Genomic DNA, 56,972 nt, shown 5'->3' on the forward strand with positions numbered 1-56,972 from the left:
GATCAAACTCTCCATGAAAGGAGCTTTCACGTCAGGCCTTCCGAAAGGAAGTCCCGAGCGCTATGTCTCCCGGTATCACAGAGCCATTTGAGGCTCATTTCTTGCTGGTTACCGTCTTTCGACGATGTTTTGTTTCTTACGCTCAATGTTCAGTTTTCAAAGAACAATCGGTGTTGCTTTGGCGTCTACCGCGCTAACGGCGACTTTTATAATGTATCATATTCAATAATGTGATGCAAGTGTTTTTTTACTTCAAAATGCTGTAAATTCCATGGAGATCGTGCGCATATATTCAATCCCGAGACTAGACAAAAAAATAGACCTCCAAAAGGGAATCGGCCCTTCTAAAGATCCGGTCGAACGCTTCATAATATCGTTATATCGTTCCCTTTATTTCGTAACGAACACTTCGCAAATATACCACTGGCGGTTAAGCCCCAGATTAATAATCTGGCCGTTCACCGAGATCATCGGGCGAGTCGGATACTGACGGTCGGTAAACACGATTTCCCCGATTCGTCCGTCGTTGAGCTTGACGAATACGCCGTTATGAAATTGCGTCGTTCTCTCGATGAAGGTTTGTACGTATAAGGGATCAAGCTTGCCGAAGGATCCCGCATGCAGCTCCTCGAGCACCAGATAAGGAGACTCCGCCTTCCGGTAATTCCGATTGGAGGTCATCGCATGGTACATATCGGCAATGGCGACGATTCTGGCGTAGGGATGAATTTTCTCCCCTCTGACTTTCATCGGATAGCCGCTTCCGTCGATTCGTTCGTGATGCTGAAGCGCCGCAAGCCATATGCCTTGATTGAAAGAGGCGATCCCTTCAAGCAGCTTGAAGCCGTATACGGTATGCTGCCTCATCTCTTGAATCTCTTTCGTAGTGAGCTTGGACGGCTTGTTAAGGATCGCCTGATCGACCTTGACATTCCCGATGTCGTGAAGCAATCCGGCCATCGCGATCGGCAGCCAATCTTTCTCCGGAAACTTGTTCCACTTGGCAATCTGGTAGGACGTCATCGCGCAGAGAACGCTGTTGCGGGTAAGCACATCGGGTTGGCCGACCGTCGGCGGTGCGGAGAAGGTCAAAATATTGTATTCGTCCATATAGCTGATCAGAGAAGATAATCCGTTGCGCAGCTCCAGAACCGGGATTTTCTGTCCGGAATTGATCATGGATATCGTACGCTGCAGCGCCTTCTCCATGAGCAGAAATTCCTGCTGCAGACGGGTAAGCTTCACCTCGGCCGTCGCCGCTATCTCGCTTGGCCCCTCTTCCGCAGCAGTCTCCTCAAGTCCGTCGCGAATAATCTCCACGCTGGGAATGAGAAAGGCCTGAAGAATTTCCATGTCTCTATCCGACAGTACTCGCCCTTGCTGCAGCAGCAGGCTTCCTAGAGCGGTCTGAACGTCGCTGGCCAGACGATCGCCTATCTGAGCCTGTGTAATCGGAATGATCGGCATGCTCCATCTCCCTCTGCAACGCTTCCAGTGAACAAGCAGACAGCCGGTTAGCTGTCTGCTTCTTCGCCTTCAATTTCTTCGGAATCGGTATCTTCCTCGCTTCTCGGCGCCCGGGCTACGGTAGCTACGGAATCCTCGTCGCGAATGTTAATCAGCTTAACGCCTTGCGTAATCCGGCCCATCGTATTGATTCCGGACATGCTCGTGCGGATCAGCGTCCCGGAGGAGGTCATGATCATCAGATCTTCCTCGTCGTGAACGACCTTCAGTCCGACGATCTCCCCGTTTTTCTCCGTCACGTTTAACGTTTTGATGCCTTTGCCGCCTCGAGTCTGAACCCGGTAGTCCGCCACCGGAGTCCGCTTTCCGTAGCCCTTGGCGGTTACGATCAACACGTCGCGATCCGGCTCGACGACATCCATGTCGATAACCTTGTCGCCTTCGTCCAACTGAATCCCCTTCACGCCCGTCGCGGATCTTCCCATTGCGCGAACATCCCCTTCGGAGAAGCGGATGGACATGCCGTGACTCGTCCCCATCACAATCTCGCGGGTGCCGTCCGTCAGCTTGACGCCGATCAGATCGTCATCGTCGCGCAGCGATATCGCAATCAAGCCGACTCTGCGAATGTTCGCATAATCGTTCAACGGCGTTTTCTTCACAATTCCGTTCCTCGTCGCGAAGAACAGGAATTGATCCGGCTCGAACGACTCGACCGGAATGACCGCATTGATCGTTTCTCCCTGCTCGATCTGAATCAGGTTGATGATCGGCGTTCCCCTTGCGGTGCGGCTTAGATCCGGAATTTCGTAGGCTTTCATCCGGAAGACGCGGCCTTTGTTCGTGAAGAACAGCAAGTAGTGGTGAGTGTTGGAGACGAACAGATTTTCGATAAAATCCTCATCCTTGGTCCCCATCCCCATAATGCCTCGGCCGCCCCTCTTCTGGCTGCGATAGGTCGATACGGGAAGCCGCTTGATGTAGCCCGCATGGGTCATCGTTACGACAACGTCGTCACGCGGGATAAGATCCTCGTCGAGAATTTCCTCATCGCTGATCGTAATCTCCGTGCGGCGTTCGTCGCCGTAATTCTGCTTGATCTCCTCGAGCTCCTCGTGAATGATGTCGTTCACCAGCTGAGGATCAGCCAGAATCGCTTTGTACTCGGCGATCTTCGCAAGCAGCTCCGCGTATTCCTTCTCGATTTTCTCCCGCTCGAGTCCGGTCAGGCGCTGCAGGCGCATCTCCAGAATCGCCTGCGCCTGATCGTGCGACAGACCGAACCGCGTCATCAAGCCTTCGCGCGCCTCGTCCGTCGTCTGCGAAGCGCGGATCAGCGCAATGACTTCGTCCAGATGATCCAGCGCGATGCGCAAGCCTTCCAGAATGTGCGCTCTCGCTTCCGCTTTCCTCAGATCGTACTCCGTGCGCCGGCGGATGACCTCCACCTGGTGCTGGATATAGTTGTGAAGCACGTCCTTCAGGTTCAGCACCTTGGGCTCGTTGTTCACGAGCGCCAGCATGTTCACGCCGAAGCTCGTCTGCATCTGAGTCTGCTTGTACAGGTTGTTCAGAACGACCGTAGGAGTAACGTCGCGGCGCAGCTCGATCACGATGCGCATCCCGTTGCGGTCGGATTCGTCGCGAAGATCGGTAATGCCGTCGATCCTCTTCTCGCGCACCAGCTCGGCGATTTTCTCGACAAGCCTTGCCTTGTTGACCTGATACGGAATTTCATGAACGAGAATGCGGGCTTTGCCGTTATTCTCCTCGATCGTGGCCCGGGCCCGCATCGTCACCGAGCCGCGGCCTGTCGCATAAGCTTGACGGATGCCGACGCGGCCGAGAATGAGTCCCGCAGTCGGGAAGTCGGGGCCTTTCACGTATTCCATCAGATCGTAAGGCGTCAGCTCCGGATCGCGAAGCAGCGCCTGCGTTCCCTCGATGACTTCCTTCAGGTTATGAGGAGGAATGTTCGTCGCCATCCCGACGGCGATGCCGGTCGTTCCGTTAACGAGGAGATTCGGGAATCTGGCCGGCAGGACAACGGGCTCCTGCTCTTCGCCGTCGTAGTTCGGGCGGAAGTCGATCGTCTCCTTGTTGATATCGCGAAGCATCTCCATCGCGATCTTGGACAGGCGAGCCTCCGTGTAACGCATTGCCGCGGCGAAGTCGCCGTCGATCGAACCGAAGTTGCCGTGCCCGTCGACGAGCATATACCTCAGAGAGAAATCCTGGGCCAACCGGACCATCGCTTCGTAAATTGATGAATCGCCGTGCGGGTGGTACTTGCCGATAACTTCGCCGACGATTCTCGCCGATTTCTTATAAGGCTTGTCCGGGGCCATTCCCAATTCGGACATGGCGTACAGAATCCGCCTCTGAACCGGCTTCAGGCCATCCCGAACATCCGGAAGCGCCCGGCTGACGATGATGCTCATCGCGTAATCCATGAACGATTCCCGCATCTCGACCCCGATATCGCGGTCGCGAAGCTGGGAGCGTTGTTCTTCCGACATGAAGATCCTCCTTAACCCGATATACAACCGGATGGCGACCCGCTTGCAAACCACTACACCGCAAGGCGCTATCCGTCATAGATTAATAAATATGCAATAACTCCATTATACCATATTGCCGAAGGGAAAGGTGGGATGAACCCGCATGTCGATTCAGCGCATACGGAGCAAACGAGCCAAGACAAACGCCTTGCTTGCCGATCCCGAGCTTAAAGATTACGTTCCGGACACCCAAAGCTTCGATCGGGGAACGGTGGAACGGATGTTGGAAAAGTACGGCATGATCTACGTCAAACCGGTTAACGGAACGTTCGGCAGAGGCGTCATCCGCATCGAGAAGCCGGGTCCGTCGACCCCTTACCGGTTCCACTCCGGAACGACCCGGTATGAATTCCCGACATTCGGGGAAATGTACCGGAAGCTGCTAATCGTGAAAAGACCGAAGCCTTACTTAAGTCAGCAGGGGATTCAGCTGTTGAAGCACCAAGGAAGAAGATTCGATCTTCGAATCATGGTTCAGAAAAATCGGAAGCTCTCCTGGGAAGCAACGGGAATGATCGGACGCGTCGCCCACCCGCGCAAAATCGTGACCAACTACCATGCCGGAGGAACGCCGATGCCGGTTCAGAAGCTGATGACCGCCCACCTGAGGAACGGACAGTGGCCATCGTTCGAGGCCAGGCTGCTCAAGCTCTCGGTCTCGGTCGCCAAGGCGCTGGAACGGAGATTTCCGGGGCTGAAGGAAATCGGCATCGATATCGCCGTGGACGAAGATCTCAAGCCCTGGATCCTCGAGGTCAATACGCTGCCGGATCCGTTCCTGTTCAAGAGGCTTCCGGATAAATCCGTCTTCCGTAAAATTTACGCTTACGCGGTCGCATACGGCCGATTCAAGTCCCGCAGACGCAAATCTTAGTCCGAAGGGGTACCTCTCCGCGAGAGATACCCCTTGGTCTTCTCCGTTATACGTCCAAGTTCTTGACGTACCTGGCATACTGCTGGATAAATTCGCGCCGAGGCTCGACGTTGTCGCCCATCAGCGTATCGAACAGCAGATCGGCCTTCATCGCATCTTCGATGCGGACCTGGAGCATCGTCCGGCTCGCCGGATCCATCGTCGTCTCCCACAGCTGCTCGGCGTTCATCTCTCCCAAGCCTTTATACCGCTGAATGTTCAGCTTGGCGCCTTCTCCGAATTCGGCGATAATCTCGTCCCGCTGCTTCTCGTTCATCGCATAGCGGACGGTTTTATTGCGCTCGATCTTGAACAGAGGCGGCTGAGCGATATAGACGTATCCTTCTTCGATCAGCTTGCGCATGTAGCGATAGAAGAACGTCAGAATAAGGGTACGAATATGGGCGCCGTCGACATCGGCGTCGGTCATAATAATAATCTTGTGATACCGAGCTTTCGTAATGTCGAACTCGTCGCTGATTCCCGTTCCGAGCGCCGTGATCATCGCCCGGATCTCCAGGTTGGAGAGAATTTTGTCCAGGCGAGCCTTCTCTACGTTCAATATTTTGCCGCGCAGCGGCAGGATCGCCTGGAAGTGCCGGTCCCGGCCCTGCTTGGCCGAGCCGCCGGCGGAATCGCCTTCCACGATATAAAGCTCGGAGATCGATGCGTCTTTGGACGAGCAGTCGGCCAGCTTGCCCGGCAGAGAGCTCACCTCGAGCGCGCTCTTGCGCCGCGTCAGCTCGCGCGCCTTGCGGGCCGCCTCCCGGGCTCTGGCCGCCTGAAGCCCCTTATCCATAATCTTGCGGGCTACGGCCGGGTTCTCGTCGAGAAACTGAAGCAGCTTCTCGCTGAACAGAGATTCGACGATGCCGCGCACTTCGCTGTTGCCGAGCTTCGTCTTCGTCTGTCCTTCGAACTGAGGCTCCGGAATTTTAACCGAGATGATCGCCGTCAAGCCTTCCCGAACGTCGTCGCCCGACAGATTGGACTCGCTTTCCTTCACGAAGCCCATCTTGCGCGCATAGTCGTTAATGATCCGCGTCAGGGCGCTCTTGAATCCGGACTCGTGCGTCCCGCCCTCATGCGTATTAATATTGTTCGCGAACGAATACAGATTCTCGGAATACCCGTCGTTATATTGCATCGCGATCTCGCATTGAATGTTTTCCTTCGCGCCTTCGACGTAGATCGGATGCTCGTGAAGCGGCTCGCGTGTCCGGTTTAAATATTTGACGAATTCCACGATGCCCCCGTCGAAATGGAAGGAGTCGTGCATGCCGGAGCGCTCGTCGGTAAGCGTAATGTGGATTCCCTTGTTCAGGAACGCCAGCTCGCGAATCCGTCCGACGAGAACCTCGTAATCGTAGACGGTCGTTTCGGTAAAGATTTCCGGATCTGGCTTGAAGCGCGTCCGGGTTCCCGTCTCTTCGGTATCTCCGATAATCTTCAGATCGTACTGCGGCACGCCGCGGCGATATTCCTGCTGGTGGATATGCCCTTCCCGCTTAACGGTGACGGACACCCATTCCGACAGCGCATTCACGACCGAGATGCCGACCCCGTGCAAGCCGCCGGACACCTTGTACCCTTCGCCGCCGAACTTGCCGCCCGCGTGCAGTACGGTCATGACGACTTCGAGCGTCGATTTTTGCAGCTTCGCATTCAAACCGACCGGGATGCCCCGACCGTTGTCGACCACGGTAATGCTGTTGTCTTCGTGTATAATGACGTCGATCCGCGTACAAAAGCCGGCCAACGCTTCGTCAATGCTATTGTCGACGACCTCCCATACCAGATGGTGCAGCCCCTTGCTGCTGGTCGAGCCGATATACATGCCGGGGCGCTTGCGGACCGCTTCCAGACCTTCAAGCACCTGGATCTGACTCTCGTCGTAAGTATTCTGTTGATTAACGGACAAACCTTCCACCGCCTTCTTTACGTAACAGCTACCCTTCCAAGTATCGCGTCCTCTTCTTCAGAGTAGACGCGGAGATTGGAGAGTAAAAGACTTTGTGCTCCGTGACGACGATCGACTTGGGATCTTCCTCTCCGATCGTTTCGACTTCCTTGTTCTTCTGCGCATGCAGGACGAACTGCCGCGACAGCTTCGAGGACTGCTCGATCGAAATATCGAAGATCGCGATGAGCTGCGACGTTCGAATGATTTTTTCCCCGCCCAGATGAATGTACACGAAGTACCTCCTTAGCTTAACGCAGCAATTGGCCGTCTCTCACGTGAAAAATGGACGCGTCCTTCAACCGGCCCATGTTGACGCTCTCCAAGCCGGTTGTCGTGATGAAGGTCTGCACGCGGCTCTGAAACGTCTCGATGAGCTGCGTCTGCCGAGTCTGATCGAGCTCCGACAGCACGTCGTCGAGCAGCAAGAGCGGATATTCCCCGATCTCTTCGTGCATCAATTCCAATTCGGCCAGCTTCAGCGACAGCGCCGCCGTCCGCTGCTGGCCCTGGGAACCGAAGGACTGTACATCTTTGCCGTTAATGGCGAAGGACAGATCGTCGCGGTGAGGACCGGTCAACGTCGTGCCCCGCCTGAATTCCTGTTCCTTGCTCTGTGTTAACTTTATCATAAATTGCCCGAATAAAGAAGATTGATCTTGGAGATCCACGCTGTCCGAGGTTCCGAACGATGGCTTGTATTCCACCGACAGTTGTTCGGTTCCTCCCGTTATTCCGGCATGAATCTTCTCCGCCCATTTTTGCAGCTGTACAATAAAGGTTTTCCTTCTTTGCATCATTTTAACACCGGTCTGGGCGAGCTGCTCGTTCCAGACCTCCAGAAGCTCCGGGACGGCCCGGCGAATATCGGTCGATTTCAAGTAATTGTTGCGCTGCTGCAATATTTTCTGATACTGCTGCATGTCGTACAAATAACCGGGATGCACCTGCCCGATCTCCATGTCCATGAACCGGCGGCGCACTCCCGGTGCTCCCTTGACGATATCCAGATCCTCCGGGGCGAACAGCACGACGTTAAGCGTCCCGACGAAGGTGCTCAGCTTGCGCTGCTCCAGCCCGTTGATCTTCGCTTTCTTCCCCTGCGGCGACAGCTGCAGCTCCAGGCTGGCGTCGCCCGTCCGGCGGCTGATCTCGGCGCGCAGGAGCGCGGAGCCGCTCTCCCATCCGATCAGTTCCTTGTCCTTGGAAGTCCGGTGAGACTTCGTCAGCGACAGGACGTGGATCGCCTCCAGCAGGTTCGTCTTGCCTTGGGCGTTCGGTCCGATGAAGATATTGACGCCGCCCTCCGTCGCAAGCTTGACGGAATCGTAGTTGCGGTAGCCTTGCAGCTCCATCGCGTTTAACTGCATTCGTCATTCACTCTCCAACTGGCTTGGACGAGACGGACCGCCTTACCGCGTTCCAATCTCGAACGCGCCGAACCCTTCTACCTCGACGGTATCCCCGACTCTCAGCTTTCGCCCTCTGCGGTTGTCGGGCTCCCCGTTCACGAGAACGCGCTTTTCCTGCAGAAAAAACTTCACTTCCCCGCCGGTTCCGATGCAATCCGCCAGCTTGAGAAACTGTCCCAGCGTAATGTATTCGGTCGATATTCCGATGCTCTTCATCCGTCTCTCCTCAGTTCGTCGTCCGGTAAGGAAGAATAAGGTGCAGGCTGAGCTCGTGATCGTTCGGCCGGATAATGATCGGGCTCATCGAACCGTTAAAGCCGATAAACAGCTCCTCGCTATCGATAACCTTGAGAACGTCGAGCATATATTTGGAGTTGAAGGCGATCTTGAGCGGTTCCCCGCTCATCCGGCTAACATTCAGCTGTTCCGTTACTTTGCCAAGCTCGGAAGAGCTGGACGAAATCTCGATTCCGCCGTTGTCGGTCGTGACGAGTCGGACGATGTTCGTCTTCTCTTCTCTGGAGAGCAGGTAGGCGCGGTCGATCGAGTCGCTCAGCTGCTTCGTGTTCAGGACGAGTTCTGTTTTGAAGCTCTGCGGAATAATCTTGGAAGTATCGGGATAAGTTCCGTCCAGCATCCGAGAATAGAACAGCACGTTGCCCAGCTTGAACAACACCTGGTTGTCGGCTACGACAATGTCGACCATAACGTTCTGGTCGGGCACGATTTTCGAAAGCTCGTTCAGCGTTTTCCCGGATATGACAATATTGGAAAAACGAACATCCCCGGAGTCGACGTTCGCTTGTCTGCTGGCCAACCGATGGCGGTCGGTCGCCACGAACTTGTAAACGCCGTCCTGCAGGTTCCAGAGAACGCCGGTCAGAATCGGGGTCGATTCGTTCGTCGTTACCGCGAACACCGTCTGCCGAATCATATCCCGCAGCAGGTCGCCCGGTATCGATACGGTCTGCTCCTCCATCAACGAAGGAAGCACCGGGAACTCCTCGGGATCCAGGCCGACGAGCTGAATTTCCGTCGCGCCGGACGTAATCATCGTCTGAAAACGGTCCCCGACCTCGATATGCACTTCTTCATGCGGAAGCTTCTTGACGATTTCGACGAAAAACTTGGCGGTCAGCACGACGCTTCCGGGCTTAGCGACCGTCGCGATCGTCTTGTCTGCCGTCTCGAGCGGAATGAAGCTCTGAATCGAAATATCCGTATCGCTTGCCGTCAGCGTAACGCCGGAGAAGCCGGCGTCAATCTTAATGCCGCTTAGAATCGGAATTGTCGCTCTGGACGCAACGGCTTTGGAAACGTGTTGGATCGCTTCGTTCAGTTCGTTGCGCAATATCGTAAATTTCATGGATTCACCTCATCGATTTTGTTTATTGTAGCATGTTTTTAAAAAAAGAAGTCGTAGTAGGGCGCCTGAATATGTGGATAACCGCGAAAAAACTCGAAAGCAACGCCTATCCACATGTGGATTCGCTGTGCACAGACGTTGCCGCTTTTTTATGCTTGGGTCTCCGATCCGCATGCATACATTTGCGCAGCGATTGTCGACGACTTCGCGCGTCAGGTCAGGTTCTTAATCTTTTCGGTCAGGCTGTTAATAACTTTGTACAAGTCCTGGTCGACTTTGAGCAGCTGCGAGATTTTCTCGTGGGCATGGATGACGGTCGTATGATCCCGGCCTCCGAATGCGTCTCCGATCTTCGGAAGCGAATAGTCGGTCAGCTCGCGAGACAGATACATGGCGATCTGCCGCGGGAAAGCGACGGCTTTCGTTCTTTTGCGAGCTTTGAAATCCTCCAGCTTAAGGCCGTAGTAGTCGCCTACGCGCTGCTGAATATCCTGCATCGTGATGAGTCGATTGCGCCCTGTGGGCAGGATGTCCTTTAACGCTTCGGCGGCCAGCTGCGCGGAGATGTCTTGATTCGTTAGAGAGGAGTAGGCGACGATTCGAATCAAAGCGCCTTCAAGCTCGCGAATGTTGGAATCGATCATGTTGGCGATGTACATCATCGCCTCGTTCGGGATGTCAAGGTTTTCCGCTTTTGCCTTCTTGCGGAGAATCGCGATCCGCGTCTCCAGATCGGGCGGCTGAATATCGGTAATCAGCCCCCATTCGAATCGGGAGCGAAGACGTTCCTCGAGCGTCGGAATTTCCTTGGGCGGGCGGTCGCTCGAGATGACGATCTGCTTATGCTCCTCATGAAGCGCGTTAAAGGTATGGAAAAACTCCTCCTGAGTTCCTTCCTTGCCGGCGAGGAACTGGATATCGTCGATGAGCAGCACGTCGATGTTGCGATATTTGTTGCGGAAGCTTTCTCCACGGTTATCGCGAATCGCGTTAATGAACTCGTTCGTAAATTTCTCGGAGGATAAGTACAGAACCTTCATATGAGGATTATGTTCCAATATATAATGGCCGATCGCATGCATGAGATGAGTCTTGCCCAGTCCGACGCCGCCGTACATAAAAAAGGGATTGTAGGATTTGGCCGGAAGCTCGGCGACAGCGAGCGAGGCGGCGTGGGCAAATCGGTTGGCCGCGCCGATGACGAACGTATCGAACGTGTATTTCGGGTTGAGCATGTGCATCATCGGCTCTTCGAGCGCCGGCTGGCTAGAGACCGAGATGGGCGGCGCCGCTTCGACCGGTTCCGGCGGAACGGCTTCCTCGATGGAAAATTTCACCTCGACCGTTCGCCCGACATAATCGGACAGCGTCGAAGAGACGAGCTTCGTATAACGCGTTTCCAACCACTCCACGGCAAAGGTCGTCGGCGCGGTAACCAGAACGACGTTCTCGCTGATGAACGAGGCTTTCGTCGATTTGAACCAAGTGTCAAAGCTGGGCTTGCTCAGCTTCGTCTGGATGACCGACAACACCTGCTGCCAGATTTCGTTGTTGGGGTTGTCCACGACAAATTCTCTCCTTTAACTCCTCGTAAGGACAAAAAATAAGCGGAGAACGTGTAGTCGAACGCTTTTCGACTAGTTATCCACATTATTCCCTGAATTATTAAGAGGGTTATCCACGAATGTGGGGATTTGTTCACAAAGTTATTCACAGGGTGTTAATAAAACGAGGATGAAAATTTGAAATCCACGGGTAAAGACATGACTAATCATAGCAGACAAACCCTCTAAATTCAACGAAATTCCCCCTGTTATCCACAATTTCAATAACTTGTGGATGAAAACTGTGCACAATACTAGATATTGTTGATAAAGTGTGAGGCGATCCGACAAGGATGTATACGATTCATTTTTTTCTTCCGGATTGTGCACATGTGAATAAGTTTAGAAGAGAAAATTAGAGTATCCACAACGAAAAAGACCCTTGAAAAGCGACGTTAAGCCTGTCGGCTTATCCGTTTTTTGCTTTCCAAGGGCCAGGCGATGAAAGTTACTTGTTAATCGTCGTAGAGATCGTCATCGTCGTCGTCATCATCGTAATCCACGGACAGTATTTTGCCGGTATAGGCGTGGACATCGACTTCGGCTTCGCCGCGTTTCGTTTTTAGCTCGATTTCGTAGTAAAGCACCCCGTCGTCCTTATCCAGTTCGGATTTGACGACGGTGCCGCCGACGCGCTCCGCTGCGATCCGGGAGGCCTGCTCCCGACTGATGAGGGATTTACTGGCGGAAGCGGAGGGAGAAGGGAAAGCCGAGGGAGCCGGAGAAGCCGACGGACTCCCTGCGGAGATTCGGCGTTCGTCGTCCCGATCGTCCCAGTCGTCCCAATCGTCGTCATCGAGATCGTCCCGCTCTATTTTTAAGGTTTTGCCGGTATAGGCCTCGATATAAACATCGTATTCCCGATGGTCCTTCAGAACGTCGACCTCGTAATAAACGACCCCGTTCTCTCTTTCCAGTTCCGCGCGCAGCGCTTGGCCGCCTGCTGCGTTCGCCGCCAATTCCTTCGCTTTATTCGCTCCGATCCTTTCAGTACCTCCGTTCGAAGCAAATCCGGTCGTGGCGGCGCCGGCGCCGATCGCGACGACCGACAAGAGCGACGCGGACAGCAGAATTTTTCTCGTTTTGCTTATCATCATGCTTTTTCTCCTCTCTATACGTATCGAACTCACCTATAGAGTAAGCCTTGAAGATGAGAGGAGCGGGATAGGAACATTAGAAAACGATGAGAACGAAGTAAAAACGGAGAGCGAGCTACGAATCGTCATCGCTTTCCTCGTCGTCGTCATCGTCCCAGATGACCGACATGATCGCGCCGGAGACGGCGTTCACCTGCACGTCGGCATCGCGTCCGCCTTCGACGTCGACCTCTACGAGATAATACGCTTTTCCCGCAACCCTGCCCTTAAGCTCGACGTCTTCGGCCGTTCCTTTCACGTGGGCGGCGGCGAGTTTTTTAGCCCGCTCGGCGCCGATAAAGGCGGGAGACTTGGCATTGCCTTCGTCGGGCGAGGCCGACGTAGACGGGGGAACCGTCGGAGAAGGCGAGGGCGAAGAAATCGGAGAAGAAGGGGGCGATTCCGACGGGCCGGGAGCGGGCGCAGAAGTCGGAGCAGGAGTCGGGGCGGGCTCATGGCCGTTCATGGGGGCGCCGATTCTCTCCAAATAGACGATTTCGCCGCTGCCGGCGTCGGCTTTGACCCGGTAAGAGCCTTGATCCGTTTCCAGCAGCATCACGTACCGATCTTCGGCTTTGACGAGATCTTTGACCGTGCCGGGATAACGGGCCAGCACCGCCTCCTGCAGCGCTTCGCGGGAGAGCGTCTCCTGGTGCCCGGGCCAGGGCCTCCACAGCGCGGCGGCGATGCCGATTCCGGCAGCCAGCATGACGATATAGCCGGCAAGCCGGAGCGTTCGTTTATTCATGATTAGCGCCTCCTCCCGATAAGTGCTACCATCATACGGCATAAAGATGAGAAATCGATGAGAGCGGATAGTCTGCGACCGGGCCGGCGCTGCCGCTCATCGAGGGTCAGGGAAGCGAATCGTCGCCGTCGTGCCCACGCCTTCGAGGCTGTCCAGCTCGAGGCTTGCCCCGATCGCCTCGGCGATTTCCTTCGCCAGCGACAAGCCAAGGCCGAAGCCGCCATTTTGCCGGGTACGCGCTTGATCGACGCGATAGAACCGGTCGAACACTTTCGGCAGCTCGTCCTTCGGAATGCCGACGCCTCTGTCGGCAATGCGAATCCATGCCGATCCGCCGCTTGCGCCTACCGTTACCGCAATCGGCTCCTCGCTGTACTTTCGGGCGTTGTCCAGGAAGATGTAGAGAAGCTGCCGGAGCAGATTTTGGTCGCTTAGAACGGTGACGGGAGCTTCGGCTTCCACGTGGACATCGCGGCGGTACGCCTTGCGGAAAGCTTCGGACGCTTCGGTCGCCAGCTTCCCGAGCTCCAATTCCTCCGGATTCGCGTTCCAGTGGCTTCGGCTGCCGGCGAGCAGGAGCAGCTGCTCCGTCATTTCTCTCATGCGGACCGCTTCCGAATGGATCGCTTCTACAGACTCGGAGAACAAGTCGGGGCGCTCCAAGCCTTTGCGCTTCAACAGGCTCGCATAGCTCTCGATGACGGTAAGCGGCGTTTTCAGCTCATGAGAAGCGTTGGAGGCGAAACGCTTCTGCTTCTCGAAGTTGTTCTCCAGCAGCTCGATCATCCGGTTAAACGTCCGTCCCATCTCCGCGAGCTCGTCCTTGGCTTCGTCTTTCAGCTCCAGCCGTTTAAACCGTCCGCTCTCCCGGATTTCCTTCATGGTGTTCGTCATATTCACGACCGGCTGAGTGATCAGCTTGCCGAGCCATCTTCCCGACAGGACGACGGGAACGAGCGCAAGCGCGGTAACGGCAACGAGCACGATTCGCAGCGCCCGCAGGTTGTCCGTCGTCTCCCGCAAGCTTCGGACGAGCTGGACGTTGACGACCGAGCCGTCGCTCCAGATGACCGGCAGCGAGACCAGAGCGTACTTTTCTCCCGCGTATTCGATCGCCTGCTTCATTTTTTCCGAACTATAGAAGGCTTCCCGCTTGCTCAGCTCCGATTGGGACGGCGAAGTGACGGGGGGATAGCCGGCTCCGCCGTCCGGGGCCACGATTCTCAGCATGCCGTCGGCCGGCACGTAGGCCCGCAGCAGATCGCGCACGGGAATGCTGTCCGCATTTTGCCGGATACCTTCGGCGATCGACGTCGCCTCCGTCTCGGCTTTGCCGATTTCGCTGTTCAGAGACATCCGATCGAACAGAAAGTAAATGCTGACGTTCATCAAGACGAGCAGGACGGCGAACAGAAGGGAGGAGTAGAGATGGATTTTGTTCTGAAGTCTCATGGCGTGTCCTTTAGCGCGTAGCCGACGCCCCGAACGGTACGGATCAATTCCGTTTCCCGGCCGTGATCGATTTTTTTCCGGACATAACGAATATAGACGTCGACGACGTTCGTCTCTCCGTAATAGTCGAAGCCCCATACCGCTTCCAGAATCTGTTCGCGGCTGAGCACCTGGCGTTTGTTTCTAAGCAGGTAAACGAGCAGATCGAATTCTCGCGGGGTCAGCTCGACCGAATCGGCGCCGCGAAACACCTCCCTGGTTTTCTCGTTGACTCTAAGGTCGGACGCCGTCAGCCATTCGCTGTCCGGAAGCTCGGCGGCAGCCTGGGCGGGACGCTGCCTGAGCGATGCGCGAATGCGGGCCAGCAGCTCTTCGATCTGAAATGGCTTGGTTACGTAATCGTTCGCGCCGTAATCCAGTCCGGACACCTTGTCCTCGACGGAGCCTTTGGCGGTCAGGAGAATGACTGGAGTTTGCGCGTCCTGCGCGCGGATTCGCCGAAGCAGCTCGATCCCGCTCATGCCCGGAAGCATAATGTCGAGCAGGACGAGATCCCATTTTTCACTCCGATAGGCTTCCAGCGCATCGATGCCGTTGCCGTATTTGGAGACCCGGTAGCCCTCGATCTCCAGCTCGATTTCCAGCAGCCTGGAGATCTTCTCCTCGTCTTCCACGACTAAAATTTTCGTTTCCATCAGGGCCTCCTTAGGCCGGCTTTTTATTTATCATATCATGATCCTGCCCGGTTATGACGCGCTTCTCGACACCCGAGAGTAAACGAGCGCCAGTTTTCGCGAGCCAATAGAAGGAAATGGCGATTCGTTGACATTCTGGGCTTGACGTGGTTTAATTAAAGAACGTGAGTTTTTATGTAAGGGGGTTTGATCCATGGGTCCTACATTTAAGCCGAATGTAAGCAAGCGGAAAAAGGTGCACGGGTTCCGCAGCCGGATGAGCACGAAGAACGGCCGGAAAGTTCTGAAAGCTCGCCGCCAAAAAGGTCGCAAAGTATTATCGGCATAGTTAATGAAAGACCACTTAGGTGGTCTTTTTTTACTACAATGCAGCAGATGGAGCGGTAGATATGCATAGGAAGCTGCGGCTGCGCAAGAGAGAAGATTTCAATACGGTGTACCGGTACGGGAAATCGTTCGCCAATTCGCAGTTCGTCGTGTATTGGCGCAAGCGAGCGCCTACGGGGACGTTCCGGATGGGGGTTTCGGCGAGCAGCAAGCTGGGCGGGGCCGTCGTGCGCAACCGGCTCAGACGTATGGTGAAGGAGATCGTTCGTCTGAATGCGGCCAAGCTTCAGGAGGATATCGACCTGATCCTGATCGTGCGCAAGCCGGCGCTCTCTCTTTCGTACAAGGAGATGGAGGGGAGCATTCTTCACGTTCTGCGAAAAGCGGGCTTGCTGAAGGGCTCCAAGCCGTTTAATGGCGGCGGGAAGCCGACGACGGCGAACGGCAACCGCGGAAAAAGACGGAACGAAGCCAATGGCAAATAAGAGCGGGAGGCGTGGACGAGCCTCTGCTTTTCTTTGCCTTCTTTATTATGTTATAGTTGTACTGAATAGTTTCGGCCATTTTCGGCTGTAATCGGATTCAGCAATAGTAGATCACTTTACGGCATGCCCGGCGATGAAGAGGGGAGTTTTCAGTTTTGTTGCGAAATCGCAAATGGTGGATCGTTCTCGGCGCAATCGCGCTGATGACGCTGCTCGCGGGCTGTACGCCTGTGACCGAGGCAATCACGACCGACGATATGGCCCACAGCGGCTCTTGGTGGACAAGGAACGTCGTGTACTGGTTCTCGTTAATGCTCGATACGTTCGCGCAATGGTTCGGCGGCGAATACGGACTTTCGATTTTATTGCTTACCATTATAGTAAGGACGATTATCCTTCCTCTAATGATCAAACAATACAAGAACACGAAAGCCATGCAAGCCCTCCAGCCGGAAATGCAGAAGATTCGCGAGAAGTTCAAGGAAGATCCGCGGAAACAGCAGGAAGAAATGATGAAGCTGTATCAAACGCATCAGGTCAATCCGCTGGCCGGGTGTTTGCCGCTCATCGTACAGATGCCGATCTTCATCGCGCTGTACAACTCGATTTACCAGAACATCGAGATTCGGGATCATTCCTTTATCGGCTTCCAGCTCGGTACGGCGCCCAGCCAGGGAGAATGGTACTATTACGCCATCCCGACCGTGGCTGCGATTACGACGCTCATTCAATCGATGATGATGTCGCGTCAGCAGACGATGGCCGGACCGATGAAGGGTCTCATGTACATCTTCCCGGTTCTGATCTTCGTCATGGCGATCAATTTCCCGGTCGCGCTGCCGCTGTACTGGATCTACAGCAACATCTACACGATCGTTCAGAACTACTTTATGTACGGCAAGCCTGAGAAGAAGGAACCTGCTCCTGAACCAAAACCAAAGAAAGGCAAAGGTAAAGGTAAGGAGGCGCGCGCAAAATGAAAAAGCTCCTGGCATCTGGGAAAACGATAGAAGATGCGGTTCGCAGCGGTCTGGCCCAGCTCGGCGTGAAGGAAGACCGCGTGAATGTCAAAGTATTGGAGCAGCCGAGCAAGGGGCTGTTCGGGCTCATCGGAGCCAAAGAGGCGAAAGTGGAGTTGGAGCTGCTGCCGGACGGCGTGGAGGAAGCGATTCAGTTTCTCCTCGACGTGTCGGGAGCAATGGATCTGACCGTTTCCGTTGAACGGGTGGATGAGAATGATGCAGTGCGGATTAACGTTACAGGTTCGGACTTGGGCATTCTGATCGGTCGTCGTGGACAAACTTTAGATTCTCTTCAATACTTGACGAACATCGTGGCGAATCGCCACTCGGACCGTCATCTTCGTATCGTGCTCGATGCCGAGCAATTTCGCGAGCGCCGCCGCCAGACGCTGGAGGCTTTGTCCGAGCGAATGGCCATGAAGGTCGTTCGAACGCGCAGGGAGATCGTGCTGGAGCCGATGACCGCGCAGGAGCGTAAAATCATTCACGCACGATTGCAATCGAATCCGAAGGTCAAGACGTATAGCCAAGGAGACGAGCCGAATCGGAGAATCGTGATCGCATTAAAGCAATAGAGAGCGTCCGCGCAATGGCTTCCGCAACGTTGGGGGGTCATTGCGCTTCTTTTATGAACCATCCCGCCGGAATCCGCGGCTCGTTGTCCTGATTGGACGACCGCTGCGGTTGCGGACGGGCCGAAGGAGGGAACAGGGAGCTCGCATGAACGAGGATACGATTGCCGCCATTGCGACAGCGCTAGGCGAAGGCAGCATTGCCGTCGTCAGGGTAAGCGGTCCGGAGGCTGTTGGAACGGTGGCCAAGCTGTTTAAGTCGAAACGAGATTTAAGGGAGGCCGATTCCCACACCGTTCAGTACGGCTGGATCGTGGATCCGCAGTCGGCGCGGCGTATAGATGAAGTGTTGGTGACGGTTATGAGAGGGCCGCGGTCGTTTACGGCTGAAGACGTGGTGGAGATCAGCACGCACGGCGGCATCGTCGCCGTTAAATCCGTGCTGGAGCTGGTGCTGAGGCATGGCGTCAGATTGGCGGAGCCGGGGGAGTTCACGAAGAGAGCGTTCTTGAACGGCAGAATCGATCTGGCGCAGGCCGAAGCGGTTATCGATCTGATTCGCTCCAAGTCGGATCGCGCGTTCCAACTGGCCAGAAAACAAGCCGAAGGCTCGGTGTCGAGAAAAATCGTCCCTCTAAGACAGCAGCTCATTGAGCTGATTGCCCATGTGGAAGTCAATATCGATTATCCGGAGCACGATGTGGAGGACGTTACCGCCGACTTGATTCGTTCGAACTGCCGCGCGGTATTGGATGAAGTGAACGAGCTGCTGCAGAGATCCCATGAAGGGAAAATATTGAGGGAAGGAATCGTGACCGCGATCGTGGGCCGGCCGAATGCCGGCAAGTCGTCGCTTCTCAACGCGCTGGCTCGGGAGAACAAGGCGATCGTCACGGATATTCCGGGCACGACGCGGGATATTGTCGAAGAGACGGTATCCTTGTCGGGCATTCCGCTAAGACTGTTGGATACGGCCGGCATTCGCGAGACGGAGGATGTCGTGGAGCAGATCGGGGTCGAGCGTTCCCACGGCGCTCTGAACGAAGCGGATTTGATTCTGCTCGTGCTGAACGGGCACGAGGAGCTCCACGAGGACGAGAGAAAGCTGCTCGCGCAGCTTAAGGATCGTTCCACGATTGTCGTCGTGAACAAGATCGATCTTCCTTCGAGACTGGACGCGAAGGAGGTCGAGCGAGACTACCCCCAGGATCGTATCGTGTACTTGTCGGCCAAGGACGGCCGGGGGATCGAGCAGCTGGAGCGGGCGGTGACCGATCTGTTCTTCAGCGGCGAGGTCGAGACCGGGGACATGACGTATGTGAGCAACGCAAGACATATCGCGCTGCTGCATCAAACGCGGCAATCACTGGAGGATGCTATTCAGGCGACCTACGACGGAGTGCCGATTGACCTCGTTCAGATCGACATCACCGCCTCGTGGGAATCGCTCGGTCAGATTTTGGGCGATGCGGCGGGCGATTCGCTGCTGGATCAGATTTTTTCTCAATTTTGTTTAGGAAAATAACATAAGCTAAAGAAAGCAAGGAGGGTGGATATGACTTATCATGCGGGAGATTACGATGTGATCGTCATCGGCGCGGGCCATGCGGGCTGCGAAGCCGCTTTGGCCGCTGCCCGAATGGGGTGCGAGACGCTGCTGCTCACGATCAATCTGGATATGGTGGCCTTTATGCCGTGCAATCCTTCCGTAGGGGGACCGGCAAAAGGTCACGTCGTGCGCGAGATCGATGCGCTCGGAGGAGAGATGGGACGAAATATCGATAAAACCTTTATTCAGATGAGAATGCTGAATACGGGCAAAGGACCGGCGGTGCATGCGCTCAGAGCGCAGGCCGACAAGTTTCTGTACCAGCATACGATGAAGGAGACGATCGAGAATCAGCCCCATTTGACGCTGCGTCAAGGATTGGCCGAGGACTTGATCGTAGAGGACGGAGTGTGCAAGGGGGTCGTCACCAAAACCGGGGCCCAGTACGGAGCGAAGGCCGTCGTGCTGACGACGGGAACGTATTTGCGAGGCAAAGTCATTCTTGGAGAACTGATGTACGAGAGCGGTCCGAACAATCAGCAGCCTGCGGTGAAGCTGTCCGAATCGCTGAAGCGTCTTGGCTTTCAGTTGGCCAGATTTAAGACGGGCACGCCTCCGAGAGTGCACAAGGATTCGATCGACTTCGACAAAACGGAGATCCAGCCGGGCGATCCGAAGCCGAAATACTTCTCTTACGAGACGGAATATATGGCGCATGCCGATCAACAGCTGCCCTGCTGGCTTACGTATACGTCGGAAGAGACTCATCAGATCATCAACGACAATCTGCATCGGGCGCCTATGTTTTCCGGATTGATCGAGGGCACGGGACCTCGCTACTGTCCGTCAATCGAAGACAAAATTGTGCGGTTCGCGGATAAGCCGAAGCATCAGATTTTTCTGGAGCCGGAAGGCCGGAATACGAAGGAATATTACGTGCAAGGTTTGTCGACGAGCATGCCGGAAGACGTTCAACTGCGCATTCTGCGCTCGATTCCGGGTTTGGAGAAAGTCGAGATGATGCGTACCGGCTATGCGATCGAATACGATGCGGTCGTTCCGACGCAGCTCTGGCCGACGCTCGAAACGAAAATCGTCGAAGGTCTGTTCACCGCCGGACAGATTAACGGAACCTCCGGCTACGAGGAAGCCGCCGGTCAAGGGGTTATGGCGGGCATCAACGCGGCCCGCAAAGTGCAGGGCGCCGAACCGGTCATTATCGATCGATCCAAAGGGTACATCGGCGTTATGATCGACGATCTGGTCACGAAGGGGACGAACGAACCGTACCGGCTTCTCACTTCCCGGGCGGAGTATCGTCTGCTGCTTCGTCACGACAATGCCGATCTGCGGCTTACTCCGCTGGGACGAGAGATCGGCCTGATCTCCGAGGAGCGCTATGCGAGGTTTCTGGAGAAGAAGGAGCGAGTGGAAGCGGAAATCCTCCGTCTGAAGGAAACGAAATTCCGTCCCGACGAAGCGGTGCAGGCGATGCTCGCGGAGGTCGGCTCCGCGCCGATCAACAATTCCGTTGACGGCTTGACGCTGCTGCGCCGTCCGGAAGTGACCTACGCTCATCTGGAGAAGCTGGCTCCGCCGTCTGCGGACTTGCCGGAGGAAGTGAAGGAGCAGGTTGAAATTCAAGTGAAATATACCGGATATATCGAGAAGCAGCAGCAGCAAGTCGAGCGTATGGAGAAGATGGAGAAAAAACGCATTCCCGAGAATATCGACTACGATTCGATACACGGACTTGCTACCGAGGCAAAGCAGAAGCTGGGCAAAATACGTCCGCTGTCTCTTGGCCAAGCATCGAGAATATCCGGAGTGACGCCTGCCGATCTGTCTATCCTGCTCGTTCATCTCGAACACTACAATCGCGTTACGGCGGCAGCGCACAGCTCATGAACGACGAAATTCGGCAGAGGCTTGCCGAGCGGGCGCGTCCGCTCGGCATCGAATTAACGGATCGGCAGCTGGAGCAATTCGAAGCCTATTACAGCCTGCTCGTTGAATGGAACGAGAAAATGAATTTGACCGGCATTACCGAACGGGAAGCGGTATACGAGAAGCACTTTTACGATTCGCTGACGCTGGCCGGGGCGGTGCCGTTTAGCAAGACGGCTTCTCTGGCCGACATCGGCTCGGGAGCCGGATTTCCGTCCATTCCCCTGTCGATTGCGTTTCCTCGCTTGAGGGTTACGATCATCGACGCTTTGGCGAAGCGAATCAAGTTTTTGGAAGAAGTGACGAGCCGTTTGGAGTTGACTGGGGTAACCTGCCTGCACGCTCGGGCGGAGGATGCGGCGAGGCAGAAGGAGCATCGCGACAGCTACGACGTGGTGACGGCCCGGGCAGTTGCTCGTCTAGCGGTACTGAACGAGTTTTGTCTCCCGTTCGTTCGTCCGGGAGGGTGGTACATTGCGATGAAGGGGACCGACATTTCGTCGGAGCTGGAGGAAGGGCGATACAGTTTGACGAAGCTGGGCGGCAGACTGGTCGACGTCAAGCGGCTGATCCTTCCGACGGAGGGTGCAGAGCGGCACTTGATCGTGTGCGAGAAAAAGGGACCGACTCCGGCCGCCTACCCGCGAAAGCCGGGAGTTCCGTTAAAAACGCCGCTGATGAGGTCATAACGAAATGTTCCACGTGAAACATCGACTCGCATTCAGAGCGACTGTGTTCCACGTGGAACATTTTTACGTTTACGAGCCTGCTTCGAACATGATATTCTAATAGGTAGAAATAGGGGGCGTCGATTGCTGCGTTTGCGGCTCGAATACATCATCTTTGGGCGACATTCCGCAGCCGGCGTGAAAGTTTTTTCACAGGCAGGAAAATGGGGCGGGAACAGCGAATAATAAAGAGTAACAGATCAGTGTGCCGCAGATGTGCCGTCAGGCTCGAATTGGCGGCGCTTTTTCGTCGCTATGGACACGTGACTTATCCGCCCTATCTTACTTAATGTGGTGATCCGAGAGAAATGAAAGAGCAATTTTCACGATTGCTGGGTCTAACCGACCGCAGCGCTCAAGAAGAGGTTAAACAAATTTCCGTTCGCGAGATCGTGCCGAGTCCTTACCAGCCACGGTCGGTGTTCGACGATGAACGGATCGATGAATTGTGCCAGACGATTAAAACCCATGGCGTAATTCAGCCTATTGTCGTTCGCGTGCGCGATGGAAAACATGAGATTATTGCCGGCGAGCGCCGATGGCGTGCGGTGACGAAGCTCGGTCTGGAGACGATACCGGCGATCGTTCGGGAAATCAACGATTCGCAGGCGGCTTCCGTTGCCTTGATCGAAAACTTGCAGAGAGAAGGCCTGACGGCGCTCGAGGAAGCGATCGCGTATCAGAAGCTGATCGATCTTCACAGCCTGACGCAGGAAAGTCTGGCCCAGCGGCTCGGCAAAAGCCAATCGACGATCGCCAACAAAATTCGGCTGCTGCAGCTTGGGGAGACGGTTCGCCAGGCGCTGCTCGACCGGAAAATTACCGAACGACATGGTAGAGCGCTGCTGGCGCTGCCGGATGAGGAAGCTCAGAACAAGCTGCTTAAAGAAATTATCGATAAGGATTTGAACGTGAAACAGACCGAGACACGCGTGGCGTTCTATCTGGAAGCGACAAAGCCGAAGCGATCCAAGCGATTCTCGTTCTCTAAAGATGTGAGGCTTGCCGTCAATACGATTCGTCAGTCCGTCGATATGGTCAACGGATCGGGCATTCCGATTAAGGCGGACGAGAAGGATTGCGACGACCATTACGAGATTATCATCCGAATTCCTAAACGTTAGTACGTTGCGGATGCCTATGCTCCCGAACCGGCAACGAAATGACGCCAGCCAATTCGTTGCCGACGGTTCCGATCTGATCGCTTACCCGGTTCGCCGGAGATCGGAAGGGCGGATCGCTTGCGCTTGAACGGATGGGCTGCGAGCGTTCCACAGGCGTCCGCCTTTTTGTTTTCAACGAAGACTGGACAGAACGTATATCCCCGTCCCGACGACGGCAACGCTGCGTGCGCGCGTGCGTTTTAGCTGATCAAGCGTCTCTTGACTAGGCTGAAGCGCTGCCGCGCATTCGTTATCCGTCTTCCTCAAAGCGGCGTTAACCGCAAATGCTTGGGCGGTCATTTAAGATCGAGGTGAAAGAGGTTGTCTAAAATTATTGCGATTGCCAATCAGAAGGGCGGGGTTGGTAAAACGACGACATCGGTGAATCTGGGCGCTTGCCTGGCTTCTCTCGGGAAAAAAGTGCTGATCGTCGACATTGATCCTCAGGGCAATACAACGAGCGGCATCGGGATCAATAAAGCGGACGTCAGCTATTGCATCTATGATGTGCTGATTAACGAGGCGCATCCGAAGCAAGCGATTGCCGATACGGAGATTCCCGACTTGAAAATCATTCCGGCCACGATTCAGTTGGCGGGAGCGGAGATCGAGCTAGTTCCGACGATGTCGCGTGAGATTCGGTTGAAAAAGGCGCTTGCCTTGATAAAGAACGACTTCGATTACATTCTGATCGACTGTCCGCCGTCGCTTGGCATTTTAACGATTAATTCGCTAACCGCTGCGGATTCGGTGCTGATTCCGATTCAATGCGAATATTACGCCCTTGAAGGATTGAGCCAGCTGTTGAACTCGATCCGGCTGGTGCAGAAGCATTTGAACACGTCGCTGCAGATCGAAGGCGTTCTGCTGACGATGTTCGACGCGCGCACGAATCTGGGCATTCAGGTCATTGAAGAGGTCAAAAAGTATTTTCAGCAGAAGGTCTATCAAACGATTATTCCTCGCAACGTCAGACTGAGCGAAGCGCCGTCGCACGGACAATCGATCATTACTTACGATCCGAAGTCTAAAGGCGCGGAAGTGTATCTCGAGTTGGCAAAGGAAGTGGTCTCTTATGAGCAAGCGGCTAGGTAAAGGCTTGGATGCGTTGATTACCTCTCTGTCGATCAAGGAAGACGACAAGATCGTAGAAATTCCGTTGACTCAGCTCAGAGCCAATCCCTATCAGCCTCGCAAAACGTTCGAAGAGGACGCGATCAAGGATTTGGCGGAGTCGATCCGGGAGCACGGGGTCATCCAGCCGATCGTCGTGCGTCAAGCGCTCAAGGGCTATGAAATTATTGCCGGTGAAAGACGGTTTAGAGCTTCCCAGTTGCTCGGCAACGCAACCATCCCGGCCGTCGTTCGCACCTACAACGACCAGCAAGTGATGGAAATTGCGTTGATCGAGAATGTGCAGCGGGAGGATCTGAATTCCATCGAGGTGGCCGTCGCTTATCAGGCAATTATGAATCAGTTCAACTTGACGCAGGAAGAGCTGTCTCTCAAGGTGGGCAAATCTCGTTCGCACATTGCCAACTTCCTGCGGCTGCTGACGCTGCCGGAGGAAATCAAGGAATATGTTTCACGTGGAACATTGTCGATGGGACATGCCCGGGCGCTGGCCGGCATTAAGGACGATCAACTGAAGCGCCAATTGGCGAAGCAGGCGGTGACGGCCGAGTGGAGCGTTCGCGAACTGGAGGAGGCGGTGCAAAATGCCGATTCCAAAAAAGCGAGCGTCAAAGCAAAGGCGAAAATAAAAAAGCGCGACCCTTATATCGAAGAAATCGAGGAGACGCTGCGGAAGAAGTTTCAGACGACTGTGCGTATTAAGCCAAACAAGGATAAAGGCTGCATCGAGCTTTCGTACTTCGGCAAAAGCGATCTGGAGAGGCTGTTGGAGCTGTTGAAGGCGCTGGCTTAATAGGGGAGACTAAAGTAGCATGCCCAAGTTGTAATCTTCCTAAGGAAGGATTAAACTAAGGTGTGCTATTGTTGTGTAAGGACGGTGAACGCCATGGACGATCGAAAGCCGATTATTTATTTGGACAATGCCGCTACAAGCTGGCCGAAGCCTCCCGGCGTGATCGAGGCGATGGAGCGCAACGTGAGAGAGCATGCGGCGAATCCGGGCCGAGGCAGCCACGAAATGGCGGTCAAGGCGAGCCGGATTCTGTTCGACGCTCGCAAGAGACTGGCGAGACTGTTCGGCATCGGCAATCCGAACGACATCGCCTTCGCTCTGAATACGACTCACGCCCTGAACCTCGCTGTGCAGGGCATGCTGAAGCCGGGGGACCATGTCATCGCGACGTCGCTCGAGCATAACTCGGTCAGACGCCCGATCGAAGCGATGAGACGAAGATTCGGCATCGAGGCGACCTTCATCGCAGCCGATGAGCAGGGGCGCCTGAATGTGAAGGACGTCGAACAGGCGATAACGCCGAAAACCCGGCTGATCGCGGCTTCGCACAGCTCGAATCTGCTGGGCTCGATCGCTCCGATAGCCGAGCTCGGCGAGCTGGCGCGCAGAAAAGGCGTCAGACTGCTCGTGGATGCCGCTCAGAGCGCAGGGGTACTGCCTATCGACGTGGAGAAGATGGGAATCGATATGCTGGCGTTCCCGGGGCATAAGGGGCTTCTCGGACCGCAAGGAACGGGCGGCTTATATATTCACCCGGAGCTGGAGCTGGAGCCTCTGATGCACGGGGGGACAGGCAGTAAATCGGAGGCGCCGGAGCAGCCTGCCGTAAGGCCCGATCGCTACGAGGCCGGAACGCAGAATACGCCCGGCATTGCCGGGTTGTCCGAAGGCGTGCAGTTCGTGCTTAGGGAAACGACGAAGGCGATCCACGCCAGGGAGCTGGAGCTCACCTACGAGCTGATGGAGGGACTGCTCTCTATACAGGGAGTTCGATTACTCGGTCCGGATGCGGGAATCGAGAGGACGGCGATCGTCTCCTTTGTCGCGGAAGGCGTCGATCCGTCCGAGATGGCCTTCCTGCTCGATCGCCAGTTCGGGATTGCGGTCAGGGCAGGGTTCCACTGCACGCCGCTGGGCCATGAAACGGCCGGAACCTACGAGACGGGTGCGGTACGCGCAAGTCCCGGATATTTTACGGAAAAATCGGAGATCGTATCCTTGATAGACGCCGTTCGGGAAATCGTCGGCGCAATGGGAAGAAGAAACGGAGTTTAACGCTACGGTGGGGGAGTAAGCACGAATGGATGGTTGGAACGATCAGTTGGCCGTCGTAGTCACAGGCGGCGCAGCGGTGCTGCTGCTCGTCTTGGTCGTCTGGCTTGCCGTATTGTCGAGCAAGCTGGGCAAGCTTAAGAGAGCGCATCAGCATCTAGTAGGAGATACCGGTGTGACCAACATGGAAGACGTTATGAGGGTCGTGCATGAACGGCTGTCCGAGCTGGACCGCAAGCAATCCGAACAGGGGCGGACGATGGAGCAGCACGAAAGACGCCTCTCGTCGCTGAAGGGACGAATCGGCGTCCATCGATTCAATGCATTCTCGGATTCGGGCAGCGATCTGAGCTTCTCCGTGGCCTTCATTAACGAGGCTCAGGACGGAGTGGTCATTACGGGGATTCATGGCCGGGAGCAGACCTTCCTCTATGCCAAGCCGATCGACAAAGGCCAATCCGCCTATATGCTGACGCCGGAAGAAAAAAAGGCGATCAGTCTGGCAATGCAAAAGGAATAACCGGCTTGCTGCGCGTCTTCTGGACGGCGTTCAGCAGACTTTGCGCGATAATCTCCGACATCTTCACAACTAGATTCAATCGCGTGTTCTGAAGAACGAAGTACTCCATAAAACCGCCGACGTTCACGATGCCCGTCATATGGATGTCTCCGACAGGAGGAAGCTCCTTGTTCACTCCGGCGCCGGGTCGGACAGGCCCCGAACCGATCTGAATGCATCCTACGCTGGCAACTTGTCCGAGGCAGGCGTCGACGGCGATGACGAAGGGCTGACGCGAGCCTCTCATAATTCGGAGCAGCGTATCGCCGAGGTTCATGGCATGCACCGGTTCTTCCAGCGTTCCGTACAGATCGAACAAAGGACTGTACTCGCGCGCGAGAGCCGTCCCGACGAGAGGCCCGAGCGAATCTCCCGTAGAGCGATCGGTGCCGACGCAGACGATAACGATTCGACGTTCGGGAGTTAATGCTTCCAAGTAATACTCGAGCTGTTGGGACAATCTCTGTAATACCGTGGGGTCGTTAAAAGGAATTTTTAAAGAGAGCGCCGCCGATTCGGGTGCGGGACTCGAGTGTTTCTCCCAAGCGCCGTTCATTCGTCCGATTCGCCTCCTACCCTAGTATGTTACTAGTATATGGACGAACAGACGCATTTATACTTGGACCCAGGAGGTTTGCACGATGGACTCTCTCTTGATCGCTTTCGACTCCACGCAGCAGGCGCTAAGAGCCGAGATGCTGCTCGAGTATGCCGATATCGAGATCGACATTTGTCCTACCCCGAAGGAGATTACGGCAGGCTGCGCGCTTTCCATCGAGTTCTCCGCTTCCGACCTGACGGAGGTGCGGAGCATTATCGAATCGGAGCGCGTGGAAATACGAGGTTTGTTCGGTAAGACGCCGGACGGGTACGAACAGATTCGTTGAGAGAGGGAGAGATCGGCTATGTATCCTTTCTTCGCTTTCGGACTGGCATGGATCCAAGACAATCTGTGGGAGCAGTTTGTCGGAGAGATAAGCGATTTTCTGCAGGACACGGAGATGTGGAGAAACTCGGCGATCGTCCTGCTTCGCATCGTATTGATCTATCTGTCCAGCCGTCTGGCACTCGTCGTGCTCAATCGCGTGATCGATCATGCGACCAGCGAGAAGAAGTCCAGAAGGTTAAAGCTGCGCACAAGACGAGTTCAAACGCTAGGCCGCCTGCTGAAAAATACGTCTTCCTATCTGATCAACTTCATTACGATCTTGCTCGTATTGGGAGAATTCCACATTCAGCTCGCTCCCTTGCTGGCCGGCGCGGGCGTCATCGGACTGGCGATCGGCTTCGGCGCGCAAAGTCTGGTCAAGGACGTCATCACGGGCTTCTTCATCCTATTCGAGGATCAGTTCGCTGTCGGTGACGAGATCCAGACAGGGTCGTATAAAGGGACGGTCGAGTTGATCGGATTGCGGGCGACGCGCATACGCAGCTGGACGGGGGAAGTCCATATTATCCCGAACGGGTCGATCAATCAGGTGACCAATTTCTCGGTCAATCCGCAGCTGGCAGTTGTGGATATTACCGTCTCTTACGACCATACGATAGAGGAAATGATGGCTCTGATGCGGCAAACGTTGGGGCAAATTAACGATCTGAACTTGACGGGAATGCCGGAGGTGCTGGGAATTCAGACGCTGGCGCCGAGCCAGATGACGATCCGGATTACGGCCAGATGCAAGCCGAATACGGCGGACGAGGTTACGCGTCTCATTAATACGGAAGTCAAGAAAGCGCTCGAATCGAAGCAAGCGGCTGTCATTGAATAAAACGTGCGAGGAGCAGGAAATAGGAGGGATCGCTATGGAACGGAAGAGCTTCGAGCTGGGCGATGTGGTCATGATGAAGAAGCCGCATCCTTGCGGGGCGAACGAGATGGAGATCATTCGAATGGGGATGGACATTCGAATCAAGTGCGTCAAGTGCAAGCATAGCATCCTGCTGCCCCGCGCGAAATTCGAGAAAAGCATGAAGAAGGTATTGCGTCCGGCAGGAGGCGCTGCCTCGGACGAAAGCGCGACGTAGAGACGATAGAAATGGATGAACAATCCAGTTGCAAGGCTTGTTGAAATGTGGTATGATTTTTCTTGCTGCGGAGAGGTACCCAAGTGGTCCAAGGGGGTTGACTCGAAATCATCTAGGCGTCGCAAGGCGTGCGTGGGTTCGAATCCCACCCTCTCCGCCATAACGAATACTCTTCAATTCGGAACCCTTCTACGAGGAATGCGTAGAAGGGTTTTTTGATGTTCAGGAAGGATAAAATCGTTATTCTGATCTGAATCCCCTTCGACATAAACGGTATCCCGCCGATCCCAAGGGAGGCGTGAGCCGTTTACGCTCTGTATCCCGCCGTCCATTCGCGACACCTCATTATGATCCGCAAACAATCATTTTCAGCATCTGTTGGAAGCGAAGCACAATGACTCTGTCTTTTTCGTGTAATATAATATAACAAACATGGTGTTAAATCTATCTTTAATCTGACATAAGGGAGTGGGGAGAGATGTTTATTGAAGCAAATCCTTACATGTATCCGTATAACGGGCAATTGAGATCGGACAATACCGCTCTTCTTATCATCGATATGCAGATCGACTTCTGCGGACCGGGCGGGTATGTGGACCGGATGGGGTATGATCTGTCGCTCACCCGCCGAGCGATCGAGCCGATTCGAAGTCTGCTGCAGACGGCGCGAGCGATACCGGGGTTCACCATTATCCATACGAGGGAGGGCCATCGTCCGGATCTGTCCGATCTGCCGGCTAACAAGAGGTGGAGAAGCAAGCAGATCGGAGCGGAGATCGGCTCGAAGGGCCCGGCGGGGCGGATTCTCGTTCGAGGAGAGCCGGGATGGGAGATTATCGAGGAGCTGGCGCCTGAGGATGGGGAAGTCATCATCGACAAGCCCGGCAAGGGCAGCTTCTACGCGACGGATCTGGATCTGATTCTTAGAACGAGAGGGATCGAAAATCTGATTCTGACCGGAATTACGACCGACGTCTGCGTCCATACGACGATGCGCGAGGCCAACGACCGCGGCTATGAATGTTTGATCCTGGAGGATTGCACGGGTGCGACCGACTGGAGCAATCATCTGGCGGCGCTGAAGATGGTGACGATGCAGGGGGGCGTATTCGGCAGCGTGTCCGATTCGGCAAGAACGATCGAGGCGCTCTCCGGACTGGCCGGAAAGAACGAGTCGGACTCGGCGACAGGATCGTGCATTCGAGCGCCAAGAGAGGCGGAGGAGAAAAGATGAAGCAAGCGAAGCCGCAAGAGTCGCTGTCGATCGATCGGCTGCGGGCCGCTTATCTGGACAAGTCGACGACGCCTGAAGCGGTCGTCCGAGAGATCGTCCGGCTGGCCGAACGAGACAGCGGGATGAACATATGGATTACGCCGCCGAGAATGGAGAGAATCCAGCCTTATTTGGACGGTCTGGCGAGCTTGAACCCTGCGCAGGCGCCGTTATGGGGCATCCCCTTCGCCATCAAGGACAACATCGATCTCGCCGGCGTTCCGACGACGGCGGCATGTCCGGATTTTCAGTATGTCCCCCGAGAGCACGCCGTCGTCGTCGACAGGCTCATCCGTGCGGGAGCGATTCCCGTCGGCAAGACGAATCTGGACCAGTTCGCGACAGGACTTGTCGGAGTGAGAAGTCCCTACGGGGAGACCGCCAACGCCCTTAAAGAGGAGCTGATCAGCGGGGGCTCCAGCTCGGGCTCGGCCGTCGCTGTCGCGCGAGGACAGGCGGCGTTCTCTCTCGGCACCGATACGGCCGGCTCGGGCCGGGTTCCCGCAGCGCTGAACGGATTGACGGGGTATAAGCCAAGCCTGGGCGCATGGCCGACGAAGGGCGTCGTCCCGGCCTGCGCCAGCCTGGACTGCGTATCGGTGTTCGCGAACAGCCTGGAGGACGCGCTGGAGGTCGACCGCGTCGTCAGAGGCGCCGAGCCGACCGATCCGTGGTCGCGCTCGCTTCCTTCGATCACGCCGGCGCTTCCGGCCAAGCTTCTGCTTCCGGCCGGAAGTCCGACCTTCTTCGGGCCTTACGCCGAGCATTATGAACAGGCGTGGCAGCGTACGATCAAGCGGCTGGAAAGCTTAGGCCTGCCGATCGAATATGCGGATACGAGCCTGCTTCGGGAAGCGGCCGAGCTGCTGTACGGCGGGCCTTTCGTCGAGGAAAGGTGGGCCAGTCTCGGCGGGTTTATCGAAGCGCATCCCGACAGCGTGCTGCCGGTGACGTCCGGGATACTGCGGCCGTCTCCGGAATCGTCCTACGACGGGGCCGCCGTCTTCAAGGCGCTGCATGCGCTGCAGGCAATCAAGCTGGAGACGGCCCGTCTGCTGGAAGGCGCGGTGCTCGTCCTGCCGACGACCGGGGGCACGTGGACGCGGGAGCAGGTGCGCCGCGATCCCGTCGAGACCAATACGAAGATGGGGATTTACACCAATCACTGCAATCTGCTGGATCTGTGCGGCGTTGCCGTCCCTGCGGGCGAAGCGGCGGAAGACGTTCCTTTCGGCATTACGCTGTTCGCCTCATCCGCTTGCGAGAGCGAGGCGTTCGGAGCGGCTATGGCCTGGGCCGGCCGCCCGGAGATCGGAAAACGGGAAACGTCGGCAAATTCGACCTATGTAGCCGTGTGCGGGCTGCATATGAGAGGATATCCTCTGGAAAAACAAATGCTGCAGCACGGAGGCGTCTTCGTCCGAGAAGCGAGAACCGCTCCCAAATACTCGCTTTATCGACTGCCGACCGTTCCTCCAAAGCCTGGAATGATGAAAAGGAGAGGGCAGGGAAAGGCGATCGAGGTGGAGATCTGGGAGATGCCGCTCTCCTCCTTCGGTCCGTTCGTTTCCGCTATTCCCGGACCGCTCGGCATCGGCAAAATCGAGCTCGACGACGGTACGGAGGTGCCCGGCTTCGTATGCGAGGGGTACGCGGCGGCGGATGCGGAGGATATTACGGCCAGCGGCGGCTGGCGCGCTGCAGAGTGACGGGGCTGTCGGGGCTTTCCCTAAGCCGGGCTTCCTTGCGAGAGGAGGCCCTGGTCTTGGAGGGGAAGGCTCTTTTTTTGTGATTACAATTCGCTATCTTTTTCTGAACCTCCTCCGACAATAACGCGATTCTTCGTCTAGAGGACGCCGACATAAACCTGTCCCGCCGATCGCAAGTACGGCGCGTAAGCCGTCTATGCATGCAGTATTAATGTAATATGTATGTTATATTTATAATCAAAAAACAAGAACCTACCACTAATTTTGTTTGTAATGAATAAAGAATATGACATAGAAATGAGCTATAATCAATTTTATAAATCCAAAACACTTGAATAAGTAAGATAATATCACATAAGTGCAGGGCGGGGAGGAAGACGAGATGTCCGTCGAACACGATACGTGTCCTTATCTCCTGAAGGCGGAAGGATTGACGAAGCGATTCGGTTCTCTTGTGGCGAACGAGGCGATCGATCTCGTCGTTCGCGCAGGGGAAGTTCACGCGATACTCGGCGAGAACGGAGCGGGCAAGAGCACGCTGATGAAAATGCTGTACGGCGTATACGAGCCGGATGAAGGAACCGTATGGATGGACGGCGCGCGGACCGGGCTGCATCCCCCTACGAAAGCCCGGGCCAAAGGGATCGGAATGGTGTTTCAGGACTTTCGGGTCGTTCCTGCGCTGACCGTGTTGGACAACATCGCCCTGGCAGTGGGGACGGGGTGGAGATTGAACCGGAAGAAGCTGCGCGAGCGAATTGTCGGCGTTGCCGCCAAGTACGGGCTGCAGGTCGAGCCGGATGCGCCGGTCTGGCAGCTTGATCTCGGGCAGCGGCAGCGTCTGGAGATCGTGAAAGTGCTGCTTGCCCCGAATACGCGAATCGTCATTTTCGACGAGCCGACAAGCGTGCTCGTCCCGCAAGAAGTCGAAGCGTTCCTGAAGATGCTCGATTTGCTCCGCAAGGACGGCTACGGCATTCTGCTCATCACGCACAAGATTAACGAGGTGCTTGCCGTCGCCGACCGGGTTAGCGTACTTCGGAGCGGACAGATCACGTATTCGGCGGAGAGAGCGGATGGGTTGGACGGCGAGACGCTGATCTCTGCGATGATGGGAGATAAGACGCTGCAGGCGATCGTGAAGCCGGAAGGCTCTCTCCAAGGGACGGAACGGGAGGAGGCGCTTCGCATCGATGACGGCCGGATCGATGGCGATCACGGAGAACCGGTGCTGACCGATATCCGGCTGTCCGTGGCCAAGGGGAGCATCGTCGGAGTCGCGGGCATATCCGGCAGCGGACAGCGGGAGCTGGCCGAAGCGCTGTTCGGTCTAAGGAAGCTTGCTTCCGGCCAAGTCCTGATCGGAGGCGCGGAGATGAAGGGCGGCCCGCGGTCGTTCATAGAAGCGGGAGTCAGCTTCGTCTCGGAGGATCCGATCAAGGAATCGGTGATTCCGGGCTTCACTATTCTGGAGCATATGGTGCTGGACGGCATGCCGGTGAGAGCGAAAGGCCCGGGCATCGACTGGAAAGCGTTGAGGAAACGGCTGGCGGACAGTCCGGAGGCGAATTCTCTCTCCCTGGCGGAAGGAAGCCGAAGAGCCGACACGCTGTCGGGGGGCAACGTTCAGAGGATGGTGCTGTCCCGGGCGTTGATCCGCAAGCCGGATATTCTGATCGTCAGCTATCCGAGCCGGGGGCTGGACATCGGAACGACGCGTACGATTCAGCAGCAGCTCATCGGTCTGGCGGAGCAAGGAACGGCGATATTGCTGTTCTCCGAGGATCTGGACGAATTGTTTAAGCTGTCCGACGAACTGGTCGTGCTAAGCGGAAAGCGTCTGCTCGGCCCTTATAAGCCCGAGGATACGGATGCGACCCAGATCGGCTATCGCATGCTGAAAGGAGAATCGGCGTGAAAACACAAACCGGAACGCTTTCGCTGTTCGCCGGAAGATGGCCCTCCTTCGCGCGATGGAGGAAACAGGGCATTCAGACGCTCATCTTCATTTCTCCTTTTGTTTTGTACGGAATATTTCTGCTTGTCTATGGCGTGAACCCTCTGCAGCTGTACGTCTCGATGGTGAAATCGGCATTCGGCGATCTTTACGGCTTCGGGGAGGTGCTGCTGAAGGCCACCCCGTTCGTGCTGACCGGACTGGCGGCGGCTCTTCCCGCCAAGGCAGGGCTGGTGAACGTCGGAGGCGAAGGCCAGCTGGCGATCGGAGCGCTGCTTGCGACCTGGTTCGCCGTCTTTTATCTGAACGCCATGCCCGCATGGCTCGGCATTCCGCTCATGATGATTGCCGGGGCGCTCGGAGGAGCGGTATGGGCCGGTCTGGTCGCGGTTCTGAAGGTGAAGGGCAGGCTGAACGAGACGATTACAAGCGTGCTGCTGAACTATGTCGCCGCGTTCACGGTCGGATTTTTCGTTCACGGCATGCTGAAGGATCCGAACTCGTTCAACTGGCCGTTCTCTCCGGAGATCGCATCGTCCTTGAGGCTGCCGATCGTGAACGGCACGAGGCTTCACGTTGGATTCGCCATCGCGCTCGTCCTGGCGGCGCTGGTCTGGTTCGTTCTGGAGAAGACAAGACTGGGCTTCCGGATTCGGGTGCTCGGCAGCAACCGGCTGGCCGCGGAGAGAGCCGGGTTCGGCATCCGCGGAATGTATTTCTGGGTGCTGATCGCCGCCGGGATGCTGGCCGGCATCGCGGGCGCCATCGAGATCGCCGGCATCGAGGGCCGCCTGCGCGCCTCGACCGGGGCCAACTTCGGCTACCTTGGCTTCCTCGCGGCGATGATGGCCTGGAATCACCCGCTCAGACTGATCCTGACGGCCTTTCTGCTCGGCATGATCAGCGTCGCGGGCAATACGCTGGAGATCGGTTCGGGGCTTCCGTCCTCGTCCGTTAACATTCTGATGGCGCTTGTCCTGTTCTTCATCCTCGGCGGCAGGAGGTGAACGCGATGATGGTAGCGGATATTCTCACCGGCGCGATTCGTTCCGGAACGTCGGTCATGCTGGCCAGCCAGGGAGAGCTGATCTCCGAGAGAGCCGGGGTGATCAACCTCGGAACCGAAGGCTCGATGCTGGGAGGCGCGCTGGGAGGCTTCGCGGTTACGGTATGGACCGGCAATCCATGGCTTGGCGCGCTGGCGGGAGGGCTGTGCGGCCTTCTGATCGCTTCGATCCACGCTTTCCTCGTCCTGAGCTGCGGAGCGAATCAGTTAGCCACCGGTCTTACGATTATGTTCTTCGGCATGGGCGTCACGGCTTTCTTCGGAAGGGATTTCGTCAGTGAGCAGATCGTCGGGTTCAATCCGGTAGCGATACCGCTGCTGTCCGATATCCCGTTTCTCGGACCGATTCTGTTCCAACACGATCCGCTGACTTATCTGTCGATTCTGCTTGTTCCGCTGCTCTGGTTCCTCATCTTCCGTACCCGGATCGGCATCATGCTGAGAACGGCGGGAGAACGGGAGGAGGTGCTGTTCGCCAGCGGAATTCATCCGAAGCGGGTCCGCTATCTCGCGGTGCTGGCCGGCGGATTCCTGGCCGGCATCGGAGGCGCGCAGCTGTCCATCGCTTATACGCACGCCTGGGTAGAGAACATAACGGCCGGAAGGGGCGTCGTAGCCGTAGCGCTGGTCATCTTCGCTTCGTGGAAGCCGGCCCGGGCGATGCTTGGAGCTTATCTGTTCGGGGCGGCGCAGGCGCTCCAGCTGACCGTTCAGCAGCAAGGCTACGCGATTTCACCGTTTTTCCTGTTCATGGTGCCCTATCTGTTAACGCTGCTGGCGCTGCTGATCGTAGAACGGAGGAAGTCGTCCCGGACGCCGGAGGCGCTCGGCAAGGTGTTCGCGGGAGAGGGAAGCGGTTAGCGGCTCCCGTATCGAAGGAAGGCAGTACGAGCAATCCATTTTATAGAGAAACGATCAAAGGAGAGGGAACCCTTATGAAAATCAAAAGAAGAGCAAGTCATGTGCTGTTGGGCGCTCTGGCGCTCGTCATGCTGATCACCGGCTGCAGTCAGCCCGGAAGCTCGTCCGGCAGCAGCTCGTCGGGTCAAGCAAGCGAAGCTCCGTCGGCCGGCTCGAACGCCGCGATGGGGACGGGCGGAACGGCCGTCGGCTTTATTTTCGTCGGAACGAAGGACGATTACGGCTACAATCAGGCGGCGTACTTGGGCAGCGTGGCCGTGGAGGAGGCGTATCCCGACCTGAAGGTGCTGCGCGCCGAGAACGTTCCGGAGACGGCGGAAGCCGAGCGCGTCATGGAACAGATGATCAAGGACGGGGCGAAAATCATTTTTCCGACCTCTTACGGGCATCTGGAGCCGGCGCTTAACGTCGCCAAGCGCCACCCGGACGTCGTCTTTTTCCATCAGGGCGGCTTGAAGACGGCCGACAATGTCGGCACTTACTTCGGCACGATCTGGGAGCCGGTCTATCTGGCAGGCGTAGCGGCGGGCCGCATGTCCAAAACCGGCAAGCTCGGCTACATCGTCTCCGTTCCGATTCCGCAGGTGCTGCTTAACGTCAACGCCTTCACGCTTGGCGCGCGCTCCGTCAATCCGGACGCGACGACGTCTGTCGTCTTCACGGGGAGCTGGTGCGATCCCGGCCAACAGGCGAATGCGACGAACTCGCTCATCGACAGCGGGGCGGACGTGCTCAGCCTCCATCAGGATTGCATGAAGACGGTAATCGAGACGGCCGAACGACGCGGCGCAATGACGGTCGGCTACCACGCCGATGCATCGTCCCTTGCTCCGAACGGCTGGATCACCGGCTCCCTGTGGAATTGGCCGGAGCTGTTCGTCGAGATGGTGAAGACGGCTCGGGACGGCCAGTTCAAGAGCAGCAAGTTCGACGGCAAGTACCGCGGCACGCTGGCCGACAATGTCGTGCAGCTCGGCTCGTTCGGAGCGAACGTTCCGGCCGACGTCGTGGAGTACGTGGAGGAACAAAAGAAGGCGCTGCTGGAAGGAACGCTTCAGCCGTTCGCGGGCCCGGTTAAGGATCAATCGGGCGAGGTGCGCATCGCCGAAGGCGAAACGCCTTCCGTCGAGCAGCTCGAAGGCTCCGATTACTTGGTCGAAGGCGTCATCGGCAGCATTCCGAAATGATCCGGCCAAGCCGCGTATAGAAAGGAGGAGAGCCCATGAGCGGATTGGGCGGATTAAACAAAAGTCCGGACGGCGTCGTCATCGGGCTGGTGCAGCTGCAGCTGCCCGTCGTAGTTACGCCCGAGCAGCTGAAGGAGCAGACCGCCCGCATCGTCGAGCTGACGGCGAAGGCGCGCAGAGGACTGAGAGGAATGGATTTGGTCGTCTTTCCGGAATACTCGCTGCACGGCTTGTCGATGAACACCGATCCGGCGCTGATGTGCCGGGTCGACGGACCGGAGGTCGAGGCGTTCCGCGAGGCTTGCCGGAACAATCGAATCTGGGGCTGCTTCTCGATCATGGAGGCGAACCCCGACGGTTCCCCGTACAACACCGGTCTGATCATCGACGATCAGGGAGACATTCGGCTGAACTATCGCAAGCTGCATCCGTGGGTGCCGGTTGAGCCGTGGGAGCCGGGCAATCTCGGCATTCCGGTCTGCGACGGGCCAAACGGCAGCAAGCTGGCGCTGGCGATCTGCCATGACGGGATGTTCCCGGAGATGGCCAGAGAATGCGCTTATCGCGGAGCGGACGTCATGATACGCACGGCAGGCTATACGGCGCCGATTCGACATGCGTGGCAAGTGACGAATCAAGCGAACGCGTTCTGCAATCTGATGTATACCGCATCGGTGTGCATGTGCGGAAGCGACGGTACGTTCGATTCGATGGGAGAGGCGATGATCGTCGGCTTCGACGGCGTGCCTCTCGTCACTGGTGGAGGGCGGCCGGACGAGATCGTCGCCGGAGAGGTTCGCCCGTCGCTCGTTCGCGAAGCTCGCCGACTCTGGGGCGTGGAGAACAACATCTACCAGCTCGGCCATCGCGGCTATGTGGCGGTTGACGGCGGAGCCGGGGATTGCCCCTATACGTATATGGAAGATCTCGCGAACGGACGTTATCGGCTTCCATGGGAGGACGAGATCGCGGTTAAGGACGGAACGTCGGAAGGCTTCCCGAAGCCGACGCGGCGCTATGCGGGAAGGGCGGAAGAACGATGACGGAGAAGCGGACGGCGGTCAAGACGGCCGACGAGCTGGCGTGGGGGCTGATGCCCGATCATATCGAGCTTTATCATCGGGAGATCGTCTCGGCCGCCGAAGCCGACGGACTAGGCGTAAGAGCCAGCTCGGTGCTGTGGGAGAGGATCGGCGTCGGAGGCGCCGTTCTGCCCCACTACCATAACGTGGCGGAGATCATCCACATTACGGTTGGAAGAGTTCGTCTTCTCTGCAACGGAGAGTGGAAATCATACAAGGCCGGAGACACGTTTCACGTGCCGGCCGGCGTCGTCCACTCGGTGGCCAACGACGATGCGGCCCCGACGGAGCAGATCAGCATTTTTCTTCCGGTCGAGGAGGGGGCGCCGGGAAACCGGTTTTTCGAAACGACGAAGGTGCCGATTCCGCTGGAGCGGGAGCTTCGGGATTAGCGGAGGGAAAGGAGGGACAACGCGGTGCTCAAGGTGAGGGAAGCGCTGCCGTATGCGTTCGAGTTCGATCCGGGGCGCACGGCGCTGGTCGTAGTCGACATGCAGAACGATTTCTGCTCGCCGGGGGGCTTCGGAGAGAGGCTCGGCAACAATATTGAACCGACCCGCGCGATTATCCCGGTCATTCGGAAGCTGCTTCTGGCGGCCAGGGAAGCCGGGATGACGATCGTGCATACGCGGGAGGGCCATCTGCCGGACTTGTCCGACTGTCCGCCCTCGAAGCTGGAACGCAGCCGCAGACAGGGCGCGGGCATCGGAGACGAAGGTCCGATGGGCAGACTTCTCGTTCGCGGGGAGCCGGGGCATGAGATCGTTCCGGAGCTGGCGCCGCTGGACGGGGAGTTCGTGATCGACAAGCCCGGGAAAGGCGCGTTCTACAGGACGGAGCTGGATCGTCTGCTGGCGAATCGGGGCGTCGACTCGCTGATCGTATGCGGAGTGACGACGCACGTCTGCGTCCATACGACCGTCCGCGAAGCGAACGATCGCGGCTACCGCTGCCTCGTGCCGGAGGACGCGACGGCCGCGTTCGACCCGGCCGACCAGGAAGCGGGGATCCGCATGATCCGGCAGCAGGGAGGCATCTTCGGATGGACCGCATTCGCGGACGAGGTGGCGGGGGCGCTGCAGCGGTAGAACGAGCGCCCGGCAAGGGCCGGAAGGAGGGACGCCCGTGAAGGGGACGATGAAAGAAGAAGCTTTTACGGTAAGGGCGCTGTTCGACGTTCCCCAACTGAAGGATGCCGTCCTCCTGGGCGGAGAGGCGGGACTGGATCGGCCGATCAGCCGGATTAACGTGATGGAAGTGCCCGACGTCGTCGATTGGGTTCGGCCGGGAGAGCTGCTAATGACGACGGGGTACCCGTTCAAGGACGATCCGGAAGTGTTGGTCACGCTTATCGCGCAATTGGCCGGCAAGGGCGTCGTCGCGCTGGGCGTCAAGACGAGAAGGTTTTTCGACGAGGTTCCGAAGTCGGCGATCGAGGCGGCGGAGAGGCACGGAATGCCGCTCATCGAGCTGCCGCCGAGCACGACGTTCTCGGATGTCGTTCGCGAAGTGATGGAAAGGGTGCTCGTGTCCGAATCCAAGGATCTGATGGTTCTGCAAGGACGCGTCCAACGCCTGTCCCATGTGCTGCTGCATGGCGACGGGCTTCATGCGTATTTGAATCATCTGCAGACGATGATTTGCAATCCGGTCGTGCTGCTCGACCCGCATAACCGGATTGCGGCTTCCTCGGACGCGGAGACGTTGTGCGCGGAGGTCGCGGAAGAGGAATGGGCCAAGTTCCGGACCGAGCAACCGCTCGAGACGAACGTGCTCCAGATCGGAAGCCGCAGCGTGCGCGTTCATATCGCGGCCGTGCCGGACGGGCAAATCCGCCCGTATCTCATGCTGATTCTGGAATATTCGGCGGATTACGGAACGGTGGACACGCTTACGATCAACTGGGCGGGACGGCTGCTCGGCTTCGAGATCAGCAATCTGCTGGCGCGCAAGAACATCGAATCGAAATATTTCGATCAATTTCTGCAGGACTGGCTGGCGGGCCGCATCGTCTCGGCGGACGATCTGCGCTTGCGGGCGGAGGCCTGCGGCTGGCCGCTGACGGAAGAGGATCGGTATGTCGCCGGCGTCTTGTCGTTCCGGGACCGCAAGCCTGGAATCAAGGAGCTGCAGGAGCTCGCCAAAAAGCTGAATTGGGAAAGCGATTCGCGCAAGTCGGGGGCCAAGTGGACGGTGCTGGAAGGCGAGCTTGTCGCGCTGCTCACGATGCGGGCCGATGTTCACGGCGCGACGTCCGGGGAGGACGGGCCGGAGCATGCCTGGTCCTATATCCGGCCGCTGCTCCGCGACAGATCCGTCTCGTTATGCGTCGGCAGGGAGGCGGAACAGCAGAGCGAGGTGGCGGGGAGCTACCGCGACGCGAAGCGCGCCGCCGAAATCCGGAGCGTCTGCGGCCTGCAGGACGAGACGGTCCGCTACGGCGAGCTGGGCGTGTATCTGCTGCTCTATCGGCTCCAAGGCACGGAAGAGCTGGAGGAATATCAGAGATTGTATCTGCAGCCGCTTCTCGAGCTGGATCGCAAGCAGCAAGGCTCTCTGCTTCATACGCTGCGCAGCTACTTCGAGTGCAACTGCAACGCCAAGGAGACGGCGGAGAGAATGTTCGTTCATTATAATACGATCAATTACCGGCTGGAGCGAATCAAGAACGAGCTCGGTCTTCGGCTCGACGATCCCGAGACGAAGCTGCTGCTTCATCTGGCGATCAAATCCGGCGATATTCTGACATGACGAAGAACCCCATTCACGGGGTTCTTCGGGCGACGTTTAGTGAGTGCTCGAGTTTCGTAACCTACGTTGCTGATGTCAACTCAGCCCTTCGGGGCTTCAGGAATGGCCTACAACCTCATCATGCCGATGACTGTCTTTAGCACAACCCCTCGCTTTCCCTACTCCGACAGGAACGCCTCAACTGGTTGTTGCCCGAATTCGTTCAACGGAACCACACCTCTCGTTTACCGTCGCCGAAATATAGAATGTCCGGTTTAACGTGACGTTATACGCATGAATTAAAGCTGTCGGCGGCGTTTGACTTTTTTCCACTTGCGGTTATGGTTTGTCGTTTCCGGAAATCTCTCCCCTTTGTGCAGATGCACGTGCTGCGGGTCGTTGACCCCCATGTGGAAGGAGTCTTCGCCGATCTCCATATATTCTCCGTCGTTCGGAGCTCGTTGTCCCGGTTCGAACTGCGTCTGTTCGCCCATTGCCCTCACCCCCTGTCGTAAGGGTTAGTGTAGCGCGAAATTCCTTGCGGTATTCGGGTCATTGTGATAAAGTATTTAGGTATGCTATAGAGTGCATACTCCTTGCTTCCCAGCCGATTGCCAAGCTGTCGGTATGCCAAGTGGGAGGCCACAAGACCTGAAGGAGGTGAACGGAAGATGCGCAACTATGAGTTGATGTACATCATCCGTCCGGACGTGGAACAAGAAACCGTTCAAGCTGTCACGGAGAAATTCCAGGGCATCATCGGGAACGGCGGAGAAATCGTAAAGCACGACAACTGGGGTAAACGTCGTCTTGCTTACGAGATCAACAAGCACCGCGAAGGGACGTATGTGTTGGTTCATTTCAAGGGACCGTCGGAAGTCGTGACGGAGCTCGAGCGCGTTCTGAAGATTACGGACGAAGTCATTCGTCATATCGTCGTCAGAGACCAAACCGCTTAATAACCGCACAACGCCGGGCGGACAACCGCCGTGAGATTGACAATGCCATGTCTAGTGGAGGGAGACCGCGATGCTGAACCGAGTGATTCTCATAGGACGCTTGACCAGGGACCCTGAATTGCGCTATACGCCTGCCGGGGTAGCCGTTACCCAATTTACGCTGGCGGTAGACCGTCCGTTCTCCGGGAACCGGGAGGAACGGGAAGCGGATTTTATCCCGATCGTAACTTGGAGGCAGCTTGCCGAGACGTGCGCCAATTACCTCCGCAAAGGGCGTTTGGCCGCCGTGGAGGGCCGGATTCAAGTTCGCAACTACGAGAATAACGAAGGCCGACGCGTCTATGTGACCGAAGTTATAGCCGACAACGTTCGATTCCTGGAATCGCCCAACCGCGAAGGCGGCGGCGGGCAAGGAAGAGACGATGCATTCGGCGGCGCTGCGGGAGCAGGCTCGTCAGGAGGCGGATACGGCGGCGGCGGCAATCGCAGCAGCGGCGCCGGAACGCGCAGCAGCGGCAACAATAGCGATCCCTTCGCCGATGACGGGCGACCGATAGACATATCGGACGATGATCTGCCATTTTAACTGGAAAGGACGGAGAACAAATGAGCGAACAACAAGCACAGCCACAAGCACAGGCGCAGCCTCAAGCGCGCGAAGAGCGCGGACCGCGCGGCCCTCGCGAAGGCGGAGAGCAGCGCGAGCCTCGCAAGTTCCGCCGCGGCGGACGCAACAAGCGCAAGAAGGTTTGCTACTTCACCGTTAATAAAATCACGTACGTCGACTATAAAGAGCTGGATCTTCTTCGCAAGTTCATCAGCGAGCGCGGCAAAATTCTGCCTCGCCGCGTGACAGGCACGAAAGCGAAATACCAGCGCATGCTGACGGTCGCGATCAAGCGCGCTCGTCAAATGGCTCTTCTGCCTTACACGACGGAATAGGCTTATAAGAAAAAAAAGGCCGTCCCGGTCATCCTAGGATGATTGCGGACGGCCTTTTTTTGGTGATTCAGAAATATAAAATTCGCTATCCTTCTCTGAATCCCCTCCGACAAAAACGCGATTCTGCGTCTGGAGGACGCAGAATCGCGCGTTTTTGCTTGGCAAGCAGTCGATTCCGAACCTTATGCCGCCACGTCGCGCTTGGTGAACAGCGTCCAGGCGACAAGCTGAAACACGACGTAGTAAGCGACGAGCACCGTGATCGAGAAGCCGAGCGTCATCTCCGGCCGGAGCGGGCTCGAGCCCGGCAAATACTGGGTCAGATCGATATTGGCGAACAACAGATATTTCGACCAGCTGTAGCTGCTCAGAATCATCGTGACCGTATGGCCGACCAGCATAAACAGCAGCGAGAACGCGATCGCCATCGACGAGCTGCGGAAAGCCGCCGAGATCATGAACGCCAGCGTGACATACATCAGCAGAGAGATAACGGCATAACCATATTTCTGCAGGGAATTGACGATCATGGAGCTCTCTTGAACGAGACCGTTGGCGTCTACGGTCAAATCCGGATGACTGAGGCCGTCGAGGCCTTGCAGCGCGGCTCCGGCTCCGAAGGCGGCCGCGAACGAGATCACAAGCAGAAGCAGGGCGAACATCATCGTCGAGATGTACTTGCTCAGCATAATCTTCGAACGCGATGCCGGACCGACGAGCAGCAGCTTGATCGTTCCCCAAGTGAATTCGGCCGCGATCATGTCGGCCGCGACGATGACGGTCAGAATGGTGATCAGCATGACGAGCGAAGCCGAGTTGTTGACATAATCCCAGAGCGACAGCTTGTAGGGGTTCAGATTATGAGCCAGGTAGTATTCGTTAAGAATGATTTCGTTCTCGAAATACTGCCTGGACTCGGCATCCAGATCCGTCAGGTTCGAAAGCTGCTTCTGATAATGGCTGTTCTGGACCGTTAAGCTTTGCTGCCAGTCGGCTTGCGGGATGCGGCTTTCGTCCCATTTCATCAAACCGCTCATCAAGCCCAGCGCAAGCAGGAGGAAGCCGATCATCAGCCAGGTGCGGGGACGCCGATAAATTTTCATGTTTTCGTTTCGTATCAAATTCCCCAAGCTAGACAACCATCTCACCTCCGGTAATCTCCAAGAACTGATCTTCCAGCGAACGCTGCGCCGCATGAATGCCGTAGACGTCCAGACCCGCCTTCACCAGCAGTCTCGCAATATCCGGAACGAGGCTTCGATCGGCGGCAATCTCGACGCGATCTCCGACGAGCTCGACGCCTTGGTGGTCGAACGCGCCGGACAGAAGACGATGAGCCGCTTCGATGTCGCTCGTTTCGACGACGATCTTCGTCCGCATCGAGTTCTTCGACTCCTGCAAGGAGCGCACGTCGATCAGCTTGCCTCCCTGAATGATTGCCACCCGATCGCACATGAGCTCCATCTCGGACAGCAGGTGCGAGGAGACGATGACCGAGAGCCCTTCCTCGTGCGTCAGCTTGCGCAGATAGTCCCGCAGCTCGCGAATGCCGGCGGGGTCCAGACCGTTCGTCGGCTCGTCGAGAATGAGCACGGACGGCTTGTGCAGAATCGCTTGCGCCACGCCCAGCCGCTGCCGCATGCCGAGGGAATAGCGCTTCACTTTCTCGTGGATGCGATTTTGCAGGCCGAGCAGCTGCACGACCTCGTCGATTCGCTGCTTCGTGACGCCGGAATGGCGCCGCGCGAAGTGCACGAGGTTCTGGTAGCCGGTCAGAAACTTGTACATCTCCGGATTTTCCACAATCGCCCCGATATGGGTCATGGCCTGTTCGAACTGCTTGCGCACGGACACGCCTTTAACGGTAATTTCGCCTTTGGTCATCGAAATGAGACCGACGATCATGCGGATCGTCGTCGTTTTGCCCGCTCCGTTAGGCCCGAGGAACCCGAACACCTCTCCTGCGGGGATATCGAATGACAGATCGCTCACAATCGTGCGCCTGCCGATCGTCTTCGTCACGTTCCGAAGCTGCAGAACGGCTTCTTGCATATCCTTTCATCCTCCTCTAAATGTTGCGCTGAGTTGAAGTATACCGGGGACAGACCGATTCGAGGAACGGCCTTCCGAAGAGTTCGGCTCCCGACTTTGGTCGAGGCCGGTGCCCGCCGGGAAGAGAGGAGGATAGGGGTTCGGCAGCAATCGATTCTATTGCTTTCATGAAACTTTAAGGTTTTTATGTAACAATCCCTATTCGAGGATCGTATATTAAAAGTCTGGTCGAAAAAGAGAGATTCCGAACACATATAGACGGAAAATTGTAAGGAGAAGGAGAGAAAGAGTATGAGAAAGTTGCGTCGTTGGCATAAAATCGTCGCTTCATCGGTGGCGCTGCTGATCGTTCTGGCCGGCATCGGCTATGCGAACCGGGGGGCTTTGTCGTCGCTCGGGTACGATCTGCTTCTGTCGGATCAAGTGGAGTCGAGCTTCGCGGATTCCTATCAGCCGTTAACCGATCGTCCGGTCGTGGAGAAGCCGGAAGTCGAGGAGCCCTTCAGCGTGCTGTTAATGGGGGTCGACGCCAGAGCGAAGGAGCGGGGCCGCTCCGACACGCTGATCTATACGGTCGTGCGCCCGGGCGACGGCAACGTGCTGATGGTTTCCATCCCTCGGGACACGTATACGGATATTGTAGGCAAGGATAGGATGGATAAAATTACGCACGCCTATGCCTTCGGAGGGCCGGAGATGGCCGTTAACAGCGTCGAGAAGCTGCTCGACGCGAAGGTGGACCACTATGCGTCGATCAATTTTCAAGGCTTCGTGCAGGTTGTCGATACGCTCGGGGGCATTCATCTGCCGATCGGGAAGGATATCGTGAACAAGGGCGCGAATCACGAGAAATTTACGGTCAAGGCGAACAAGTCCAGCTATACCGGCGTTGAAGCTCTGAACTATGTCCGTTACCGCGAGGATGCCGGAGGGGATATGGCGCGCGCCAACCGCAACCGGGTATTTCTCGAGGAGTTGATTCATAAGGCGTCGTCGTTGAAGCAGTGGAACAAAATTCCCGAAGTGCTCGACATTGTGGGGGACAACTTCCAGACCGATCTGCCCCCGTCCGCGATCAACGACCTGGTTAAAAAATTTCTGCAGACGGGTCACGAGATTCAGAGCTATACGCTGAAGGGCGAAGGCCAGCGAATGGGCGCCCAGAACCTGTGGTATTTCGTCAGCGACGAGGAGGATCTGGCCGAGGTTCGCGCAACCATCGGGGCATGGCTCGACCCGGAGACGCCCAAGGAGCGGCTGACCGTCCCGGGCGAAGGGAGCGGGGAGGAGCCGTCCGCGCCTTCCGCCGACCGTTCGCTATAAGGCGACAAAATGACCGGTTCGATGGTAGAGCGGCGGTTGGCCGTGATATAATGGTTGTACCTGCGCGGAGTTCGCAGTCTCTCGGGAAGGCGAATTCGTGGATGCGAAGGAGGAACTTATGAATATCGCTTTTTTTCTATTGCCTAAGCAGGAAGTCATCAGCGTGAGCGAAGAAGCGACCTTGCGACAGACGCTGGAGCGGATGGAGCGCCATCGGTATACGGCCGTCCCCGTAATCGGGGAATCGGGCAAGTACAAGGCGACGGTGACGGAGGGGGATTTGCTCTGGTACTTGAAGGCGAATCCGGAACTGAGCTTCGACCAGCTTCACCGCGTGCCTCTTAGCGAGGTTCCGCTCAGAACGAATAACTTGCCGGTGAGAATCGACGCGAATATGATCGACCTGATCTCGCTGGCCAAGACGCAAAATTTCGTCCCCGTAGTGGACGACATGAACCATTTCATCGGGATCGTGCGCCGCAGCGACATCATTGACTACTCCGAGAAGCTGCTGCTGACCGCCAATCTGAATGAGAATGGGTTAATAAGGGAAGCTTAGAAAAATAGGTTGAATCGACGGAGGAACGATGGCGAATAGTCGGAGAAATTCACGCAAACGCACGCTTTATACGATCTTAATCGCGCTTTCCATGCTCGTTATCGCGGGCGGCATATGGGCGGCTGCTTCTTTGTTCTCGGAAGGGGGCGGAGATGCGTCGCCTTCGCCGCAAGTGTCCGCCGCGGAAAGCGAAGCCCCTTCTGCAGGGCACGAGGGGCCTGCCGAGGGCGAGCCCGATCCGCAGGCCTCCACGCCGGCCGCTGCCGAAGAGCCCGATGCCGGGATCGATACGCCGACAGCGGAGGAGCTGGATCGAACGTACGATGTCGTCATCGAGGGCGGCCGCGTCATCAATCCGGAGACGAAGCTCGACCGGGAAGGGCTGAACGTCGCCGTTCTGGACGGCCAGATCGCGCTGGTCACCGATCAGAAGCTCAAGGGCAAGCGGGTGATCGATGCGACGGGGCTTATCGTGGCGCCCGGCTTCATCGACAATCTGTCCTACGATCCGAACCCGATCGGCGTCTGGAACAAGATCGCCGACGGCGTGACGGCGAATATCGCGATGCACGGCGGAACGGCCAGCCCGGAGAAGTGGTATCCCTACTATGAGCGCAACCGGACGCCGGTGCACTTCGGGGCTTCGTTCTTCTATACGCAAGCGCGCAATCAGTTCAAGCTGAGCCGCTACGACACGGCGAAGCCGGAGCAGACGCAGAAGCTGGTGGACCAGGCCGAGAAAGCGCTGAACGACGGCGTGCTCGGCATTTCGTTCAGCCTGGAGTACGTGCCCGGCGTGAACGACAAGGAAATTCTGCCGCTTATGGAGCTGGCGCACCAGTACAACGTCCCGGTCTATTTCCATGCCCGATATTCGGACATGGAGGAGCCGGGCACGAACATCGACGCGCTGAACGAGCTGATCGGCTACGCCCGCGCTTCGGGCGCGGCCGTGCATATCGATCATATCAACAGCACCGGCGGCACGTTCTCGATGCAGCAGTCGCTGCGGATGGTCGCAGATGCGATCGAGGAAGGGCTCGATATTACGGCCTGCATCTACCCTTACGACTATTGGGGAACGTACTTGAATTCGGCGAGATTCGACGAAGGCTGGCAGGAGCGCTTCCGAATCTCGTATGAGGACCTTCAGATCGCCGGCACCGAGGAGCGGCTGACGAAGGACACGTTCCGCAAGTACCAGAAGGAAGGCAAGCTGGCGGTCGCCTATGCGATTCCGAAGCAGGACGTCGTCGATTCGCTGAAGGCGCCGTTCGTCATGATCGGCAGCGACGCGATTCTCGAGCCGGGCTTCAACAACCATCCGCGCGCTTCGGGAACGTTCGCCAGAACGGTCGGCCTCTACGTTCGCGAGGAGCAGGTCATCTCTCTGTCGGACGCGATCGCCAAGATGTCCCTGCTGCCTGCGCAGCGGCTGGAGAAGCAGGCGCCCGCCTTGAAGAAAAAAGGCCGAATCGCCAAAGGAATGGACGCCGACATCGTCATATTCGACTACGACAAGATCAGCGACCGTTCCACAGTGGCCAAGCCGGAGCTCGTCTCGGAAGGAATCGAATACGTGCTCGTGAACGGTCAAGTTGCGTTGGACGAAGAGGGGCTTCATAAGGACATTCGCGCCGGGCAGCCGATCAAGAGCGAGTTCGTGCGCGTGAAGGCCGGGGGGCCGAAGCTCGTCTGGGAAGAGCTCGAGCTGACGCTGCTCGACTACCGCGGCTTGAACTATGTCGACCTGGCCGCTCTGCAAGCTCAAGGCTACGCGGTCCAATGGGACAAGGCCGGCCGGGCGGCCTCGCTGTCGTCCGGCGCGGCCCGGCTGCAGGAGAACGTTCCCGCGCCGGCTGTCGGAGAACTGATGCTGGAGCGGGGTCATCAGCTCGTCTGGGACGATGGAAGCCGCACCGAGCTGCTGTCGGTCGGCGACCGCCATTATTTGCCGCTGACCGCTCTGGAGGACCATGGCTGGAAGCTGACGGCGGAAGGCGATTCCTTCCGATTAACGACAGTCTAGTCCGACGGTCGGCGGACATATTGAGAGAACCCGGTTGCGATTGCCGCTGCCGGGTTTCTCTGTCTATGGCTTGCCGAGAGCCTGCGGAATTATGCTATAATGAAGGTTGCAGCTTTCCGGGCTTATGCATCTAGGGATCAGCCGAAGCATAGGAGGAATAGCGATGGAACGAGACTTGGACGTAGCGACCCGAACGCGGATGATCGAATGGCTGAAAACCGAAGTCGTGGATCAAACCTCCCGATTGTTCAAAGCGATCTGGGACGGCAGCGCGTCCCGGGTGATCGACAGCCTGGCGGGGCTGATCGCCAGCTCCTACATATTGGGCCGGCGGCTGGGCATTCCCTACCGGGATCTGGACAGCGCCATTGCGGACAAGCTAGCCAAATTGAGACAAGAAGGACATCAGCTGGAGGATCATTACAAGGATCTGTCCGAGCTGTCCGAACATATCCGCAAGAGGTGAATCGGTTGAAGATGAACTGGAAGTCGCTGGCATGGAGCGCAGCGGCGATCCTGCTGTTGCTGACGCTGGCAACGCCTTTGAATTTCATAACCTTGTTTCTGATGATGACGCCCTTCGTCGTTCTATATACGATGTTGGATCTGAAGTCGTTCGTGCTTCATCTTATCCCGGTCGGCATCGTCGTGTTCCTGCTGTCGGGAGGGATGGGACCGATGCTGGTTACGCTGGCCTTGTTTTTCCTCGTGCCGGCGATCGCCATGGGGCATCTGTACAAACGGGGCAACTCGGCAAGGGCAGCGGTCACCGCAGGGTTCGTTATCGTGCTGGCCCAGCTTCTGCTCGAGCTTGCGCTGTTCTCCGCCTTGTTCGACATCGATCTGAGGGCGGAATTGACCGCTATGCTGGCGGAGAACTTCAAGCAGCTCGAGGCGGCCAACATGTTCGAAGCCGGGTGGGCGGCGCGAGCGGCCGAAGAGTTCAGCCGCTCGATTCTCTCGATGCTCCCGATGCTGCTGCTGGTCACGACCTTCCTCTTCACCATCATTACGCACGGCCTGTCCAGGCTTGCTCTTCGCAGCGTGCCGTTCGAAGCGCCGGCGCTGCCGCAGGCGAAGACATGGAAGCTGCCGAGAAGCATGGTGCTGTATTTCGCAATCGCGATTATCGCGAGCTATGCGGTGTCGGAGGAAGCGGGCGGGTACTGGTGGATCGCCATCATGAACCTGATTCCGATTCTGCAGCTCGTGTTCACGATTCAGGCGATCGGCTTCGTCTTCTACATCTCGGACTTAAAGAAATGGCCGAGGGTGATCTCTCTGGCGCTGTGTTTGCCGATACTGTTCATCCCTTACGCGTTTATCCTCGGGCTACTGGACACGGCTTTTCCTCTGCGGAAATATTTCGAGAAATAAGGCGTTCGTCGGACGCGCCGTCCTCCAAGCGGCGCCGTTCGATAAACATGAGACGGGAGCGGAACGGATATGCCCAAGTTTCTCGTGCAGCGCTGGCATGGCATGCATATTGTGTGGGCGCTCGTATTGATCTTCATCATGACCGTCGTTCTCGCTTGGTACCAATGGCTGCTCGGCTTGCTGGGTCTGGTGCTGGGCGGGATCGTCGCCGTGTACGGAATTTTGGCCGAGAAAGCGTTCCGGAGAGAGCTGGACGATTACGTGCTGACGCTGTCCTATCGGATCAAGAGCGTCGGCAACGACGTCATCGGCCATCTCCCGATCGGCATCGCGATCTATAACGAGGATTACGAAATCCAGTGGCATAACGGCTTTATCGCGACGGTGGCCGGCAAACCCTCGATCGTCGGGGAATCGCTGTATGCGCATTTTCCCGTATTGCAGCCTGCCGGCAAGGACAAGGAGCCGGGCCACGAGATTACGATCGGCGACCGGGTGTACGAGCTGCAGCTTCGGCCGAGCGAACGCGTGCTGTATGTCGTGGACATTACCGAGCGCTGGACGCTGAAGAAGCGGTACGACGAAGACAAGCTGGCTCTCGGCATCGTCATGATGGACAATCTCGAAGAGGTCGCCCAGGGCATGGACGAGCAGCAGAGGGCGCTTATGCTGTCCAAGGTGACGGGTGAAATCAACGAGTGGGCGCAGAAATACGGCTTGCTTCTGCGCCGGTTGTCGTCGGACCGCTATATGGTCATTACGAAGCAAGGCGCGCTGAAGGCGCTGGAGCAGTCGCGGTTCGAGCTGCTGGACGACGTGCGCGAGATTACGATCGATCAGAAGCTTCCGATGACGCTGAGCATCGGCTTCGCCTCCGGATCGGACGACGTGGTCGAGCTGGGTCACCTCGTGCAGGGCAGTCTGGACATCGCCCTCGGCCGGGGAGGCGATCAGGCGGTCGTCAAGTTCGGGCAGCGTCAGAGCTTCTATGGCGGCAAGAGCAACGCGGTGGAGAAACGGACGAGAGTCCGGGCCAGGGTGATCGCGCACGCGCTTCGGGACTTGATGAAGGAAAGCGATCATATTGTGGTCATGGGGCACAAGCAGCCGGATATGGATGCGATCGGCGCGGCGATCGGAGTCGTGAAGGCGGCGCAGCTGTACGGCAAGGAAGCCTACATCGTGCTCGAGGGCGTCAACCCGTCGATCCAGCGAATGATGGATATGCTGAAGGAGGACGAGAAGCTGGCGAAGAGGTTCGTCACTCCGGAGCAGGCGCTGAGCTTGACGAACAAGCGCTCCCTGGCCGTCGTCCTCGACACGCACCGGGCAACGATGGTCGCCGAACCCCGGCTGCTTCAGGCGACGGAGCGGATCGTCATCGTGGATCACCATCGACGGAGCGAGGAGTTCATCGACGAAGCGGTGCTCGTCTACATGGAGCCTTACGCCTCGTCGACCTGCGAGCTGGTGACGGAGCTTCTGCAATATATTCACGAACGCGTCGTGCTCGACATGCGGGAGGCGACAGCGCTGCTGGCGGGCATCACGGTCGATACGAAGAGCTTCGCCTTCCGCACAGGGTCGCGAACGTTCGAGGCCGCCTCCTTCCTTCGCCGCAACGGGGCCGATTCGGCGCTGATTCAGCGAATGCTGAAGGAGAATCTGGAGGAGTACATCCGCAAGGCCGAGCTGATCCGCCACGCGGAGACCTTCCGCGACTGCATCGCGATCGCTTCGGCCGATAACGGCAGGCAGGTGCCGCAGCTGCTTATCGCGCAGGCCGCCGACACGCTTCTGAATATGACGGGGATTAAAGCCTCCTTCGTCATCGGCTCAAGACCGGACGGGCTGATCGGCATCAGCGCCCGGTCTTTGGGCCAGATCAACGTTCAGGTCGTCATGGAGAGGCTGGGCGGCGGCGGCCATTTCACGAATGCCGCGGCGCAGCTGCAAGGTACGGTTGCGGAAGTCGCCGGAAAGCTGAAGCAGGTGTTGGAAGAACTCGAAAAGGAAGAGGGGTTGTTCGAATGAAGGTCATTTTCTTGCAGGACGTAAAGGGCCAAGGGAAAAAGGGCGAAATCAAGGAAGTGTCGGAAGGCTACGCGCGCAATTACTTGCTGCCCAGAGGCGTCGTTCAGATTGCCACCGAGGGCGCCAAGAAGACGCTGAGCCAGCAAGCGGCATCGGCGCAGAAGAAGAAGGAGAACGAGAAGAAGGAAGCTCAGGAGCTGGCTGCGCGCCTGAACGAGATGACGATTGTCATCCCGGCGAAGGCGGGCGAAGGGGGCCGTCTGTTCGGAGCGATTACAAGCAAGCAGATCTCGGAGGCGCTGGAGAAGGAAAAAATCTCCGTAGACAAGCGTAAAATCGAGCTGGAGGAACCGATTCGCGTGCTCGGCGTGACGAAGGTCGCGGTCAAACTGTACCCTGACGTAAAGGGCACCTTAAGCGTAAAAGTCGTGGAGGAATGATCCGATGAACGGAAACGTGGAGCAGCCGATGCTGTACGACCGCGTCCCGCCGCAAAATCTGGAAGCGGAGCAGGCCGTGCTCGGCGCGATTCTGCTTGAAGCGGAAGCTCTAGTCGCCTCCATGGAAAGACTGAAGTCCGAAGACTTCTACAGCGTCGCCCATCAGCGCATATTCGACGCGATGGTTTCCTTGAACGACGACAACCAGCCGATCGACCTCGTGACGCTGGCCTCCCGTCTTCAGGACCTGGGGCAGATGGAAGAGGTCGGAGGAATTATTTATTTGACCAAGCTCGCCAACGCGGTTCCGACGGCGGCTAATGTGGAATACTATGCAGCGATCGTCGAGGAGAAGGCGATTCTCCGCCGTCTCATCCGCACGGCGACGCAGATCGTCTCCAGCGGGTACGCGACGGAGGACGACGTGGGCGCGCTTCTGAACGACGCCGAGGCGCGCATTATGGAAATCTCCAACCGCCGCACCTCCACCGGGTTCATCAGCATTCGCGACGTCCTTCTCGAGGTGTTCGAGCGGGTCGAGTTTCTGTACAACAACCGCGGCGGAGTGACCGGCATTCCGTCCGGATTCGTCGACTTGGACCGCATGACGTCCGGGTTCCAGCCGAACGATCTGATCATCGTGGCCGCCCGTCCTTCCGTGGGGAAGACGGCTTTCGCGCTGAACATCGCCCAGAACGTAGCCGTGCGCTCGTCGGAGACGGTGGCGATCTTCAGTCTGGAGATGTCCGCGGCGCAGCTGGTGCAGCGGATTATTTGCGCCGAATCGAACGTAGACGCCCAGCGAATGAGAACCGGCCATCTCGAGGGCGACGACTGGGAGAAGCTGTCGATGGCGATCGGCTCCCTGTCGGAGGCCCAGATCTACATCGACGATACGCCGGGCATTACCGTGTCCGACATTCGGGCCAAATGCCGGCGCCTGAAGAAGGAAAAAGGGCTGGGCATGATTCTGATCGACTACCTGCAGCTTATTCAGGGCCGGGGCAAAGCCGGCGAGAACCGGCAGCAGGAGGTTTCGGAAATCTCCCGAACGCTGAAGCAGATCGCCCGCGAGCTGGAGGTTCCGGTGATCGCGCTCTCCCAGCTGTCCCGCGGAGTCGAGCAGCGGCAGGACAAGCGTCCGATGATGTCCGACTTGCGGGAATCGGGCTCGATCGAGCAGGATGCCGACATCGTCGCGTTCCTGTATCGGGACGATTACTACGACAAGGAATCCGAGAAGAAGAACATCATCGAGATTATTATCGCCAAGCAGCGGAACGGCCCGGTCGGGACCGTAGAGCTGGTGTTTCTGAAAAACTTCAACAAGTTCGTCAGTTTGGACCGTTCGCATAGCGAAGCCTATGCCGGCACGGCCTAAAGCGTTGGAATAAGGTCGAATTCCGAACATTTATGTGGACATACGTATAAATGTTCGTTATTCCGTTGACTTCCCCGAGCTCAGTTGATACACTAATCTTGCTGCCTGATCGCGATATGCGATGTCGGGCGGCATTATCATGCCGGCATGCGCGACGCATTCGGATGGAGGGATTGCATTGTCAACAGTCGTTGTCGTAGGTACGCAATGGGGAGACGAGGGCAAGGGGAAAATTACCGATTATCTGGCCGAGAAGGCGGATGTCGTCGCTCGTTATCAAGGCGGGAATAACGCCGGACATACTATCCTTATAGATAACAAGAAGTACAAGTTAACAATGGTTCCATCCGGCATTTTCAATCAGAACAAAATATGCGTCATCGGCAACGGGATGGTTATCAATCCCGCCGCTCTCGTGGAAGAGATTCAATATATTCAAGACAACGGATTTTCCACCGACAATCTGAAGATTAGCGACCGCGCTCACGTCATCATGCCTTACCACCTGGTGCTTGACGCCCTGGAGGAAGACCGCAAGGCGGACAATAAGATCGGCACGACGCGTAAAGGCATCGGTCCTTGCTATATGGATAAAGCGGCACGCAACGGGATTCGCATCGCCGATCTCATGGTGCCGAAAGCGTTCGCGGAGAAGGCTCGCGCCATTATCGCGGACAAAAATCAGGTCATCACCCAAATGTACGGCGGAGAGCCGCTGGAGGCGGAAGGCATTATCCGGACGTATCTGGAGCTGGCCGAGAAGCTCCGGCCTTACGTGGTCGACACGTCCGTCGTCCTGAACGACGCCATCGACGCCGGCAAGAAGGTGCTCTTCGAAGGTGCGCAAGGGGTTATGCTCGACATCGACCAAGGGACGTATCCGTACGTCACCAGCTCCAACCCGTCGGCAGGCGGCGTCTGCATCGGCTCGGGAGTCGGCCCTTCCAAGATCAAGGAAGTGATCGGCGTGGCGAAGGCGTACACGACCCGCGTCGGAGACGGTCCGTTCCCGACGGAGCTGAACAACGAGATCGGGCAGCGGATTCGCGACAAGGGGCACGAGTACGGCACCGTAACGGGACGTCCTCGCCGTGTCGGCTGGTTCGATTCGGTCGTCGTCCGGCACGCCCGCCGCGTCAGCGGCATTACCGGGCTTAGCCTGAATTCCCTGGACGTGCTGACCGGGCTGGATACCGTCAAGATCTGCACGGCCTACAGATTCCGCGGCGAGCTGATGGAGCATTACCCGGCCAACCTCAAGCTGCTGGAGGAGTGCGAGGCGGTGTACGAGGAGCTTCCGGGCTGGCATGAGGACATCTCCGGCGCGAAGCGGATCAGCGATCTGCCGGAGACGACGCAGCGGTTTATCGAGCGGATCGCCGAGCTGACGGGAATTCCGATCGCGATCTTCTCAGTGGGCCGCAACCGCGATCAGACGAATCAGGTCGCGGGAATTTACGGAGAATAAAGGGCAAACCAGCCATTCGACAGTCGTTTTGCAAGATGATGAGCCTCAGATCCTGCCTGGCGAGCCGCCAAGCGTAAGGATTTGAGGTTTTTTTGCCGCGGCTTCCGGAACGGCTCCTCCTGAACCGTGAAGGGAGACCGATTTTCCTATTCTGGCAGTCGCGGCGTATCAATTCTGTCCGCATCCGGGAACAATAAGCCCGCAAATCACGATAAGGGCGGAGCAGATATGAAAAACAAGACTTGGAACAATCCGGTGTTTTGGGTGTCGGCATCGATATTGGTCGTACTGGTGCTGTTGGGGGGGCTCCTGCCTGAATCGTTCGGCCGGGTGGCCGGCGTGCTGTTTGACTTTACGACGATTAATTTCGGCTGGTTTTATTTGCTGTCGGTTTTTATCATCATTCTTTTCCTGGCCGGATTAGCGCTCAGCAAGGCTGGAGGGATCCGTCTGGGCGGGGAAGAGGAGAGGCCCGAATTTCCCTTCTTCACCTGGATCGGCATGCTGTTTTCCGCCGGATTCGGCGTAGGGCTCGTCTTCTGGGGGGTGGCCGAGCCGATGAGCCATTACGTGGATACGCCATTCGCCGGACTGGAAGGACGGACGGTCGAGGCGGCCAGAGTCGCGATGGGCTATTCCTTTTTCCATTGGGGAATCAGCCAGTGGTCCGTGTACGCTCTGGTCGGTTTAATCATCGGTTTTATGCAGTACCGGAAGCAGAAGGACGGACTGATCTCGACGGCGCTCGAGCCCATCGCGGGGCATAGGCCGGGCATGAAAAATACGATCGATTCCTTCGCAGTGATCGCCACAGTAATGGGCGTCGCCACGTCGATCGGGCTGGGCGCGCTGCAAATGAACGGCGGATTAAACGCCGTATTCGGCACCGGCACCTCCTTCTGGATCCAGCTCGCCGTCATTGCCGTCGTGTTCGCGGCGTATATGCTTTCCTCGACGACCGGGCTGAATAAAGGCATCCGCTACTTAAGCAATCTGAACCTGATTTTTGCGATCGTTCTGCTGCTTTTCGTATTCGTCACGGGGCCGACCTTGTTCATTCTCGAAACGTTTACGCTGGCGATCGGGGACTATATTTCCAACTTTATCGGCTACAGCTTGCGCCTGCAGCCTTATCAGGGCGGAACCTGGGTTCGGGACTGGACGATCTTCTACTGGGCATGGGCGATATCCTGGTCGCCGTTCGTCGGCGCTTTCGTCGCCAGAGTGTCCAAGGGGAGGACGATCCGGGAATTCATTATGGGCGTCATGACCGTTCCTCCGGCGATTGCCTGCTTCTGGATCGCCGCATTCGGAGGAACGGCGCTGTGGAACGATGCGAATAGAAACGCCGGCATCGCGGACGCCGTGCAGGCGGACGTCTCCTCGGCGCTGTTCAAGACGTTCGAGCAAATGCCGTTCACGATGGTCGTCTCGATTCTGTCGATCCTTCTCATTTTGACTTTCCTGGTGACGTCGGCCGATTCCGCGACCTACATCATGTCCAGCATGACGTCGAAGGGGAGTCCCAATCCGCCTCGGGTGCCCAAGCTGGTGTGGGGAGTCCTCATGTCAGCGATCGCGGGCGTCCTGCTC

The 56,972-nt window shown here is 57.0% G+C and carries 55 protein-coding genes and 1 tRNA gene (1 of these 56 running past the window's edge); 40 read left to right on the forward strand and 16 right to left on the reverse strand.

Features of this window, described 5'->3' with window-relative positions; all coding sequences use genetic code 11:
• Positions 1–390 precede the first annotated feature (390 nt).
• Positions 391–1,467 (reverse strand): HD-GYP domain-containing protein, encoded by a 1,077-nt coding sequence (locus tag ACFO3S_RS23915; protein WP_378101179.1) that lies wholly within the window; start codon positions 1,465–1,467, stop codon positions 391–393.
• Positions 1,468–1,514: 47 nt separating this feature from the next.
• The gene (gene gyrA / locus ACFO3S_RS23920; RefSeq protein ID WP_378101182.1) at positions 1,515–3,986 is read right to left on the reverse strand and encodes a DNA gyrase subunit A; all 2,472 of its coding nucleotides are present in this window, start codon (positions 3,984–3,986) and stop codon (positions 1,515–1,517) included.
• Positions 3,987–4,131: 145 nt separating this feature from the next.
• Here gyrA and ACFO3S_RS23925 point away from each other — a divergent pair, with 145 nt between their 5' ends.
• Positions 4,132–4,902: a YheC/YheD family protein gene (locus ACFO3S_RS23925; protein WP_378101185.1), complete on the forward strand. Its 771-nt coding sequence runs from the start codon at positions 4,132–4,134 to the stop codon at positions 4,900–4,902.
• Positions 4,903–4,948: 46 nt separating this feature from the next.
• On the opposite strand, the gene gyrB is transcribed toward ACFO3S_RS23925, so the two are convergent.
• The 10 genes from gyrB to ACFO3S_RS23975 form a co-directional block, all read right to left on the reverse strand.
• Positions 4,949–6,862, reverse strand: coding sequence for a DNA topoisomerase (ATP-hydrolyzing) subunit B (gene gyrB / locus ACFO3S_RS23930; protein WP_378101188.1), 1,914 nt, complete (start codon positions 6,860–6,862; stop codon positions 4,949–4,951).
• 28 nt (positions 6,863–6,890) lie between these two features.
• Positions 6,891–7,136, reverse strand: a complete 246-nt coding sequence (gene remB / locus ACFO3S_RS23935; RefSeq protein ID WP_378101191.1) for an extracellular matrix regulator RemB — start codon at positions 7,134–7,136, stop codon at positions 6,891–6,893.
• Between the two features lie 16 nt (positions 7,137–7,152).
• Complete coding sequence (recF, locus tag ACFO3S_RS23940) at positions 7,153–8,271, reverse strand: DNA replication/repair protein RecF (RefSeq protein ID WP_378101194.1); 1,119 nt, start codon at positions 8,269–8,271, stop codon at positions 7,153–7,155.
• A 42-nt stretch (positions 8,272–8,313) separates the two neighbouring features.
• On the reverse strand, positions 8,314–8,529 hold the full coding sequence (gene yaaA, locus ACFO3S_RS23945) for a S4 domain-containing protein YaaA (RefSeq protein WP_378101197.1): 216 nt from the start codon (positions 8,527–8,529) through the stop codon (positions 8,314–8,316).
• A gap of 10 nt (positions 8,530–8,539) precedes the next feature.
• On the reverse strand, positions 8,540–9,679 hold the full coding sequence (dnaN, locus tag ACFO3S_RS23950; RefSeq protein WP_378101200.1) for a DNA polymerase III subunit beta: 1,140 nt from the start codon (positions 9,677–9,679) through the stop codon (positions 8,540–8,542).
• A 212-nt stretch (positions 9,680–9,891) separates the two neighbouring features.
• Complete coding sequence (gene dnaA / locus ACFO3S_RS23955; protein WP_378101203.1) at positions 9,892–11,244, reverse strand: chromosomal replication initiator protein DnaA; 1,353 nt, start codon at positions 11,242–11,244, stop codon at positions 9,892–9,894.
• A 494-nt stretch (positions 11,245–11,738) separates the two neighbouring features.
• Positions 11,739–12,380: a PepSY domain-containing protein gene (locus tag ACFO3S_RS23960; protein ID WP_378101206.1), complete on the reverse strand. Its 642-nt coding sequence runs from the start codon at positions 12,378–12,380 to the stop codon at positions 11,739–11,741.
• Positions 12,381–12,495: 115 nt separating this feature from the next.
• Positions 12,496–13,167 (reverse strand): PepSY domain-containing protein, encoded by a 672-nt coding sequence (locus tag ACFO3S_RS23965; RefSeq protein ID WP_378101209.1) that lies wholly within the window; start codon positions 13,165–13,167, stop codon positions 12,496–12,498.
• Positions 13,168–13,263: 96 nt separating this feature from the next.
• A complete protein-coding gene (locus ACFO3S_RS23970; protein ID WP_378101212.1) occupies positions 13,264–14,619 on the reverse strand; it encodes a sensor histidine kinase in 1,356 nt (451 codons plus the stop codon).
• Complete coding sequence (locus tag ACFO3S_RS23975) at positions 14,616–15,314, reverse strand: response regulator transcription factor (RefSeq protein ID WP_378101214.1); 699 nt, start codon at positions 15,312–15,314, stop codon at positions 14,616–14,618. The genes ACFO3S_RS23970 and ACFO3S_RS23975 overlap by 4 nt, the downstream gene beginning before the upstream one ends.
• 193 nt (positions 15,315–15,507) lie before the next feature.
• On the opposite strand from ACFO3S_RS23975, the gene rpmH reads away from it, so the two are divergent.
• From rpmH to ACFO3S_RS24035, 12 genes are all read left to right on the forward strand, one after another.
• A complete protein-coding gene (rpmH, locus tag ACFO3S_RS23980) occupies positions 15,508–15,642 on the forward strand; it encodes a 50S ribosomal protein L34 (protein ID WP_084423307.1) in 135 nt (44 codons plus the stop codon).
• Positions 15,643–15,703: 61 nt separating this feature from the next.
• Positions 15,704–16,126 (forward strand): ribonuclease P protein component, encoded by a 423-nt coding sequence (gene rnpA / locus ACFO3S_RS23985; RefSeq protein WP_378101216.1) that lies wholly within the window; start codon positions 15,704–15,706, stop codon positions 16,124–16,126.
• Positions 16,127–16,329: 203 nt separating this feature from the next.
• Entirely contained in the window at positions 16,330–17,106 is a 777-nt protein-coding gene (locus ACFO3S_RS23990) for a YidC/Oxa1 family membrane protein insertase (protein WP_378101427.1), read from the forward strand.
• Positions 17,103–17,723, forward strand: coding sequence for an RNA-binding cell elongation regulator Jag/EloR (jag, locus tag ACFO3S_RS23995; protein WP_378101219.1), 621 nt, complete (start codon positions 17,103–17,105; stop codon positions 17,721–17,723). The genes ACFO3S_RS23990 and jag overlap by 4 nt, the downstream gene beginning before the upstream one ends.
• Positions 17,724–17,868: 145 nt before the next feature.
• Positions 17,869–19,245: a tRNA uridine-5-carboxymethylaminomethyl(34) synthesis GTPase MnmE gene (mnmE, locus tag ACFO3S_RS24000; protein ID WP_378101222.1), complete on the forward strand. Its 1,377-nt coding sequence runs from the start codon at positions 17,869–17,871 to the stop codon at positions 19,243–19,245.
• Between the two features lie 30 nt (positions 19,246–19,275).
• Complete coding sequence (gene mnmG, locus ACFO3S_RS24005; protein ID WP_378101225.1) at positions 19,276–21,177, forward strand: tRNA uridine-5-carboxymethylaminomethyl(34) synthesis enzyme MnmG; 1,902 nt, start codon at positions 19,276–19,278, stop codon at positions 21,175–21,177.
• Entirely contained in the window at positions 21,174–21,905 is a 732-nt protein-coding gene (gene rsmG / locus ACFO3S_RS24010; RefSeq protein ID WP_378101228.1) for a 16S rRNA (guanine(527)-N(7))-methyltransferase RsmG, read from the forward strand. The genes mnmG and rsmG overlap by 4 nt, the downstream gene beginning before the upstream one ends.
• 347 nt (positions 21,906–22,252) lie before the next feature.
• A complete protein-coding gene (noc, locus tag ACFO3S_RS24015; protein ID WP_378101231.1) occupies positions 22,253–23,068 on the forward strand; it encodes a nucleoid occlusion protein in 816 nt (271 codons plus the stop codon).
• 360 nt (positions 23,069–23,428) lie between these two features.
• Entirely contained in the window at positions 23,429–24,202 is a 774-nt protein-coding gene (locus ACFO3S_RS24020; protein WP_378101234.1) for a ParA family protein, read from the forward strand.
• Positions 24,183–25,034 (forward strand): ParB/RepB/Spo0J family partition protein, encoded by an 852-nt coding sequence (locus ACFO3S_RS24025; protein ID WP_378101237.1) that lies wholly within the window; start codon positions 24,183–24,185, stop codon positions 25,032–25,034. Before ACFO3S_RS24020 ends, ACFO3S_RS24025 begins: the two co-directional genes overlap by 20 nt.
• 93 nt (positions 25,035–25,127) lie before the next feature.
• Entirely contained in the window at positions 25,128–26,309 is a 1,182-nt protein-coding gene (locus tag ACFO3S_RS24030; RefSeq protein WP_378101240.1) for an aminotransferase class V-fold PLP-dependent enzyme, read from the forward strand.
• A 25-nt stretch (positions 26,310–26,334) separates the two neighbouring features.
• Positions 26,335–26,826, forward strand: coding sequence for a DUF4446 family protein (locus ACFO3S_RS24035; protein ID WP_378101243.1), 492 nt, complete (start codon positions 26,335–26,337; stop codon positions 26,824–26,826).
• Here the strand turns inward: ACFO3S_RS24035 and yyaC are convergent.
• On the reverse strand, positions 26,801–27,421 hold the full coding sequence (gene yyaC / locus ACFO3S_RS24040; RefSeq protein ID WP_378101246.1) for a spore protease YyaC: 621 nt from the start codon (positions 27,419–27,421) through the stop codon (positions 26,801–26,803). The genes ACFO3S_RS24035 and yyaC overlap by 26 nt on opposite strands.
• Positions 27,422–27,506: 85 nt before the next feature.
• Here yyaC and ACFO3S_RS24045 point away from each other — a divergent pair, with 85 nt between their 5' ends.
• The 14 genes from ACFO3S_RS24045 to ACFO3S_RS24110 all read left to right on the forward strand — a co-directional run bounded on the left by ACFO3S_RS24045 (position 27,507) and on the right by ACFO3S_RS24110 (position 40,836).
• Positions 27,507–27,752, forward strand: a complete 246-nt coding sequence (locus ACFO3S_RS24045) for a putative Se/S carrier protein (RefSeq protein ID WP_378101249.1) — start codon at positions 27,507–27,509, stop codon at positions 27,750–27,752.
• Between the two features lie 18 nt (positions 27,753–27,770).
• Positions 27,771–28,634, forward strand: a complete 864-nt coding sequence (locus tag ACFO3S_RS24050) for a mechanosensitive ion channel family protein (protein WP_378101252.1) — start codon at positions 27,771–27,773, stop codon at positions 28,632–28,634.
• Between the two features lie 34 nt (positions 28,635–28,668).
• Positions 28,669–28,890 carry a DUF951 domain-containing protein gene (locus ACFO3S_RS24055; RefSeq protein ID WP_378101255.1) on the forward strand — a complete coding sequence of 74 codons (222 nt, stop codon included), beginning with the start codon at positions 28,669–28,671 and terminating at the stop codon, positions 28,888–28,890.
• A 69-nt stretch (positions 28,891–28,959) separates the two neighbouring features.
• Positions 28,960–29,050 (forward strand) — tRNA-Ser (locus tag ACFO3S_RS24060).
• A 318-nt stretch (positions 29,051–29,368) separates the two neighbouring features.
• A complete protein-coding gene (gene biuH / locus ACFO3S_RS24065) occupies positions 29,369–30,124 on the forward strand; it encodes a biuret amidohydrolase (protein WP_378101258.1) in 756 nt (251 codons plus the stop codon).
• Positions 30,121–31,872 (forward strand): allophanate hydrolase, encoded by a 1,752-nt coding sequence (gene atzF / locus ACFO3S_RS24070; RefSeq protein ID WP_378101261.1) that lies wholly within the window; start codon positions 30,121–30,123, stop codon positions 31,870–31,872. The genes biuH and atzF overlap by 4 nt, the downstream gene beginning before the upstream one ends.
• 382 nt (positions 31,873–32,254) lie before the next feature.
• Positions 32,255–33,790: an ABC transporter ATP-binding protein gene (locus tag ACFO3S_RS24075; protein ID WP_378101264.1), complete on the forward strand. Its 1,536-nt coding sequence runs from the start codon at positions 32,255–32,257 to the stop codon at positions 33,788–33,790.
• Positions 33,787–34,836, forward strand: a complete 1,050-nt coding sequence (locus ACFO3S_RS24080) for an ABC transporter permease (RefSeq protein ID WP_378101267.1) — start codon at positions 33,787–33,789, stop codon at positions 34,834–34,836. Before ACFO3S_RS24075 ends, ACFO3S_RS24080 begins: the two co-directional genes overlap by 4 nt.
• A gap of 5 nt (positions 34,837–34,841) precedes the next feature.
• The gene (locus ACFO3S_RS24085) at positions 34,842–35,756 is read left to right on the forward strand and encodes an ABC transporter permease (RefSeq protein ID WP_378101270.1); all 915 of its coding nucleotides are present in this window, start codon (positions 34,842–34,844) and stop codon (positions 35,754–35,756) included.
• A 74-nt stretch (positions 35,757–35,830) separates the two neighbouring features.
• Positions 35,831–37,003: a BMP family ABC transporter substrate-binding protein gene (locus ACFO3S_RS24090; protein ID WP_378101273.1), complete on the forward strand. Its 1,173-nt coding sequence runs from the start codon at positions 35,831–35,833 to the stop codon at positions 37,001–37,003.
• Positions 37,004–37,038: 35 nt separating this feature from the next.
• Positions 37,039–38,046: a formamidase gene (locus ACFO3S_RS24095; RefSeq protein ID WP_378101276.1), complete on the forward strand. Its 1,008-nt coding sequence runs from the start codon at positions 37,039–37,041 to the stop codon at positions 38,044–38,046.
• Positions 38,043–38,477 (forward strand): cupin domain-containing protein, encoded by a 435-nt coding sequence (locus ACFO3S_RS24100; RefSeq protein WP_378101279.1) that lies wholly within the window; start codon positions 38,043–38,045, stop codon positions 38,475–38,477. The genes ACFO3S_RS24095 and ACFO3S_RS24100 overlap by 4 nt, the downstream gene beginning before the upstream one ends.
• Positions 38,478–38,501: 24 nt before the next feature.
• Complete coding sequence (locus ACFO3S_RS24105) at positions 38,502–39,173, forward strand: cysteine hydrolase family protein (RefSeq protein WP_378101282.1); 672 nt, start codon at positions 38,502–38,504, stop codon at positions 39,171–39,173.
• A gap of 37 nt (positions 39,174–39,210) precedes the next feature.
• Entirely contained in the window at positions 39,211–40,836 is a 1,626-nt protein-coding gene (locus tag ACFO3S_RS24110; protein ID WP_378101285.1) for a PucR family transcriptional regulator, read from the forward strand.
• Between the two features lie 278 nt (positions 40,837–41,114).
• On the opposite strand, the gene ACFO3S_RS24115 is transcribed toward ACFO3S_RS24110, so the two are convergent.
• Positions 41,115–41,309 carry a YjzC family protein gene (locus ACFO3S_RS24115; protein ID WP_378101288.1) on the reverse strand — a complete coding sequence of 65 codons (195 nt, stop codon included), beginning with the start codon at positions 41,307–41,309 and terminating at the stop codon, positions 41,115–41,117.
• A 177-nt stretch (positions 41,310–41,486) separates the two neighbouring features.
• Here ACFO3S_RS24115 and rpsF point away from each other — a divergent pair, with 177 nt between their 5' ends.
• The 3 genes from rpsF to rpsR all read left to right on the forward strand — a co-directional run bounded on the left by rpsF (position 41,487) and on the right by rpsR (position 42,716).
• A complete protein-coding gene (gene rpsF / locus ACFO3S_RS24120; protein ID WP_378101291.1) occupies positions 41,487–41,774 on the forward strand; it encodes a 30S ribosomal protein S6 in 288 nt (95 codons plus the stop codon).
• A gap of 70 nt (positions 41,775–41,844) precedes the next feature.
• A complete protein-coding gene (gene ssb, locus ACFO3S_RS24125; RefSeq protein WP_378101294.1) occupies positions 41,845–42,360 on the forward strand; it encodes a single-stranded DNA-binding protein in 516 nt (171 codons plus the stop codon).
• A 20-nt stretch (positions 42,361–42,380) separates the two neighbouring features.
• Entirely contained in the window at positions 42,381–42,716 is a 336-nt protein-coding gene (gene rpsR, locus ACFO3S_RS24130) for a 30S ribosomal protein S18 (protein WP_378101297.1), read from the forward strand.
• Positions 42,717–42,898: 182 nt separating this feature from the next.
• On the opposite strand, the gene ACFO3S_RS24135 is transcribed toward rpsR, so the two are convergent.
• Positions 42,899–43,912 carry an ABC transporter permease gene (locus ACFO3S_RS24135; RefSeq protein WP_378101299.1) on the reverse strand — a complete coding sequence of 338 codons (1,014 nt, stop codon included), beginning with the start codon at positions 43,910–43,912 and terminating at the stop codon, positions 42,899–42,901.
• Positions 43,848–44,768 (reverse strand): ABC transporter ATP-binding protein, encoded by a 921-nt coding sequence (locus ACFO3S_RS24140; protein WP_378101302.1) that lies wholly within the window; start codon positions 44,766–44,768, stop codon positions 43,848–43,850. The genes ACFO3S_RS24135 and ACFO3S_RS24140 overlap by 65 nt, the downstream gene beginning before the upstream one ends.
• Positions 44,769–45,059: 291 nt before the next feature.
• Between ACFO3S_RS24140 and ACFO3S_RS24145 the strand changes: the two genes are divergently transcribed.
• The 10 genes from ACFO3S_RS24145 to ACFO3S_RS24190 all read left to right on the forward strand — a co-directional run.
• Positions 45,060–46,091 (forward strand): LCP family protein, encoded by a 1,032-nt coding sequence (locus ACFO3S_RS24145; protein WP_378101305.1) that lies wholly within the window; start codon positions 45,060–45,062, stop codon positions 46,089–46,091.
• Between the two features lie 118 nt (positions 46,092–46,209).
• A complete protein-coding gene (locus tag ACFO3S_RS24150; RefSeq protein ID WP_378101308.1) occupies positions 46,210–46,650 on the forward strand; it encodes a CBS domain-containing protein in 441 nt (146 codons plus the stop codon).
• A gap of 28 nt (positions 46,651–46,678) precedes the next feature.
• Complete coding sequence (locus ACFO3S_RS24155; RefSeq protein ID WP_378101311.1) at positions 46,679–48,679, forward strand: amidohydrolase family protein; 2,001 nt, start codon at positions 46,679–46,681, stop codon at positions 48,677–48,679.
• Between the two features lie 163 nt (positions 48,680–48,842).
• Positions 48,843–49,145, forward strand: a complete 303-nt coding sequence (locus tag ACFO3S_RS24160) for a MazG-like family protein (protein ID WP_378101314.1) — start codon at positions 48,843–48,845, stop codon at positions 49,143–49,145.
• Between the two features lie 11 nt (positions 49,146–49,156).
• Entirely contained in the window at positions 49,157–50,056 is a 900-nt protein-coding gene (locus ACFO3S_RS24165; protein ID WP_378101429.1) for a DUF2232 domain-containing protein, read from the forward strand.
• Between the two features lie 69 nt (positions 50,057–50,125).
• The gene (locus ACFO3S_RS24170; protein WP_378101317.1) at positions 50,126–52,090 is read left to right on the forward strand and encodes a DHH family phosphoesterase; all 1,965 of its coding nucleotides are present in this window, start codon (positions 50,126–50,128) and stop codon (positions 52,088–52,090) included.
• Entirely contained in the window at positions 52,087–52,530 is a 444-nt protein-coding gene (gene rplI / locus ACFO3S_RS24175; RefSeq protein ID WP_378101320.1) for a 50S ribosomal protein L9, read from the forward strand. Before ACFO3S_RS24170 ends, rplI begins: the two co-directional genes overlap by 4 nt.
• A 4-nt stretch (positions 52,531–52,534) precedes the next feature.
• Positions 52,535–53,911 carry a replicative DNA helicase gene (dnaB, locus tag ACFO3S_RS24180; protein WP_378101323.1) on the forward strand — a complete coding sequence of 459 codons (1,377 nt, stop codon included), beginning with the start codon at positions 52,535–52,537 and terminating at the stop codon, positions 53,909–53,911.
• Between the two features lie 178 nt (positions 53,912–54,089).
• Positions 54,090–55,379 carry an adenylosuccinate synthase gene (locus ACFO3S_RS24185; RefSeq protein WP_378101326.1) on the forward strand — a complete coding sequence of 430 codons (1,290 nt, stop codon included), beginning with the start codon at positions 54,090–54,092 and terminating at the stop codon, positions 55,377–55,379.
• A gap of 228 nt (positions 55,380–55,607) precedes the next feature.
• Positions 55,608–56,972, forward strand: the 5' portion of a protein-coding gene (locus tag ACFO3S_RS24190; RefSeq protein WP_378101329.1) for a BCCT family transporter. 189 nt of this gene lie beyond the right edge of the window; 1,365 of the gene's 1,554 nt are visible here — the first part of the coding sequence; it begins with the start codon at positions 55,608–55,610; its stop codon lies off the right edge, out of view.

It is taken from the genome of Cohnella hongkongensis, assembly GCF_042654645.1.
Classification (GTDB): domain Bacteria; phylum Bacillota; class Bacilli; order Paenibacillales; family Paenibacillaceae; genus Cohnella; species Cohnella hongkongensis.

What these genes read in the sequence shown, in the direction of transcription:
- yyaC (WP_378101246.1), bottom strand. Translation starts at nt 27,421, where the DNA reads ATGAACGGCGCTTGGGAGAAACACTCGAGTCCCGCACCCGAATCGGCG.
- rsmG (WP_378101228.1), top strand. Translation starts at nt 21,174, where the DNA reads ATGAACGACGAAATTCGGCAGAGGCTTGCCGAGCGGGCGCGTCCGCTC.
- ACFO3S_RS24050 (WP_378101252.1), top strand. Translation starts at nt 27,771, where the DNA reads ATGTATCCTTTCTTCGCTTTCGGACTGGCATGGATCCAAGACAATCTG.
- rnpA (WP_378101216.1), top strand. Translation starts at nt 15,704, where the DNA reads ATGCATAGGAAGCTGCGGCTGCGCAAGAGAGAAGATTTCAATACGGTG.
- ACFO3S_RS24115 (WP_378101288.1), bottom strand. Translation starts at nt 41,309, where the DNA reads ATGGGCGAACAGACGCAGTTCGAACCGGGACAACGAGCTCCGAACGAC.
- mnmE (WP_378101222.1), top strand. Translation starts at nt 17,869, where the DNA reads ATGAACGAGGATACGATTGCCGCCATTGCGACAGCGCTAGGCGAAGGC.
- ACFO3S_RS23965 (WP_378101209.1), bottom strand. Translation starts at nt 13,167, where the DNA reads ATGAATAAACGAACGCTCCGGCTTGCCGGCTATATCGTCATGCTGGCT.
- ACFO3S_RS24140 (WP_378101302.1), bottom strand. Translation starts at nt 44,768, where the DNA reads ATGCAAGAAGCCGTTCTGCAGCTTCGGAACGTGACGAAGACGATCGGC.
- ACFO3S_RS24035 (WP_378101243.1), top strand. Translation starts at nt 26,335, where the DNA reads ATGGATGGTTGGAACGATCAGTTGGCCGTCGTAGTCACAGGCGGCGCA.
- yaaA (WP_378101197.1), bottom strand. Translation starts at nt 8,529, where the DNA reads ATGAAGAGCATCGGAATATCGACCGAATACATTACGCTGGGACAGTTT.
- ACFO3S_RS24100 (WP_378101279.1), top strand. Translation starts at nt 38,043, where the DNA reads ATGACGGAGAAGCGGACGGCGGTCAAGACGGCCGACGAGCTGGCGTGG.
- atzF (WP_378101261.1), top strand. Translation starts at nt 30,121, where the DNA reads ATGAAGCAAGCGAAGCCGCAAGAGTCGCTGTCGATCGATCGGCTGCGG.
- ACFO3S_RS24155 (WP_378101311.1), top strand. Translation starts at nt 46,679, where the DNA reads ATGGCGAATAGTCGGAGAAATTCACGCAAACGCACGCTTTATACGATC.
- gyrA (WP_378101182.1), bottom strand. Translation starts at nt 3,986, where the DNA reads ATGTCGGAAGAACAACGCTCCCAGCTTCGCGACCGCGATATCGGGGTC.
- rpmH (WP_084423307.1), top strand. Translation starts at nt 15,508, where the DNA reads ATGGGTCCTACATTTAAGCCGAATGTAAGCAAGCGGAAAAAGGTGCAC.
- ACFO3S_RS24090 (WP_378101273.1), top strand. Translation starts at nt 35,831, where the DNA reads ATGAAAATCAAAAGAAGAGCAAGTCATGTGCTGTTGGGCGCTCTGGCG.
- ACFO3S_RS24145 (WP_378101305.1), top strand. Translation starts at nt 45,060, where the DNA reads ATGAGAAAGTTGCGTCGTTGGCATAAAATCGTCGCTTCATCGGTGGCG.
- dnaB (WP_378101323.1), top strand. Translation starts at nt 52,535, where the DNA reads ATGAACGGAAACGTGGAGCAGCCGATGCTGTACGACCGCGTCCCGCCG.
- mnmG (WP_378101225.1), top strand. Translation starts at nt 19,276, where the DNA reads ATGACTTATCATGCGGGAGATTACGATGTGATCGTCATCGGCGCGGGC.
- ACFO3S_RS23975 (WP_378101214.1), bottom strand. Translation starts at nt 15,314, where the DNA reads ATGGAAACGAAAATTTTAGTCGTGGAAGACGAGGAGAAGATCTCCAGG.
- ACFO3S_RS24095 (WP_378101276.1), top strand. Translation starts at nt 37,039, where the DNA reads ATGAGCGGATTGGGCGGATTAAACAAAAGTCCGGACGGCGTCGTCATC.
- ACFO3S_RS24030 (WP_378101240.1), top strand. Translation starts at nt 25,128, where the DNA reads ATGGACGATCGAAAGCCGATTATTTATTTGGACAATGCCGCTACAAGC.
- ACFO3S_RS24150 (WP_378101308.1), top strand. Translation starts at nt 46,210, where the DNA reads ATGAATATCGCTTTTTTTCTATTGCCTAAGCAGGAAGTCATCAGCGTG.
- ACFO3S_RS24045 (WP_378101249.1), top strand. Translation starts at nt 27,507, where the DNA reads ATGGACTCTCTCTTGATCGCTTTCGACTCCACGCAGCAGGCGCTAAGA.
- jag (WP_378101219.1), top strand. Translation starts at nt 17,103, where the DNA reads ATGAAAAAGCTCCTGGCATCTGGGAAAACGATAGAAGATGCGGTTCGC.
- ACFO3S_RS23915 (WP_378101179.1), bottom strand. Translation starts at nt 1,467, where the DNA reads ATGCCGATCATTCCGATTACACAGGCTCAGATAGGCGATCGTCTGGCC.
- ACFO3S_RS24170 (WP_378101317.1), top strand. Translation starts at nt 50,126, where the DNA reads ATGCCCAAGTTTCTCGTGCAGCGCTGGCATGGCATGCATATTGTGTGG.
- ACFO3S_RS24160 (WP_378101314.1), top strand. Translation starts at nt 48,843, where the DNA reads ATGGAACGAGACTTGGACGTAGCGACCCGAACGCGGATGATCGAATGG.
- rpsR (WP_378101297.1), top strand. Translation starts at nt 42,381, where the DNA reads ATGAGCGAACAACAAGCACAGCCACAAGCACAGGCGCAGCCTCAAGCG.
- rplI (WP_378101320.1), top strand. Translation starts at nt 52,087, where the DNA reads ATGAAGGTCATTTTCTTGCAGGACGTAAAGGGCCAAGGGAAAAAGGGC.
- ACFO3S_RS23970 (WP_378101212.1), bottom strand. Translation starts at nt 14,619, where the DNA reads ATGAGACTTCAGAACAAAATCCATCTCTACTCCTCCCTTCTGTTCGCC.
- ACFO3S_RS23925 (WP_378101185.1), top strand. Translation starts at nt 4,132, where the DNA reads ATGTCGATTCAGCGCATACGGAGCAAACGAGCCAAGACAAACGCCTTG.
- ACFO3S_RS23990 (WP_378101427.1), top strand. Translation starts at nt 16,330, where the DNA reads ATGACGCTGCTCGCGGGCTGTACGCCTGTGACCGAGGCAATCACGACC.
- noc (WP_378101231.1), top strand. Translation starts at nt 22,253, where the DNA reads ATGAAAGAGCAATTTTCACGATTGCTGGGTCTAACCGACCGCAGCGCT.
- biuH (WP_378101258.1), top strand. Translation starts at nt 29,369, where the DNA reads ATGTTTATTGAAGCAAATCCTTACATGTATCCGTATAACGGGCAATTG.
- ACFO3S_RS24075 (WP_378101264.1), top strand. Translation starts at nt 32,255, where the DNA reads ATGTCCGTCGAACACGATACGTGTCCTTATCTCCTGAAGGCGGAAGGA.
- ssb (WP_378101294.1), top strand. Translation starts at nt 41,845, where the DNA reads ATGCTGAACCGAGTGATTCTCATAGGACGCTTGACCAGGGACCCTGAA.
- ACFO3S_RS24055 (WP_378101255.1), top strand. Translation starts at nt 28,669, where the DNA reads ATGGAACGGAAGAGCTTCGAGCTGGGCGATGTGGTCATGATGAAGAAG.
- recF (WP_378101194.1), bottom strand. Translation starts at nt 8,271, where the DNA reads ATGCAGTTAAACGCGATGGAGCTGCAAGGCTACCGCAACTACGATTCC.
- ACFO3S_RS24085 (WP_378101270.1), top strand. Translation starts at nt 34,842, where the DNA reads ATGATGGTAGCGGATATTCTCACCGGCGCGATTCGTTCCGGAACGTCG.
- ACFO3S_RS24165 (WP_378101429.1), top strand. Translation starts at nt 49,157, where the DNA reads ATGAACTGGAAGTCGCTGGCATGGAGCGCAGCGGCGATCCTGCTGTTG.
- rpsF (WP_378101291.1), top strand. Translation starts at nt 41,487, where the DNA reads ATGCGCAACTATGAGTTGATGTACATCATCCGTCCGGACGTGGAACAA.
- ACFO3S_RS24025 (WP_378101237.1), top strand. Translation starts at nt 24,183, where the DNA reads ATGAGCAAGCGGCTAGGTAAAGGCTTGGATGCGTTGATTACCTCTCTG.
- dnaN (WP_378101200.1), bottom strand. Translation starts at nt 9,679, where the DNA reads ATGAAATTTACGATATTGCGCAACGAACTGAACGAAGCGATCCAACAC.
- ACFO3S_RS23960 (WP_378101206.1), bottom strand. Translation starts at nt 12,380, where the DNA reads ATGATGATAAGCAAAACGAGAAAAATTCTGCTGTCCGCGTCGCTCTTG.
- ACFO3S_RS24135 (WP_378101299.1), bottom strand. Translation starts at nt 43,912, where the DNA reads ATGCGGCGCAGCGTTCGCTGGAAGATCAGTTCTTGGAGATTACCGGAG.